This window comes from Mesorhizobium sp. W050, assembly GCF_054719535.1.
Map to the genome: position 1 here is coordinate 3,431,782 of NZ_JBTTIH010000001.1, position 54,659 is coordinate 3,486,440.

57 protein-coding genes and 2 pseudogenes (2 of these 59 only partly in view) are annotated in these 54,659 nt (G+C 62.4%); 22 read left to right on the forward strand and 37 right to left on the reverse strand.

The features are described from left to right. The 3 genes in view from ACYG9Y_RS16770 to ACYG9Y_RS16780 are tightly spaced (at most 15 nt apart) and all read right to left on the reverse strand, a layout consistent with a single transcriptional unit that may run on beyond the window. Positions 1–615, reverse strand: partial view of an amidohydrolase gene (locus ACYG9Y_RS16770; RefSeq protein ID WP_023738649.1) — the 5' portion only. 558 nt of this gene lie to the left of the window's left edge; the window shows 615 of its 1,173 coding nt (coding positions 1–615); it begins with the start codon at positions 613–615; the stop codon falls past the left edge of the window. A 15-nt stretch (positions 616–630) separates the two neighbouring features. Further along, the gene (locus tag ACYG9Y_RS16775; protein WP_031253530.1) at positions 631–1,857 is read right to left on the reverse strand and encodes a Zn-dependent hydrolase; all 1,227 of its coding nucleotides are present in this window, start codon (positions 1,855–1,857) and stop codon (positions 631–633) included. Between the two features lie 2 nt (positions 1,858–1,859). Beyond that, the gene (locus ACYG9Y_RS16780; protein ID WP_023738647.1) at positions 1,860–3,062 is read right to left on the reverse strand and encodes a diaminopropionate ammonia-lyase; all 1,203 of its coding nucleotides are present in this window, start codon (positions 3,060–3,062) and stop codon (positions 1,860–1,862) included. A gap of 103 nt (positions 3,063–3,165) precedes the next feature. Here ACYG9Y_RS16780 and ACYG9Y_RS16785 point away from each other — a divergent pair, with 103 nt between their 5' ends. After that, the gene (locus ACYG9Y_RS16785) at positions 3,166–3,642 is read left to right on the forward strand and encodes an Lrp/AsnC family transcriptional regulator (RefSeq protein WP_023738646.1); all 477 of its coding nucleotides are present in this window, start codon (positions 3,166–3,168) and stop codon (positions 3,640–3,642) included. A gap of 58 nt (positions 3,643–3,700) precedes the next feature. On the opposite strand, the gene ACYG9Y_RS16790 is transcribed toward ACYG9Y_RS16785, so the two are convergent. From ACYG9Y_RS16790 to ACYG9Y_RS16815, 6 genes are all read right to left on the reverse strand, one after another. Beyond that, on the reverse strand, positions 3,701–5,809 hold the full coding sequence (locus ACYG9Y_RS16790; RefSeq protein ID WP_023738645.1) for a molybdopterin-containing oxidoreductase family protein: 2,109 nt from the start codon (positions 5,807–5,809) through the stop codon (positions 3,701–3,703). Positions 5,810–5,968: 159 nt separating this feature from the next. Further along, on the reverse strand, positions 5,969–7,846 hold the full coding sequence (locus ACYG9Y_RS16795) for an ABC-F family ATP-binding cassette domain-containing protein (protein ID WP_023705325.1): 1,878 nt from the start codon (positions 7,844–7,846) through the stop codon (positions 5,969–5,971). A gap of 135 nt (positions 7,847–7,981) precedes the next feature. Continuing rightward, the gene (locus ACYG9Y_RS16800; protein ID WP_023670270.1) at positions 7,982–8,428 is read right to left on the reverse strand and encodes a Ros/MucR family transcriptional regulator; all 447 of its coding nucleotides are present in this window, start codon (positions 8,426–8,428) and stop codon (positions 7,982–7,984) included. Between the two features lie 166 nt (positions 8,429–8,594). Continuing rightward, positions 8,595–8,828 carry a hypothetical protein gene (locus tag ACYG9Y_RS16805; RefSeq protein ID WP_023733893.1) on the reverse strand — a complete coding sequence of 78 codons (234 nt, stop codon included), beginning with the start codon at positions 8,826–8,828 and terminating at the stop codon, positions 8,595–8,597. After that, a complete protein-coding gene (locus ACYG9Y_RS16810; RefSeq protein ID WP_245259943.1) occupies positions 8,821–9,777 on the reverse strand; it encodes a DMT family transporter in 957 nt (318 codons plus the stop codon). Before ACYG9Y_RS16810 ends, ACYG9Y_RS16805 begins: the two co-directional genes overlap by 8 nt. 25 nt (positions 9,778–9,802) lie before the next feature. After that, positions 9,803–10,636: a hypothetical protein gene (locus tag ACYG9Y_RS16815; RefSeq protein ID WP_023684748.1), complete on the reverse strand. Its 834-nt coding sequence runs from the start codon at positions 10,634–10,636 to the stop codon at positions 9,803–9,805. Between the two features lie 111 nt (positions 10,637–10,747). Between ACYG9Y_RS16815 and ACYG9Y_RS16820 the strand changes: the two genes are divergently transcribed. Then, positions 10,748–11,716, forward strand: a complete 969-nt coding sequence (locus tag ACYG9Y_RS16820; RefSeq protein ID WP_023735479.1) for a LysR substrate-binding domain-containing protein — start codon at positions 10,748–10,750, stop codon at positions 11,714–11,716. Positions 11,717–11,956: 240 nt separating this feature from the next. On the opposite strand, the gene ACYG9Y_RS16825 is transcribed toward ACYG9Y_RS16820, so the two are convergent. Beyond that, positions 11,957–12,109, reverse strand: coding sequence for a hypothetical protein (locus ACYG9Y_RS16825; protein WP_023693936.1), 153 nt, complete (start codon positions 12,107–12,109; stop codon positions 11,957–11,959). Positions 12,110–12,245: 136 nt separating this feature from the next. On the opposite strand from ACYG9Y_RS16825, the gene ACYG9Y_RS16830 reads away from it, so the two are divergent. The 4 genes and pseudogenes from ACYG9Y_RS16830 to ACYG9Y_RS16845 all read left to right on the forward strand — a co-directional run bounded on the left by ACYG9Y_RS16830 (position 12,246) and on the right by ACYG9Y_RS16845 (position 15,004). Continuing rightward, positions 12,246–12,413, forward strand: a complete 168-nt coding sequence (locus tag ACYG9Y_RS16830; RefSeq protein WP_023670264.1) for a hypothetical protein — start codon at positions 12,246–12,248, stop codon at positions 12,411–12,413. 50 nt (positions 12,414–12,463) lie between these two features. Then, positions 12,464–13,292, forward strand: a pseudogene (locus ACYG9Y_RS16835) (ATP-dependent helicase); the annotation flags it as partial. A gap of 81 nt (positions 13,293–13,373) precedes the next feature. After that, positions 13,374–14,543 carry an ATP-dependent helicase gene (locus ACYG9Y_RS16840; protein WP_444849038.1) on the forward strand — a complete coding sequence of 390 codons (1,170 nt, stop codon included), beginning with the start codon at positions 13,374–13,376 and terminating at the stop codon, positions 14,541–14,543. A gap of 158 nt (positions 14,544–14,701) precedes the next feature. After that, positions 14,702–15,004 carry a DUF982 domain-containing protein gene (locus ACYG9Y_RS16845; RefSeq protein ID WP_023738644.1) on the forward strand — a complete coding sequence of 101 codons (303 nt, stop codon included), beginning with the start codon at positions 14,702–14,704 and terminating at the stop codon, positions 15,002–15,004. A gap of 34 nt (positions 15,005–15,038) precedes the next feature. Here ACYG9Y_RS16845 and ACYG9Y_RS16850 read toward each other — a convergent pair whose 3' ends face one another. Beyond that, positions 15,039–15,215 carry a hypothetical protein gene (locus ACYG9Y_RS16850; RefSeq protein WP_023738643.1) on the reverse strand — a complete coding sequence of 59 codons (177 nt, stop codon included), beginning with the start codon at positions 15,213–15,215 and terminating at the stop codon, positions 15,039–15,041. A 769-nt stretch (positions 15,216–15,984) separates the two neighbouring features. Here ACYG9Y_RS16850 and ACYG9Y_RS16855 point away from each other — a divergent pair. From ACYG9Y_RS16855 to ACYG9Y_RS16875, 5 genes are all read left to right on the forward strand, one after another. Then, entirely contained in the window at positions 15,985–17,193 is a 1,209-nt protein-coding gene (locus ACYG9Y_RS16855) for a methyltransferase domain-containing protein (RefSeq protein WP_155924227.1), read from the forward strand. A 104-nt stretch (positions 17,194–17,297) separates the two neighbouring features. Next, a complete protein-coding gene (locus tag ACYG9Y_RS16860; protein ID WP_023749404.1) occupies positions 17,298–18,548 on the forward strand; it encodes a class I SAM-dependent methyltransferase in 1,251 nt (416 codons plus the stop codon). 37 nt (positions 18,549–18,585) lie between these two features. Further along, a complete protein-coding gene (locus tag ACYG9Y_RS16865) occupies positions 18,586–19,581 on the forward strand; it encodes a glycosyltransferase family 2 protein (protein ID WP_023738638.1) in 996 nt (331 codons plus the stop codon). A gap of 169 nt (positions 19,582–19,750) precedes the next feature. After that, positions 19,751–20,425, forward strand: coding sequence for a class I SAM-dependent methyltransferase (locus tag ACYG9Y_RS16870; protein WP_023738637.1), 675 nt, complete (start codon positions 19,751–19,753; stop codon positions 20,423–20,425). Further along, entirely contained in the window at positions 20,409–21,374 is a 966-nt protein-coding gene (locus tag ACYG9Y_RS16875; protein ID WP_023738636.1) for a class I SAM-dependent methyltransferase, read from the forward strand. The genes ACYG9Y_RS16870 and ACYG9Y_RS16875 overlap by 17 nt, the downstream gene beginning before the upstream one ends. A gap of 27 nt (positions 21,375–21,401) precedes the next feature. Here the strand turns inward: ACYG9Y_RS16875 and ACYG9Y_RS16880 are convergent, their stop codons facing one another. The 3 genes from ACYG9Y_RS16880 to ACYG9Y_RS16890 form a co-directional block, all read right to left on the reverse strand. Beyond that, entirely contained in the window at positions 21,402–22,187 is a 786-nt protein-coding gene (locus tag ACYG9Y_RS16880; RefSeq protein WP_023738635.1) for a GGDEF domain-containing protein, read from the reverse strand. Between the two features lie 277 nt (positions 22,188–22,464). After that, positions 22,465–23,082, reverse strand: a complete 618-nt coding sequence (locus ACYG9Y_RS16885; RefSeq protein ID WP_023738634.1) for a hypothetical protein — start codon at positions 23,080–23,082, stop codon at positions 22,465–22,467. A 486-nt stretch (positions 23,083–23,568) separates the two neighbouring features. After that, the gene (locus ACYG9Y_RS16890) at positions 23,569–24,081 is read right to left on the reverse strand and encodes a DinB family protein (protein WP_023738632.1); all 513 of its coding nucleotides are present in this window, start codon (positions 24,079–24,081) and stop codon (positions 23,569–23,571) included. A gap of 256 nt (positions 24,082–24,337) precedes the next feature. On the opposite strand from ACYG9Y_RS16890, the pseudogene bluB reads away from it, so the two are divergent. After that, positions 24,338–24,972 (forward strand): annotated as a pseudogene (gene bluB / locus ACYG9Y_RS16895) (5,6-dimethylbenzimidazole synthase). A gap of 9 nt (positions 24,973–24,981) precedes the next feature. On the opposite strand, the gene ACYG9Y_RS16900 reads toward bluB, so the two are convergent. After that, positions 24,982–25,206 carry a hypothetical protein gene (locus ACYG9Y_RS16900; protein ID WP_023738631.1) on the reverse strand — a complete coding sequence of 75 codons (225 nt, stop codon included), beginning with the start codon at positions 25,204–25,206 and terminating at the stop codon, positions 24,982–24,984. A 238-nt stretch (positions 25,207–25,444) separates the two neighbouring features. On the opposite strand from ACYG9Y_RS16900, the gene ndk reads away from it, so the two are divergent. After that, on the forward strand, positions 25,445–25,867 hold the full coding sequence (ndk, locus tag ACYG9Y_RS16905; protein WP_023673443.1) for a nucleoside-diphosphate kinase: 423 nt from the start codon (positions 25,445–25,447) through the stop codon (positions 25,865–25,867). 65 nt (positions 25,868–25,932) lie between these two features. Here ndk and ACYG9Y_RS16910 read toward each other — a convergent pair whose 3' ends face one another. The 6 genes from ACYG9Y_RS16910 to ACYG9Y_RS16935 all read right to left on the reverse strand — a co-directional run bounded on the left by ACYG9Y_RS16910 (position 25,933) and on the right by ACYG9Y_RS16935 (position 31,109). Continuing rightward, positions 25,933–26,700: a YbaY family lipoprotein gene (locus ACYG9Y_RS16910; RefSeq protein WP_023738630.1), complete on the reverse strand. Its 768-nt coding sequence runs from the start codon at positions 26,698–26,700 to the stop codon at positions 25,933–25,935. Between the two features lie 69 nt (positions 26,701–26,769). Continuing rightward, positions 26,770–27,243 (reverse strand): molybdenum cofactor biosynthesis protein MoaE, encoded by a 474-nt coding sequence (locus ACYG9Y_RS16915; protein WP_023738629.1) that lies wholly within the window; start codon positions 27,241–27,243, stop codon positions 26,770–26,772. Between the two features lie 4 nt (positions 27,244–27,247). Beyond that, positions 27,248–27,505 carry a molybdopterin converting factor subunit 1 gene (moaD, locus tag ACYG9Y_RS16920; protein ID WP_023738628.1) on the reverse strand — a complete coding sequence of 86 codons (258 nt, stop codon included), beginning with the start codon at positions 27,503–27,505 and terminating at the stop codon, positions 27,248–27,250. 1 nt (position 27,506) lies between these two features. Then, complete coding sequence (gene pgsA, locus ACYG9Y_RS16925; protein ID WP_023738627.1) at positions 27,507–28,103, reverse strand: CDP-diacylglycerol--glycerol-3-phosphate 3-phosphatidyltransferase; 597 nt, start codon at positions 28,101–28,103, stop codon at positions 27,507–27,509. Positions 28,104–28,272: 169 nt separating this feature from the next. After that, a complete protein-coding gene (gene uvrC, locus ACYG9Y_RS16930) occupies positions 28,273–30,348 on the reverse strand; it encodes an excinuclease ABC subunit UvrC (RefSeq protein WP_023738626.1) in 2,076 nt (691 codons plus the stop codon). Continuing rightward, the gene (locus ACYG9Y_RS16935; protein ID WP_023738625.1) at positions 30,345–31,109 is read right to left on the reverse strand and encodes an SDR family oxidoreductase; all 765 of its coding nucleotides are present in this window, start codon (positions 31,107–31,109) and stop codon (positions 30,345–30,347) included. The genes uvrC and ACYG9Y_RS16935 overlap by 4 nt, the downstream gene beginning before the upstream one ends. Positions 31,110–31,520: 411 nt before the next feature. Here ACYG9Y_RS16935 and ACYG9Y_RS16940 point away from each other — a divergent pair, with 411 nt between their 5' ends. Continuing rightward, positions 31,521–32,171, forward strand: coding sequence for an outer membrane protein (locus tag ACYG9Y_RS16940; RefSeq protein WP_023673452.1), 651 nt, complete (start codon positions 31,521–31,523; stop codon positions 32,169–32,171). Between the two features lie 63 nt (positions 32,172–32,234). Here ACYG9Y_RS16940 and ACYG9Y_RS16945 read toward each other — a convergent pair whose 3' ends face one another. Further along, entirely contained in the window at positions 32,235–32,831 is a 597-nt protein-coding gene (locus ACYG9Y_RS16945; RefSeq protein WP_023689091.1) for a glutathione S-transferase family protein, read from the reverse strand. On the opposite strand from ACYG9Y_RS16945, the gene ACYG9Y_RS16950 reads away from it, so the two are divergent. Further along, a complete protein-coding gene (locus ACYG9Y_RS16950; RefSeq protein WP_198018625.1) occupies positions 32,830–33,594 on the forward strand; it encodes a hypothetical protein in 765 nt (254 codons plus the stop codon). The two genes, ACYG9Y_RS16945 and ACYG9Y_RS16950, sit on opposite strands and share 2 nt — an antisense overlap. A 547-nt stretch (positions 33,595–34,141) precedes the next feature. On the opposite strand, the gene ACYG9Y_RS16955 is transcribed toward ACYG9Y_RS16950, so the two are convergent. Next, positions 34,142–34,639: a DinB family protein gene (locus tag ACYG9Y_RS16955; RefSeq protein ID WP_023738624.1), complete on the reverse strand. Its 498-nt coding sequence runs from the start codon at positions 34,637–34,639 to the stop codon at positions 34,142–34,144. A gap of 62 nt (positions 34,640–34,701) precedes the next feature. Between ACYG9Y_RS16955 and ACYG9Y_RS16960 the strand changes: the two genes are divergently transcribed. Further along, positions 34,702–35,325 carry a TetR family transcriptional regulator gene (locus ACYG9Y_RS16960; RefSeq protein ID WP_031253531.1) on the forward strand — a complete coding sequence of 208 codons (624 nt, stop codon included), beginning with the start codon at positions 34,702–34,704 and terminating at the stop codon, positions 35,323–35,325. Between the two features lie 96 nt (positions 35,326–35,421). Here ACYG9Y_RS16960 and ACYG9Y_RS16965 read toward each other — a convergent pair whose 3' ends face one another. From ACYG9Y_RS16965 to ACYG9Y_RS16985, 5 genes are all read right to left on the reverse strand, one after another. Continuing rightward, a complete protein-coding gene (locus ACYG9Y_RS16965; protein WP_023673457.1) occupies positions 35,422–35,868 on the reverse strand; it encodes a hypothetical protein in 447 nt (148 codons plus the stop codon). A 202-nt stretch (positions 35,869–36,070) separates the two neighbouring features. Then, positions 36,071–36,493, reverse strand: coding sequence for a VOC family protein (locus ACYG9Y_RS16970; RefSeq protein ID WP_023738621.1), 423 nt, complete (start codon positions 36,491–36,493; stop codon positions 36,071–36,073). Positions 36,494–36,563: 70 nt separating this feature from the next. Then, positions 36,564–37,109, reverse strand: coding sequence for a MarR family winged helix-turn-helix transcriptional regulator (locus tag ACYG9Y_RS16975; protein ID WP_084014296.1), 546 nt, complete (start codon positions 37,107–37,109; stop codon positions 36,564–36,566). Positions 37,110–37,169: 60 nt separating this feature from the next. After that, the gene (locus ACYG9Y_RS16980) at positions 37,170–38,018 is read right to left on the reverse strand and encodes a 23S rRNA (adenine(2030)-N(6))-methyltransferase RlmJ (protein WP_023705344.1); all 849 of its coding nucleotides are present in this window, start codon (positions 38,016–38,018) and stop codon (positions 37,170–37,172) included. Between the two features lie 7 nt (positions 38,019–38,025). Then, entirely contained in the window at positions 38,026–38,640 is a 615-nt protein-coding gene (locus ACYG9Y_RS16985) for a hypothetical protein (RefSeq protein ID WP_023738619.1), read from the reverse strand. 182 nt (positions 38,641–38,822) lie between these two features. On the opposite strand from ACYG9Y_RS16985, the gene ACYG9Y_RS16990 reads away from it, so the two are divergent. Continuing rightward, the gene (locus ACYG9Y_RS16990; RefSeq protein ID WP_031253533.1) at positions 38,823–39,980 is read left to right on the forward strand and encodes an ATP-grasp domain-containing protein; all 1,158 of its coding nucleotides are present in this window, start codon (positions 38,823–38,825) and stop codon (positions 39,978–39,980) included. A 13-nt stretch (positions 39,981–39,993) separates the two neighbouring features. Here the strand turns inward: ACYG9Y_RS16990 and ACYG9Y_RS16995 are convergent, their stop codons facing one another. The 9 genes from ACYG9Y_RS16995 to ACYG9Y_RS17035 all read right to left on the reverse strand — a co-directional run bounded on the left by ACYG9Y_RS16995 (position 39,994) and on the right by ACYG9Y_RS17035 (position 48,575). Next, entirely contained in the window at positions 39,994–40,998 is a 1,005-nt protein-coding gene (locus ACYG9Y_RS16995) for a Rieske (2Fe-2S) protein (RefSeq protein WP_023738617.1), read from the reverse strand. After that, positions 40,995–42,128 (reverse strand): GNAT family N-acetyltransferase, encoded by a 1,134-nt coding sequence (locus ACYG9Y_RS17000; protein WP_245260398.1) that lies wholly within the window; start codon positions 42,126–42,128, stop codon positions 40,995–40,997. Before ACYG9Y_RS17000 ends, ACYG9Y_RS16995 begins: the two co-directional genes overlap by 4 nt. Then, positions 42,125–43,381: a F390 synthetase-related protein gene (locus ACYG9Y_RS17005; protein WP_023738615.1), complete on the reverse strand. Its 1,257-nt coding sequence runs from the start codon at positions 43,379–43,381 to the stop codon at positions 42,125–42,127. The genes ACYG9Y_RS17000 and ACYG9Y_RS17005 overlap by 4 nt, the downstream gene beginning before the upstream one ends. Further along, positions 43,378–44,202 (reverse strand): MBL fold metallo-hydrolase, encoded by an 825-nt coding sequence (locus ACYG9Y_RS17010; protein WP_023738614.1) that lies wholly within the window; start codon positions 44,200–44,202, stop codon positions 43,378–43,380. The genes ACYG9Y_RS17005 and ACYG9Y_RS17010 overlap by 4 nt, the downstream gene beginning before the upstream one ends. Next, positions 44,199–45,203, reverse strand: a complete 1,005-nt coding sequence (locus ACYG9Y_RS17015; protein ID WP_031253535.1) for an NAD-dependent epimerase/dehydratase family protein — start codon at positions 45,201–45,203, stop codon at positions 44,199–44,201. Before ACYG9Y_RS17015 ends, ACYG9Y_RS17010 begins: the two co-directional genes overlap by 4 nt. Further along, positions 45,200–46,141 (reverse strand): 3-oxoacyl-[acyl-carrier-protein] synthase III C-terminal domain-containing protein, encoded by a 942-nt coding sequence (locus tag ACYG9Y_RS17020; RefSeq protein WP_245260397.1) that lies wholly within the window; start codon positions 46,139–46,141, stop codon positions 45,200–45,202. Before ACYG9Y_RS17020 ends, ACYG9Y_RS17015 begins: the two co-directional genes overlap by 4 nt. Before the next feature lie 142 nt (positions 46,142–46,283). Then, a complete protein-coding gene (locus ACYG9Y_RS17025; protein WP_023738611.1) occupies positions 46,284–46,733 on the reverse strand; it encodes a DNA polymerase III subunit chi in 450 nt (149 codons plus the stop codon). An 8-nt stretch (positions 46,734–46,741) separates the two neighbouring features. Further along, the gene (locus tag ACYG9Y_RS17030; protein WP_023695590.1) at positions 46,742–48,232 is read right to left on the reverse strand and encodes a leucyl aminopeptidase; all 1,491 of its coding nucleotides are present in this window, start codon (positions 48,230–48,232) and stop codon (positions 46,742–46,744) included. 49 nt (positions 48,233–48,281) lie between these two features. Next, positions 48,282–48,575, reverse strand: coding sequence for a hypothetical protein (locus ACYG9Y_RS17035; RefSeq protein WP_155923815.1), 294 nt, complete (start codon positions 48,573–48,575; stop codon positions 48,282–48,284). A gap of 32 nt (positions 48,576–48,607) precedes the next feature. Between ACYG9Y_RS17035 and lptF the strand changes: the two genes are divergently transcribed. The 5 genes from lptF to pdxA all read left to right on the forward strand — a co-directional run. Continuing rightward, positions 48,608–49,807: an LPS export ABC transporter permease LptF gene (lptF, locus tag ACYG9Y_RS17040; RefSeq protein ID WP_023672737.1), complete on the forward strand. Its 1,200-nt coding sequence runs from the start codon at positions 48,608–48,610 to the stop codon at positions 49,805–49,807. Between the two features lie 2 nt (positions 49,808–49,809). Then, the gene (gene lptG, locus ACYG9Y_RS17045; protein ID WP_023695591.1) at positions 49,810–50,892 is read left to right on the forward strand and encodes an LPS export ABC transporter permease LptG; all 1,083 of its coding nucleotides are present in this window, start codon (positions 49,810–49,812) and stop codon (positions 50,890–50,892) included. Next, on the forward strand, positions 50,892–53,324 hold the full coding sequence (locus ACYG9Y_RS17050; RefSeq protein WP_023738610.1) for an LPS-assembly protein LptD: 2,433 nt from the start codon (positions 50,892–50,894) through the stop codon (positions 53,322–53,324). The genes lptG and ACYG9Y_RS17050 overlap by 1 nt, the downstream gene beginning before the upstream one ends. A gap of 91 nt (positions 53,325–53,415) precedes the next feature. Beyond that, complete coding sequence (locus tag ACYG9Y_RS17055) at positions 53,416–54,345, forward strand: peptidylprolyl isomerase (protein WP_023738609.1); 930 nt, start codon at positions 53,416–53,418, stop codon at positions 54,343–54,345. 12 nt (positions 54,346–54,357) lie between these two features. Beyond that, positions 54,358–54,659, forward strand: the start of a protein-coding gene (gene pdxA / locus ACYG9Y_RS17060; protein ID WP_031253537.1) for a 4-hydroxythreonine-4-phosphate dehydrogenase PdxA. 727 nt of this gene lie beyond the right edge of the window; only the first 302 of its 1,029 coding nucleotides appear in the window; the start codon lies at positions 54,358–54,360; the stop codon falls past the right edge of the window.

Sequence of the window (54,659 nt, forward strand, 5' to 3'; positions counted from 1 at the left end):
CTCGTTCCCGGAATGTGGCCGCGCCGCATGGCCGCCGATCCCCTTGAGCACGATCTCGAAATTGTCCTCCGCCGACATGAACGGGCCGGCACGGGTCTCGAAATGTCCAATGGGCAGGCCCGGCATGTTGTGCAGGCCAAAGATCTCGTCGAAGGGGAAGCGCTGCAGCAGCCCGTCATCGAGCATTGCCAGCGCGCCCTTGCCCCATTCCTCGGCCGGCTGGAAAACGAAACGCACGGTGCCGTCGAAACCGCCCTCGGCGGCCAGCAGCTTTGCCGCGCCGAGCAGCATGGTGGTGTGGCCGTCATGACCGCACGCATGCATGATGCCGGGGTTCTGCGAGCGATAGGCTGTCGCGGACTGCTCGGTGATGCGCAGCGCATCCATGTCGGCCCTGAGCGCAACCGTCCGGTTGCCGCTGCCGCGCTTCAACGTGCCAACGACGCCGGTGCCGCCGACCCCCTCTGCAACATCGTCCAGCCCGAATTCGCGCAGCTTCGCGGCGACAAAGGCAGCGGTGTGCTTTTCCTCGAAGCCGAACTCGGGGTGCGCGTGCAAATCGCGCCGCCAGCCGGTCATTTCCTGCTTCAGCACATCACGATCGAGCTCAGCCATTTCTTCTCCCCCGACCTATCTTGCAAGCTCACTGGCGACATCAAGCAGGATGTTGGCGCCGGCGACAAGCTCGGCATCTTCAGTGTGTTCGCGCGGATTGTGGCTGATGCCGCCGGCGCTCGGCACGAAGATCATCGCCGCCGGTGCGATGCGAGCCATCATTTGTGCATCATGGCCGGCGCCCGATGTCATGCGCCTGACGCCAAGACCGCGGTTCTTCGCGGCCGCCTCGATCCGTTCGACGATGCCGATGTCGAATAGCACCGGTTCGAAACGGGCCAGTTGCTCTGCCGAAATCGACAGGCTTTCGGCTGCAGCGAGCTCCTCGATATAGGCAGCAAGGGCCGCCTCATGCGCCTGCAGGCGCTGTTCGTCGGGATCGCGCAGGTCGATGGTGAAGACGGCGCGCGCGGGAATGACGTTGATGGCGTTGGGTTCGAAGCGCATCGTGCCGACCGTGGCCACGGTTGGCCCATTTGAAGCCCTGGCCCGATCGTGCAGGAAGGTGATGATGCGGGCGGCGGCGTGGCCGGCGTCGCTGCGCATCGACATCGGCGTGGTGCCGGCATGGTTGGCGGCGCCGTCGATGGTGATGCGCTGCCAGGAAATGCCTTGCAAATTCTCGACCGCGCCGATCGGCACGCCTTCGCGCTCCAGCACCGGCCCCTGCTCGATATGAAGTTCGAGATAGGCATGCGGCTTGAGGAAGCCGGGTTCGCGGTCGCCGGCATAGCCGATGCGGGCGAGCTCCTGGCCGAGCACGCTGCCATCCGTGCCGATGGCGGCCAGCACGGCCTCCGCGCTGACGCCACCGGCATGGCATAGCGAGCCCATCATATCAGGCGTGTAGCGCACACCTTCCTCATTGGTGAAAGCGGCGACCGCGACCGGGCGTGACGGCGAAAAGCCCGAAGCCTGCAGCTTCTCGATCACCTCCAGCCCGGCCAGCACGCCGTAGCAGCCATCATAGATGCCGGCATCGATGACGGTGTCGATATGCGAACCGATGAGCAGTGGCGCCTGCCCGGCATTGTCGGGGCATTGCCAGATGCCGACAATATTGCCGACCCGGTCGATGGCGACTTCCAGCCTGGCCTGCCTGAGCCAGCCGACAAAGAGGTCACGGCCCTGTTTGTCTGTGTCGGAGGCGGCGAGCCGGATCAGCCTATCCTCACTGTCGCGGCCAACGGCGCCGAGTTCCCGGATGCGGCCAAGCAGACGCTGTGCATCGATCCCGATCATGGCTATGCCTCGGCCTTCAGCTTGCCGGCCAGCACATCGGCGGGGCTCTGCCCGACCAGCTCGGTATAGCGATGCGGGTCTGTGGCGCCTTCGGTGTTGATTACAAGCAGGCGGGATTTGTCGTCGAGCCCGAGCGCGGCCTTGTGGTCGGCCACCGCCCGGATCAGCCCGGCCAGACCGACGCCGCCGCTTTCGCCGGCGACGATCACTGGATCATTGCCAGCCGGCCGTGCCAGCCGCCGCATCACCGCGACCGCCTCCTCCTCATCCACCGTCATGAAGGCATCGGCAACCCGCGCCAGAACGCGCCAGGCAACTTGCGAGGCCTCGTAGCATTCGAGCATCGCCATCACCGTCGGCTGGTCGTGTGCGACCTTGACCACGTGGCCCGCCCGGGCGGCTGCGACAACGCAGGCGGCGCGGGCCGGCTCGACGACGATGAAGGTCGGCCTGGCGTCACCGAGCACGATGGCGAGATGGCCGGCCAGGGCGGCGGCAATGCCGCCGACACCGGCCTGCACGAAGACATGGGTCGGCGGCTGCGGCAACTGGCCCAACGCTTCACGCACGATCGTCGAATAGCCCTGCATGACCAGACCGGGGATGCGCTCGTAGCCCGGCCAGGAGGTGTCGGACACCACGGTCCAGCCTTGCTCAGCTGAAACCTCGGCGGCCTGCCTAACCGAGTCGTCATAATTGCCGTCGACGCGGATCATCTCGGCGCCATAGCGGGCTATTGCTGCAATGCGCGCCTCGCTGACGCCGGCGTGAACGAAGATTGCCGCTTTCGCGCCAACCAACTGTGCACCTTGCGCGACCGAGCGGCCATGATTGCCGTCGGTGGCGCAGGCAACCGTCATGCCGGCAGCGACCGCCCGGACGTCGAACCGGTTGAGATCGGCCACGTCAACGGGCCGACCAAGCGATCGGCTCGCCTCCTCCAGCACCAGTCGAAAAACGGCATAGGCGCCGCCGAGCGCCTTGAAACTGCCGAGACCGAGGCGAAAGCCTTCATCCTTGATGTGGACGGCGCCGAGGCCGAGTTCGCCGGCCAGCGTCGGCAATGCATGCAACGGAGTTGCGAGGTGATTGTCGCGATGGGCAAGAAAGCGCTCGACCGTATCGGCACCGGCATTCCCCAGCGTTTCGGCATCGACCGGATCGAGCGGCCGGCGGTGCAAGGCATTGCTGTTGAGCAGGAACACGGGTGGCCTCCTTTGGGTGTGACGAAATCATATTGCAGCCGAGGCGCAAATAGCGCTGTTATTGGCGCTTCGAAATGCAAGTTTGTTTCGCCAGGATAGCGCTTTGCCTCGATCGCCTTCGCTCGACAGTTTCGACCTCGCCATCCTTGCCATCCTGCAGCGGGACAACACGACGCCGCAGCGGCTGATCGGCGAAGCCGTCAACCTGTCGGCGCCGGCGGTGCAGCGGCGCATCAAGCGCATGGAACAGTCCGGCGTCATTGCCGGCAACGTCGCTGTCATCAACCCCGTTGTGGTCGGCCAGCCCATCACCATTTTCGTCGAGGTCGAACTGGAGAGCGAACGCTCGGACCTGATCGACGCGGCCAAGCGGCAATTCTCGGCAGAGCCCGAAGTGCAGCAATGCTACTACGTCACCGGCGAGGCCGACTTCATCCTAGTCATCACCGCGGCCGACATGGGGGCCTATGAGGCCCTGACGCGCAGACTGTTCTTCGACAGCAAGAATGTCCGAAAATTCCGCACCTTCGTTGCCATGGACCGTGTCAAGGTGGGGCTGACGGTGCCTCTGCCGGGATAGCCAGTCTCTTTTACGCAATTCCGGACGGAAAACCGCTCACACTTTTCCTGGAATTGCTTTAGCCCGCCGGCCGCAGGCAGACCTTGTTGTCGTGAAAGGCAGCGCCGCCATAAGGTGCCGGCGCATCGGCGCCGGTGAGCACATTGATGCCTTCGCCACGCTCATGGGCGCTGTTTGGCCAGATGCCCTCGGCGATCACCACGCCGCGCTTGAGGCCTTCGAACAGCTTTGCGTGCAGCACCACCTCGCCACGCCGGTTCCCGACCTCGATACGGTCGCCGTCGCCCAATCCAAGCGCGGCGGCATCGTCCGGGTGCACCAGGAGTTCCGGCCGGCCTTCCTTGGCTCTCGACACAGGTGTCTCGGCGAATGTCGAATTGAGAAAGTTGCGCGCCGGCGATGTGGCGAGCCGAAACGGATGCTCGGCGTCCGCCACCTCGATCAGGTCGACATGGTCAGGGAATTCGGGGAGTTCCGCCACCGGCCCGAACAGGCCCATGATTTTCGGCGGCCGGTTGGGCGCCGCCTGCCCGCTCCAATTGGCGCGGAAGTGAAATTTCTTGTCGGCATGGCCGAAACCATCGATGAAATGCGCCGCCTCGAAATCCGGCTGCAGGTCGACCCATTTGTCTTCCTTGAGGCTGGCGAAGGAGCCCAGCCCGCGCTTGCCGAGGATGATGTCGATATGCTGCTGCTCGGTCAGGCCAAAGCCCGGCCGGTCTGCGACGCCGAGACGCTGCGCCAATTGCTCGATGACGAAATGGTTGGTGCGCGGCCCTTCCGGCGGTTCGATCAGCTTGGGACCGAGCGTGATGTGCTGGTTGCCACCGCCCTTGTAGACGTCGTCATGCTCGAGAAACATCGTTGCCGGCAAAACGACATCGGCGAGCTTTGCCGTGTCGGTCATGAACTGCTCGTGCACGCAGGTGAACAGGTCGTCACGCAGGAAACCCTGCTTCACCAGCCGCTGCTCGGGCGCGACATTCACCGGGTTGGTGTTCTGGATCAGCATCGCCGTCACCGGCGGGCCGCCATAGAGCGCGTCCGCTGCACCGGTCAGCACCGGGCCGATACGCGACTGGTCGAGATGGCGAATATTGGGATCGCGCATCGCGGCGCCTTCCAGCACATCCTGGTTGAGCTTGAAGATGCCGGAATTGGAATGGAAGGCACCGCCACCCTCATATTGCCAGGCGCCGGTGACGGCGGCGATGCAGGATGCCGCGTGCATGTTGACCGCGCCGTTGCGCTGGCGGGCAAAGCCATAGCCGAGGCGGAAATAGGTTTTCCTCGTCGTGCCGACGAGGCGTGCGAAAGCCTCGATCTCGGTGACGGCAAGACCGGTGATGGCGGAAGCCCATCCCGGCGTGCGCGTCTCCAGATGCGCTTCCAGCCCCTTCGGATCGTCGGTGTATCTTTCGAGATAGGCGCGGTCGGCCATGCCTTCCCTGAACAGCACATGCATGACCGCGCAGGCCAGCGCGCCATCGGTGCCGGGCTTCAGCACAAGGCCCATATCGGCCTGCTTCATCGTCGCGTTCTCGTAGACGTCGATAACGACGATCCTGGCGCCACGCTCCTTCCGCGCCTTGATGGCGTGGGTCATGACATTGACCTGCGTGACCACGGCATTGGTGCCCCAGATCACCACGCAGTCGGACTTCGCCATCTCGCGCGGATCGGGACCGCGCAAGGCGCCCGCTCCCATCATCCAGCCGGTCCAGGCCAGATTGGTGCAGATCGAGCCGAAGAAGCCGGAGTATTTTTTTGCATGGCGCAGCCGGTCGATGCCGTCGCGCTGCACCAGCCCCATCGTGCCGGCATAGTAATAAGGCCAGACGGTCTCGGAGCCGTATTTTTCCTCGGCCGCGATGAGTTTCTCGGCGACGAGGTCGAGTGCCGCTTCCCAGCTGGATTCTTTCCAGATGCCGTCGCCCTTGGCGCCGGCGCGAACAAGCGGCTTCAGCAGTCGGTCCGGATGATGGACACGATCGGCATAGCGCGCGACCTTGGCGCAGACCACACCAGCCGTATACGTATTGGACTTGGCACCATGGACACGGCCGATGCGGTTGCCATCGAGCAGTTCGACCTCGAGCGCGCAGGTCGAAGGGCAATCATGCGGACAGGCGGAGTGGCCGATTCTGAGCTTGGCGTGCTGGTTCATGCGGCGTTTTTAGCGGGTTTCGCGGGCGGCGTGTAGGGCCAGATCTTACCCTCCCCTTGATGGGGAGGGTCGGCGCGCAGCGCCGGGGTGGGGTGCGGCGCAGACCCCCGCCCCGCTCCGCTTCGCGGATCGACCCTCCCCCCCAAGGGGGAGGGTAAATCACTCCGCCGTGCCTTCCTCGTACTCGGCCGACATGGTCAGCCACTTTTCCTCGTGGCCAGCCAACTGCTGTGCCAGTTGCGATCGCTCCTTGGCAAGCCGGGTCGCCGTCGACGGATCCTTCTCATATACCGCCGGGTTGGCGAGTTCGTCCTCGATCAGGTCGATGCGCTTGCGGATGCGGTCCATCAGCGCTTCGGTGGCGCGGATTTCCTTGGCCAGCGGCTCGAAGGCGGCGCGGCGCGCCGCGGCATCGCGGCGGCGATCGGCCTTTGATGCCTTCTCGGCCTCGCGCTTGCCGCGTCGATCGCCGGACACGCCGGTGACGAGCGTCTTGTAGTCCTCTAGGTCGCCGTCATACGGGTTGACCGCACCATCCTTGACCAGCCACAGGCGGTCGGCGGTCGCTTCCAGCAGATGCCGGTCATGCGAGATCAGGATGACGGCGCCGGGAAACTCGTTCAGCGCATGGATCAAGGACTCGCGGCTGTCGATGTCCAAATGGTTGGTCGGTTCGTCGAGGATGAACAGGTTTGGACCCTCGAAGGCCGACAGGCCCATGAGCAGGCGCGCCTTCTCGCCGCCGGACAGGTCCTTGGCGGCGGTGTTCATCTTTTCGGTGGTCAGACCGAACTGGGCGACGCGGCCGCGCACCTTGGATTCCGGCGCTTCCGGCATCAGCCGGCGGACATGCTCATAGGCGTTTTCATCCGGGCGTAGGTCGTCGAGTTGGTGCTGGGCGAAGATCGCCACTTTCAGGCCCGGCGCCACCGTCATGGTGCCGCTCTCCTGCTTCAACCGGCCCGACAGAAGCTTGGCGAAGGTCGACTTGCCGTTGCCGTTGGCGCCGAGCAGCGCGATGCGGTCGTCGGCATCGATGCGCAGCGTCATCTTCTTCAGGATCGGCTGGCCCTCGGTGTAGCCGACATTGACGTTGTTCAAGGCAATGATCGGCGACGCCACCGTTTTCACCGGTTCGGGGAAAGAGAACGGCCGCACCGTGTCGTTCACGATCGCGGCAATCGGCTTCATCTTCTCCAGCGCCTTGATGCGCGACTGCGCCTGTCTCGCCTTCGAAGCCTTGGCGCGGAAGCGTTCGACGAAGGACTCCATGTGTTTGCGCGCGGCTTCCTGCTTGACGCGGCCCTTCTCCTGCAATTCCTTCTGCTCGGTGTACTGGCGCTCGAACTGGTCGTAGCCGCCGCGCCAGAAGGTCAGCTTCTTCTGGTCGAGATGAACGATGGAATTGACGGCGCGGTTGAGCAGGTCGCGATCGTGCGAGATCAGAAGCACCGTGTGCGGATATTTCGACACGTAGTTTTCCAGCCACAGCGTGCCTTCGAGATCGAGATAGTTGGTCGGCTCGTCAAGCAGCAGAAGGTCGGGCTCGGCAAACAGCACGGCGGCAAGCGCGACGCGCATGCGCCAGCCGCCGGAGAAGGACGAGGCCGGGCGGCGCTGCGCGGCGTCGTCGAAGCCAAGGCCGGCGAGGATGGTGGCCGCGCGGGATTCCGCCGAATGCGCATCGATATCCGCCAGCCGCATATGGATGTCGGCAATGCGGTGCGCGTCGGTGGCGGTCTTTTCCTCCTCGAGCAATGCGGTGCGCTCGAGGTCGGCCTTGAGCACGATTTCGATCAGCGGCTCCTCGGTGCCGGGCGCTTCCTGCGCCACCTGGCCGATGCGGGTGTTCTTGGGCAGGCTTATCGAGCCGGTCTCGGAGGGAAAGTCGCCGGTGATGGCCTTGAACAGCGTCGTCTTGCCGGTGCCGTTGCGGCCGACGAGGCCGGCCTTGGTGCCGGCCGGCAAGGTCAGCGAGGCATGATCGAGAAGCAAGCGTCCGGCCATGCGGAGCGAAAGATCGTTGATGATAAGCATGCCGGGGCTTTTGCACGGGAGGGCGGCGCTTCGCAAGGGCCTGGGCGCTGGCGGGGGCATAAGGCATGAAGACGGCGCGCCTTAAGCGCGCCGTCCATTGCAAACAGCAGACTGACTTTTCAGAGGCTGCCTGGTTCAGGCTTTGGGTTTGCGCTTCGTCACCTTGGCCGCGGCGGCCGGAACGGCCGGCTTGCGGCCGAGGCCCGAGGACTTGGCCAGTGCCGAACGGGTCGCGGAGTAGTTCGGCGCCACCATCGGATAGTCCGACGGCAAGCCCCATTTGCCACGATATTCCTCCGGGCTGAGACCATGGTCGGTCATCAGGTGGCGTTTCAGCGACTTGAATTTCTTGCCATCTTCCAGACAGACGATGTGGTCGGGAAACACCGACCGCTTCGGATTGACAGCGGGGTTCAGCGCGGGGCTTTCCACGGCGGCAATGCTGCCCAGCTTGCGCACCGATGCGCTGACGCTGGCGATCAGATCCGGCAGGCCGGACGCAGGGAGAGGATTGTTGCCGACATAGGCCGAGACGATGTCAGCAGTCAGTTCAATAGCGGTCTTGCTGTCGATGGTGTGCAATTCTGTTTCTCCCGCCGGTCATGAAGTTGCCGGCTTTTTTTAAGACTTCTCTTGATGTATCGACCTAGCTGCACCCCCCAACGGGTCGCTAAGTCTCAATAAACGATCAAGAATCGGAACAGGAGGATGTTTCCACAACAGGTTGCAACGTTGCAAATTAGAAAATCTAATACTTGGAAACGGCCGACTTCGCGCCAGCAGATTTCAACTGCACGGACCCGGCAGGTTTGGAGTCGGCCAGTATCTCCAGAATGCGCTTCCAGCGGGCGCACCGGCCGAAATCTTTTTGCTCTATCGCCTTTTCGGCCTTCATGGCGGCGTAGAGCGGCGCCTCGGCGCCGAACTCCTTGAGCAGCCAGAATGCTTCCTGTCTGGCGAGGCGTTCATCGTCGTCAAGCATGTTCAGCCTCCGAGCGTTCTATGCCCACCGCAATACAGCTGCCGATGACGAGGACCGCACCGGCTATCGCGGTCAGCGTCAGCCTTTCGCCCGACAGCGTCAGCAGCAGCGTCGATGCGATCGGCGTCAGATAGGCGATGACCGCAACCTTGCCGCCGCCTTCAAGCTTCAAGGCGCGCGACCAGAAATAATATCCCAGCCCCATCGGGCCGGCGCCGAGATAGAGGCCAAGCAGGAGGTGCTCGCTGGATGGCCAGGCTGCGCCGTCGTGAATACACCATAGCAAGGTCAGGCCGACGCCGACCAATGCCGAAGGCAAAAGCAAACGCTCCGACGGTGTGGCCAGGCGGGCGACCGCAATCGAATAGAAGGCCATGCACAGCGCCGAGCCGAAGGCAGCGAGATAGCCGACGATGCTGCCCTGGAGAAAAGGCTGGCCGCGACCACCCGAGATCACCAGCGCCACGCCGACAAAGCCGAACACGGCAGTCAAACCCAGCAGCACGGGGCGTTGCCGCTTGCCCAGCACGATGACCGCCGCCGCGACCATCAGCGGCCAGGTGTAGGCGACGAGATTGGCCTCGATCACCGGCATGGAGGCAAAGGCGATGTATTGCAGCACCATGGTGCCGACCAGGCCAATAAAGCCGACCGCGACCGGCGCCAGGGTGCCGTCAGCACCCTTGGCAAAGGCTGCGTCTTGCGTGTCCCCCTTCCGGCTCGCCAGATGGATGACGGCGAACACCAGAGCCGCTCCACAAAACTGCAGCAACTGCACGAGCGACACCGGATGGCTGGCCAGCAGGGATTTGCCGACCAGCGCGTTGGTCGACCACAGGGCGACCGCGCCGGCGGCGAAGACCAGGGCCGACGGCGAGCCCGATCCACCCCGGAATCGCCGAGACGGTGCCTTGTCCTTATCGCCGACCATGATGTTACCGACGGCCAAACAGGCGTCCACTTCTATGCTCTGGCTACCATGATTCCCTTGATCCGCCCGGGACCGGCGCATCGGTCGCCGCCGCAACCGGACGCTCTTCCTCGAAGCGGCGATAGGCCGGCAGCTGGTTCGTCCAGACGTCTTCGGCCAGTTCGTTGACCCATTCGCGATCGTGATCATTGTCGGCTGCGAGATAGAACATGCGATTGTCGTCGACGTAGGGCTTGGCCACAGAGCGCTGGTTGAGGACCAGCGTGACGCGTGAGCCGAGCTGGATCGGCGCGGTGCGGTGCAGCACACCGAGAAACTGACCGAGTGTGGCGTAGTTCATCTTGTGGTCGATGCGCATGACCTGGTTGCGCGGAATCTCGCGGCCGGATTCAAGGATGGCGCGGCCGGTCTCGGAATCGTCGCAGTAGATTTCGAGATGGCCGCCGACCAGCGGATTGCTGATCGACAGCGGAATGAGTTCGGTGACCGGGACACCGTCGCAATGCCAATCGACGGCGCCGTCCTTGGGATTCATGAAAGTGACGGTCGAGCCGACGATCGACAGCGGATAGGGCTCGAGCTTGGTGCCCATCATGTCGGACAGACGTTCCAGGCGCAGCTTGTCATGCAGCAGTTCCTTGATCTCCGGGATGAAACGGTCGGCGCCGGTGATGAAGGTCAGATCGAGGTGCTTGTGCACGGCGTGGCTGGCCTTGAGCTTCAACGCCGCCTCTTCGATCGCCGCCAGCAGCGCCGGGTCGTAGCCATGCAGATACTGCGCAACGCCGAAACCCGACACTTTCCAGGCCGTCTCATGACCGATAATGGCTTCTCGGCTCATCGCGTAGCGCAGTTCAGGTATGGTATGGGCGTTCATTCTACTTCTCCAGTATGGGGGCATCACTTGGTAAACTGTCGATTAATTTCCCCACCCCTGTAAAATTAGGAATGCTGGTGCTAGTGTAAGCCCAGCTTAAGGTCGAAACGCGTGCGTCTGCTCAGTCAGGTCAACCTCAATTCGCTGAAGATTGTCGAAAGTGCCGCCCGGCACCGTAACTTCACGCGCGCCGGCGAAGAGCAGTTTATTACTGCTTCCGCCGTCAGCCAGCGCGTCAAAAGCCTCGAGGAACAGCTGCGCTTCAAGATCTTCCAGCGCGGCGGCAATGCGGTGTCGCTGACGCCCGAGGGCGAGACCTATGTGTCGCGCGTTCGCGAGGCGCTGGAGCGCATCGTGGCGGCCAGCATGGAGGCGACCGGACAGTCGCAGGCACATGTGCTGAAGATTTCGGTGCTGCCGACGTTCGCGGCGCGCTGGCTGTTTGCCCGCCTGCCGCTGTTCCAGCGGCAATATCCCGAAATCGAAATGCGGGTTTCGACCTCCTACGCCGCCAATGAGTTCGCCACCTCCGAGTTCGACCTCGAGATCCGCTATGGCGACGGCAGCTTTCCCGACCTCAAAGCGGACCTGCTGTTCAAGGAGGATTTGACGCCGGTGTGCAGCAGGAAGCTGTTCCACGAAGTTCTCGGCGACAGGCCGCCGTCAAAGGTGACGCCGGACGACCTCAGGCATTTCACGCTGCTGCATTCCGACACCTGCACGCAGAACTGGCAGTCGTGGCTGGGTTTTGCCGGCGCGAGTTCCGTGCTCGGCGAGACCAAGAGCATCTATTTCGATTCCTGCATGATGTCCTATGAGGCGGCCAATGCCGGCATGGGCTTTGCAGTCGCCAACCGCGCCTATATGGCGAGCGAGATCCGCGCAGAGAGACTGGTGGCGCCGTTTGCCGTGCATCACCCCAACACCGCCGGCTGGTATTTCGTCTGCCCGGTCACCGCGCCCTACACGCGCAAGGTGGAACTGTTCAAGCAGTGGATAATGGCCGAGGCGGCGCTGACGCAGTGCCAGCTGGACGCCGGGATTGCCGGCGGCCCGGTGCTGCGCAAGGCCATTGCCTGAGGTCGGATTCTTTCCGCGGCCTTGCGGGATTTGCGGCCGTTTCTGCTGGTTTTGCGCAGACGGCACGAGCAGAACCGGCACGAAAACTGCCACCTCATGACGCAGGCGAGAGACTCAGCTATCTTCGGTTGTTGCGGCGGACCTGATATCCGCCTGGCCGGCGCTATCAGCTCACCTCCCAAGCGGCGCCGGCCTTCTTCTCCCGAAGGCTACCTCAGCCTTATCGTCCCGCTAAAACGATCATTGCGCCGGCTGATCGCCGCTGGCCGCCGGCTTTGGCGCCGAATCCGTCTGCGGGGTTTGGTCGAGCACCGGGGCTTTGGTTGGCTGGATGTCACCGTCGCAGGCGGCGAGCGCCAAGCTGGCGGCCAACAGAATCAGAAGCCTCTTCATGGCGACCTCCTAGGTCTGCCCTCTCCTTCATAAGGCAACGAGGTGGTTCGGCTTTGGTTGCACGCTCGCAAACGACGCCGCGTCGGCTGGAACCAAACGGCGGCTCTGAGGTTGGTTGCCCAAAGGAGATCGCGCCATGATCCGTCTGCTCATTACCGGCCTTTTCGCTTACGCGACCTATCGCATCGCCAAGGAGATCATCAAGGACGTGCCCGACAATTTCGATCCGTTGCCGGTGCCTGGCGACGAACGCGCCACATTGCGGCGCCAGTCGGCGGCGACGGGTGTCGCGCCACGGCGATAGGGGCGACTTCGGCCCGTTGCGAACAAAGCGGAAACGATGCTTGATAGGCGATGACCATCGCCATCAATGATTCGTCCTTGCAGCCCGCCTATCTGGCGAAGCTCAACGCCGAGCAGCGGCTCGCCGTCGAACATGGCGACGGCCAGATCGCCGGGCCGCTGCTGGTGATCGCCGGCGCCGGCTCCGGCAAGACCAACACGCTCGCCCACCGGGTCGCGCATCTAATCGTCAAGGGCGCTGATCCCAGACGCATTCTGCTTATGACATTCGCGCCGCGCCGCCACCGAAATGGCCAGGCGGGTCGAACGCATCGCCGGCGAGGTGCTGGGCCGAGACGCGTCCGTCATCGCCGACGCGCTGGCCTGGGCCGGTACGTTTCACGGCATCGGCGCCAGGCTGCTGCGCGACTATGCGCTGACGATCGGCCTCGACCCGGCCTTTACCATTCACGACCGCGAGGATTCCGCCGACCTGATGAATCTTGCCCGGCATGAACTTGGATTCTCGAAGACCGAAAGCCGTTTTCCGACCAAGGGCACCTGCCTGGCGATCTATTCGCGCGCCGTCAACGCGCAGGCGCCGCTTGGCGAGGTGCTGGGTTCGGCCTTTCCGTGGTGTGCCGGCTGGGCCGAACAACTGAAGGCGCTGTTCGCCGGATATGTCGAGGCCAAGCAGGCGCAGAACGTGCTCGATTACGACGACCTCCTGCTCTACTGGGCGCAGATGGCCGCCGAGCCGGAGATCGCGGCGCATCTGGGCTCGCGCTTCGACCATGTGCTGGTCGACGAATACCAGGACACCAACCGGCTGCAGGCCTCGATCCTTTCGGCGCTGAAGCCGGACGGCGCCGGACTGACAGTGGTGGGCGACGACGCGCAGTCGATCTATTCGTTTCGCGCCGCGGAAGTGCGCAACATCCTCGATTTCCCGCAACAATTCGCGCGAGCCGCCGATGTCATTATGCTGGAGCGCAACTACCGCTCGACCGAGACTATTTTGGCGGCAGCCAATGCGGTCATCTCGGAGGCGTCGGAGCGCTTCACCAAGAACCTCTGGTCGGAGCGCAAATCCTCGCAAAGGCCGAAACTGGTCAGCGTGCGCGACGAGGCCGAGCAGGCGAACTATGTCTGCCAGGCCATCCTGGCCGAGCGCGAGGCCGGCACGGTGCTGAAATCGCAGGCGGTGCTGTTTCGCGCCTCGCACCACAGCGGCCCGCTGGAGATCGAACTGACGCGCCGCAACATCCCCTTCGTCAAGTTCGGCGGGCTCAAATTCCTCGACGCCGCCCATGTCAAGGACGTGCTTTCGGTGCTGCGTTTTGCCGAGAACCCGCGCGACCGCGTCGCCGGCTTCCGCGTGCTGCAGCTCCTGCCCGGCATCGGCCCTTCGGCGGCGAGCACCATCGTCGAGACCATGGCGACATCGCTCGACGAGGAAATGGGGCTGGCCCGCTACCGGCCGCCGCAACGCGCGGCTGAGGACTGGCCAGCCTTCGTTGCGCTTTATTCCGGCCTGCGCGCCCGGTCGGGGAAATGGCCGGCCGATCTCGAACAGGTCAGGCTGTGGTACGAGCCGCATCTCGAGCGCATCCACGATGATGCAACGACGCGGCGGGCCGACCTCATGCAGCTCGAGCAGATCGGTTCCGGCTATGCTTCGCGCGAGCGCTTCCTGACCGAGCTGACGCTGGATCCACCGGATGCGACCAGCGACCAGGCCGGGCCGCCGCACCGCGACGAGGACTATCTGATCCTGTCGACCATCCATTCGGCCAAGGGCCAGGAATGGAAGAACGTCTTCGTGCTCAACACCGTCGATGGCTGCATCCCGGCCGATCTCGGCGTCGGCACCAAGGAAGACATCGAGGAGGAGCGCCGGCTGCTTTACGTCGCGATGACGCGGGCCAAGGACGGCCTGCATCTGGTGACGCCGCAGCGCTTCTTCACTCACGGCCAGGCAGCGCGCGGCGACCGCCACGTCTATGCCTCGCGAACCCGTTTCATCCCAGCCTCGATCCTCGGCGCCTTCGAGCAGACGTCGTGGGCGAGCGTCCACGCCAAGGACGATCCGCGCCACAGACCTGAAGTCCGCGTCGACCTCGGCGCCCGCATGCGCGGCATGTGGAAATAGCCGCAACCGCGAATGCCGGCAGGGAGCGACCTCAAGAGCAAATCGTCCTGTCATGGCATCTCTCAGGGAACCTCGGGCCGCCAGCCGCGTTTTCTGGCGTCCAACCCGCGATCGGAGGGCGGCGGCCGCCGCCCTTCCGCCCATCCAGAGAGGCCAGAATGCACGACGCGATGTTCTTCACCCCGGTTGCCGTTAGCGTTGGCGCCGGCCACAAACGCATGCTCGCCTCGCTGTTCGAGATGCATGATTTCCTGACCGAATTTCCGCCGTCACGCCGGCGCCTGAGCTATGGCGCGGCCGTGAGGGCTTGCGAGGCGGCGCGCGCCGGAGAAATCTCGACCGAGGCCGCACGCGATGCCCTGATCACCTTTGCAGTCACGGCAGGCATCCTCTGGCCCGCGGTCCAGCCGACCGTCTCGGTCAAGCCGGTCGCACACGGTTATGGCGGCTACGCCGTCTGAGACGGCCGGGACCAGGCCTGCCCAGCAAAAAAGATCACTCGGACTTGCCGGCAGACGTCGGCGAGGCCTCTGCCAGCCTTGCCGGCGGGGCGGTCTGTTCGGTGTTGCCGACAAAGAGTTGATCGCCGACAAAGGGATAGGCAAGCTGCCGATGATAGAGCGAGGGAACCGGGTCATCGGAGCCGTATTTCTGCGGCATCCTGTCGGGCATGAACAATGTGCCTCCCAGCATGTCGAGCAAAGGGCAGCTGCCCGGCGAAATTCTTGTCCCAGGCTTCGCGCTCATTGGCATGATGCCAGTGATGAAATCGCGGTGACGCCAGCAGCCATTTCAACGGCCCGACCCTGATACGCGTGTCGAATGGATGAACAGCGACTGCCACTGATAGACCAATGTGAAGATCAGTATGGCGGGGGTCGAAAATCGAGCGCGAAGACCGGCAGGAACGACGCCGATTTGGTCAGGATCTGGTCGACAGGATGGACGCGGTGCGCTGCCAGCCAATCCATCTCCTATGACCGGCACCGCCTTGAGGCACCCTGCCCTCGTTGGGCCGAAGATCAGCTCGCCAAGATTAATGCTAAGAGATGAACGGATTGCTGACGGCGGCTGACGGCTGCTTATCGCCAGAAAAATCGAGATTTCGTTTGTATAACGATATTCTCCACCGCTTTCGTGTAACATCGTGGTTATCGCGAAGTCGTTCTCAGAAGCGATAGTTTTACCTGCGCCACGGAAACAAATATGTTGGCCGCCGCTGCACCAAAACTTGGGCGCAATTTTCAATTTTTGCTTTACGAAAACTCGCACCCCACGTAGATCAATTCTTGATGTACATAACTCTCAGAGCATATTGTGCGATCAAGCTTTGATGGCTAACGTGCCTTGGTGAACCGGGAGGACGATCAAGCGACCTGTGCGCTGAACACGTTATTTAGCAGAAACCAACAACTATATCAGCATAGGAATGGGTGGGGCGTTGCAGAATACACAAGGTATATTGACGTACCGACTAGGCAGCCTTTTGAATAGAGCCAATCTTGGCTCTCTGTTCACAGCAGCCGGTCGACCCGGTTTTCGACAGCTTTTTGCTTTTCGAAAACAGCCTGACCTCGACACGACAAATTCGCTGAGTTTTGCGGCACCTCCTCCCGAAGCGCCACCTTCCGAAGCACCGCCTCCCGAAGAATCTTCTGCGGAGCCACCGCATGCCGAAGCACCGCATGCCGAAAAATTTGTCCATTTGATCGACAATCTGTGGTGCGATACGTATGGCGTGTTCGTAAAAGGCTGGGCCCATGCTTGGGACGTCCCGATCACGGCGATGCGGCTGAAGAGCGGGGATTTTCGGGTAGAGGTTTCGGACTTCCACGACCGATCAGACTTGGCGACCTTCTTCCCATCACTGCATTCAATGAAATGCGGCTTCTCGGCCTACTTGGCCTGCAGTCCCTTCCGGCCGGTGGTTTTGGAAATTGAGACCGTCGATGGCTCGGCGGAATTCGAAATCTCCGCACTTTCGGCCAATCATCCTGTCAATACTGTCCTTCCCGAGCCGATGTTCACGCAACGGCGCTTTGCCGATGAGATGAAGAGGACCGGTGGTGTCGTCGTGGAAATCGGTGCGCGTGTCGTGGGGCCGTCATCTTCGCTACAGGCAGGGCAGTTCCAGCCCGAGTGCAAGTTCATCGGTGTCGACATTCATGAAGCGCCAGGCGTCGACGTTGTGGCAGACGCACATTTCCTGGGTGAGCATTTCGAGCCCGGCTCAATAGACGGAATATTCTCTTATGCGGTGATGGAGCATCTTAGTTGTCCGTGGCTGCTGGCGGCGCAAATCAACAGGGTGCTGAAGGTCGGAGGCCTGACCCTGCACTCGGTGCCTCAAGCCTTTCCAGTCCATGAAATGCCCAACGATTTCTGGCGGATTTCGAGCGAAGGCTTGAAAGTCCTGTTCGCACCCGAGATGGGCTTCGAGATCCTCGAAGTCGGAATGACGACGCCGGTCAAAATGTATGTGCACCCGGCGTTCCGGGAAGGTCCCATGCTCGAATTTGCGCTCCACGATGGAATGGCGGCGTCCTATGTCCTGGCGCGCAAGACTTTCGATCTTCCGGATGGTGCGGTTTCCTGGCCGCTCCAGCGCAGCGATTCCATGGACCACAGCAAAGCCTATCCGAAGCACTGATCACAACGATGCCAGAGAGGGGATTCATAAACTTCGACTGCCCACCGGCCCCGGCGGAATTCGTTTGCCCAGCGTGTGGTGGCGCCAATGCCAAGGCAAAAGTTTTGAGCGCCGGCACGATGTCGCTCTACCGATGCGATCAATGTGCGTCGCTGATTTATCACCCGTTCCCATCAATCGACTATACGGAACACACCAACCCGTTGGGTATCCGCAACTACGTTGAAATGAACGCCTCCATCGACACTGTCGCGCGGAACATTCTCAGGGTCGTTCCAGAAGGTCGAGTCGGCAGAGTCGTCGATATCGGTTGCGGTTTCGGCTTTGCCCTGGATGCCGTTCGCACCATCGCCGGCTGGGAGGCCAAGGGCTTCGAGCCTTCACAGTATGGTGGCGCGGGGCGGGATCAACTCGGCCTCGATATCGTCCGCGATTTTGCGCCGCTGAACGCCAATCCACAATATCTGTACGATGTGGTGCATTGCTCGGAGGTAATCGAGCACATTCACGATGTGACCGGCTTTCTGGCAATCCTTAAATCGTATTTGGCCGAGGATGGGGTGATTGTCCTGACCACGCCCAATCCCGAGCGGATCAATCCTGCCACTGAACAATCCACCCTTCTGGCTCTGCTGTCACCTGGAGCTCACACGATCCTCTTTAGCGCTGAAGCGCTGACACGGCTGTTCGATGAAGCGGGATTGCCATTCGTATCCGTCGACAAAAGCGCAGACAGCACCTTGTTCTATGCATCGCGCAAACCGATCGAATTCCAACCCACCGAAAGTTGGCAGAGTAAGATCCTTTGGTATCTGGAGAATGCGGTTTCGCGCGCCACTCCTGGTTCTTCGTTGGCAATCGGCTTGCGCTATCGCCTTTTTCGCGGGGCCATCGATCACGGCAAGTACGAACTGGCGGAAAAGAGCTTCGCTTCAATTCTTGCTGATGCGCGGCCCAGACTGGATGACATAAACACGTTGGCGGAGTTTGCCGACCGGTGGCCGCTTTGCATAGCGGCTTCGACCTACTATCGCGGAATGCTGCTGCTCATCCACAAGGGCGACTACCTGCACGCGGCCGAGCATCTCTGTGCGGCACATCTGCTGTGCCGGAAAAAGCTGTCAATCGATTCCTCGGTAGCGGGCGTCGAAGCCGATTTAATCTGGCGGGCGAAGTATCACGAAGCGCTTTCGTTAAAATATGCAGGCCAGAACCGTCGTGCTCTCTCTGTTCTTCGGGCATTGGAAGAGAATGATTTATCGGTGAAAGTACCGCCAAACCTCATTCCGGATGTCGAAAACCTTAGGATCGATCTTACAAGCTTACTTCCTCGATATGAAACCCTAAATGCTTGAGTTATTCGGTTCTTGGCCACCGTGAAGGTTTTATTAGATGAAACGATCGATCGTTGCCTGCATACCGCTCTACAATGGTCGAAATTTCATTGGAGCGTCGCTGAAAAGCGTGCTCGAGCAAACTCGTCCGCCAGATGAGGTAATCATTGTCGACGATGGTTCCACCGACGGTGGTGCTGAAGTCGCTCGCGAAGTTGCCCGGGGCGACAACCGGGTATGTGTCCTGACGAAAGAGAACGGCGGTCAATCGTCGGCCCGCAATATGGGCGTCCGCAACTCCAAAAGCGACCTGATCGCTTTTCTTGACCAAGACGACTGGTGGTACCCAAAGCATCTCGAGACTTTGGAAGCTGCGGCAGGGCCTGAGCCTCAGGTAGGTCCATTCGGATGGGTCTACAGTGACCTTGACGAATACGATCGGGATGGAAATTTAGTGGTTCGGCAGATGCTCAAGCGACTTGGTTCAGAACATCCGAAACGGACGATCTTCAACTGCCTGTCCCAGAACATGTATGTCCTCCCGTCTGCCTCCCTCATCTCTCGCGAAGCGTTCGAGGCGGTAGGTGGATTTGACGAGCGGCTTTCCGGCTACGAGGACGACGATCTTTTTCTGCGGCTGTTCAGGGCGGGCTACACCAACAGGTTTCTGAGAGAGGCCTTGTCCGCGTGGCGCATTCATGGTGACTCCGCGTCATACAGCGCAAGAATGGCCAGGTCGGCTCTAATCTACGCAGACAAACTTCTGGTGGCATTTCCTGACGATGTTCCCTTGCGACGCTACTACGCCAGAGACCTGATAACGCCGCGTTTCTTTCGCAGTGCGGCTGGCACCTACCGGATTGCAGGCCAGTGCGGAAGCGCTGAACTGCTGATGCCGGCACTTGCGCTTATCGACAGGATCACGCCGACAATGAGGATCAGGCGATGGCTGATCATGCGGGCGATACGGCCTTTCCTCGGCAGCCACTTGGTTGCGAAACTGGCATCTTTGGAATTTACACGTAGCTTTGTAAGCCGGGTTCTCGCAATTTAGCGGCGTCTGGCAATAGCCTGTCCGACTATGCAAGTTGGCTTCGGCGCATTCCCTACGCGACGGCCAGCAAGTAATTGCTCCCCACTCCCGGTCTCCAGTCTGGCTGCGTTGTCGCGCCGGGCATGGCAGCGCGGCTCTCGCGAGATATTGGTATTGGGGTCGATTTCAGATGCTGGGAGACGGATTTCTACACAGATACTTTCTCAATAATGGAGGAAAGCGGCTTCATAAGTGGTTCCATTATTTCGATATCTACGAGCGCCATTTCGAACGCTTCAGAAACAGAGCGCCAACGATTCTCGAGATAGGCGTGTCCGGAGGCGGCTCCCTTCAGATGTGGAAGGCTTACTTCGGCCACGGCGCTCGCGTAATTGGCATCGATATCGATCCGATCTGCAAAGCGCATGACGAAGTCGGCATAGAGATATTCACTGGCAGCCAAGACGATCCGGCGCTGATCAACCAGATCATCGACAGATATGATGCCTTCGACATCATCATCGATGACGGAAGTCATATCATGCGACACGTAATGAAGAGCTTTGAGCTGCTGTATGACAAGGTCGACCCTCATGGCGTTTACCTCGTCGAGGATCTTCATACTGCGTATTGGGATGAGTATGAGGGCGGCCTGAAGCGAGCCGGGACTTTCATGGAGTTCGTCAAGGACAAGCTTGATGAGATAAACGCGGCACACGCAAGAGGCGCGATCCCCGTCTCTACCTTCACCCGATCGACAGCCTGTATCGCCGTCTACGACAGCGTGGTCGTGTTCGAAAAACGGCCGCAAGGCACCCGCCAAACCTCCATAACGACAGGAATGGGATATGCTGAACAGGAATGAGTTGCTGTTTTCATTATTCGATCCGAGCGGCTTCGGCCTGGAAATCGGACCAAGCTACAATCCTCTTTTGCCAAAGCGCCGTGGCTACAATGTCGAAATCGTCGACCATGCCGACGCCGCCAGCCTGCGCGAGAAATATCGCGACGATGCATCAAAGATCGAAGAGGTCGACTATGTCTCGGACGGCCGCACTCTGCTCGAGACCATCGGCTATGAGCAACGATACGATTTCATCTTTGCCTCGCATGTGATCGAACATGTCACCGACATCGTTCGTTTCCTCCAAGACTGCGAAACACTGCTGAAACCCGGGGGACGGCTTGTGCTGGCCGTACCAGACAAGCGCTTTTGCTTCGATGCGCTACGGCCGCTGTCCACTGTCGGTCAGACGCTGCAGGCCCATGCGGAAAAGCGCAAACGCCACACGCCGGGAATTCTGTTTGACCAGGTTTCGTATGTTTGCACCAAGGCCAAACAGACCGTCTGGCTCGAGCCGACCTTTGACGATGTCGCCTTCCTGCAAAGCGACGAAGAGGCAAAAAGCATGTTCGAAGCCGTTCAGGTAGACACGGCCTATTACGATGCTCACGCGTGGCAGTTCACGCCGGCCTCGTTCCGATTTCTGATCAAGAAACTTCGTTCGCTCGGATACATCAAGTCGGGGGAACTTGCGTTTCACAAGAATGAACCGGGTCAGTTACACCTGCATGAGTTTTATATCAGTCTCTCGAAGAACGCCCCTGTCCTGCATGATTCCGATGTCGATCTGCTCAAGGAGGCGGAGCGGGAGCTGCGCGAAGTTGCCGTAAGCCGGGATGAGCTAAGCTTGCAGATCGCGGCCGCACACCAACAAATCCAGAGTCTCATTGCAACGAACCAGGCCCTGCTGAAATCGACATCCTGGAAGATAACCGCCCCGCTACGCTATGTCAGATCGGTGTTCCTGTAACACCACGCACGCCATGCAGGCTCACCCTCAATGCAACGTCGGATCACCGGCCAGCAGGGCGCGCGGCCCGGTCGTTTCGAAACTGACCTGGTCGCGGCCGTTGGACTTGGCCTTGTAGAGGTGCCGGTCGGCCGTCAGGAACATGTCGGCATAGGTGGTCGGTCCGCTGAAGGCGACGCCACCGATGCTCACCGAGAGCGGACAGGGCCGTCCACCCGGAGCAAACTCGACCTCGCGGATGCGCCGCCGGATCCCCTCAGCAACCAGCCAGGACTGCGACGGGTCGGCGCCAGGCAGGAAGATGGCGAACTCCTCGCCGCCGATGCGTCCAACGATGTCGGCGCCGCGCAGCTGAGCCTTGATCGTCTGCGCGATCAGCTTGAGCGCTTGATCGCCGCAATCGTGGCCCAATCGATCGTTGATAGTCTTGAAATGATCGGCGTCGACGATCAGCAGGGCGCCGGCATCGACGACGGCCTGGCTGCGCGCCTGTTCGAGATAGGCCTCGACCAGCATCGAAAACGCGCCGCGGTTGAACACCGCGGTCAGGCTGTCGGTTGCCGCGACGATGCTCAGATTCTTCTGGGCGATCGCCAGCTGGCGCATCTTGTACATAAGGAAAGAGAAGAACGACCCACCCAGCACGAGCGGCAGCAACAGGTCGGTGAGCTGCGCCCAGCGCAATGCTTCGGGCGACAGCGACGGAAAATTGTAGGAATCGACAAGGAAGGCCGCCGCGATGCAGATCGCCGTGCCGACAACCGTGACTGCTATGACCCTGCCCCAGCTCGTGGGCGACAGATCGACCCGCATGCCAATTTCTCCCACTGTGTTCGCTATTTTGCAGCGGGAACACAAATGAAACCCTAAACCCTTGCCTTCAATTCTAATGTGGTTAACGGTTAATCGAAAGTGTGACCGATTGCCGTGAAGATGCCGGCGGTCACAAAAAGCCCGCCACTTGCGCGGCGGGCTTTCCGACTGGCCGGAGGCTTCTCGTCAGCGCATGTCCCTCGGGAAGTCTGGGCCATGCGGTAGGAGAGTGCCGTAAAGCCTCACGGCTGGTTCGACACTCCCGGCGAAACCTGTCTCAGCGACGCGAGATCATAAGGCATAGCTGCCGCAGATCGCTGTCGTAGGTGCCCTCACTGGCGAGCACATCGACGCAGCGCTTCTTCATACGTGTCAGCTGGCTGTTCGACATGCTGGCGACGACACCGGGTGTCCCAGGTGTGCCTGGTGTTCCAGGAGTTCCTGGAGTGCCGGGCGTACCCGGCGTACCGGGCGTGCCCGGCGTTCCGCCAATGCCGACGCCGACGCCGACGTTGATGCCGCTGCCGACGTTGACGCCGACACCGGCCTTGATACCTCCGCTGCCGCCGACCGTGGCCCCAACACCGGCCTTGATGCCACCGGCTCCGCCGACCGTCGCGCCAGCGCCGGCCTTGATGCCGCTGCTACCGCCGACTGAGGCGCCGAGGCCCGCAGTAACGCCGCTATTGCCGCCGACCGTTGCGCCAGCACCCGCCTTGATACCGCCGCTGCCGCCGATCGAAGCGCCAACACCTGCATTGATGCCGCCAGCACCGCCGATAGATGCGCCGACACCGACGCCAATTCCGCCTCCTGCATTCGCGGGAGCGGCAAAAATAACGATAATTGCACCCGCCGCCAGTGTTCTAGCGATTTTCTGAGTGATATTAACCATGACACTCTCCTTGTTGCCGTTCTGCTTTGTGCATTGCAACATGCCAGCAAACCAAAGCAGACATATGCTTATGCACTCACAGCTACGCACGAGTCTTCCTTATAGTTTCTTTATTTTTTTCGACATAGGCCGTTGTAGTTCTCAATCAGTGTACTCGGTTTCTAAAAAAAAATATGTTTTTGCTTCAATATTTAAACTTTGTTGAATTTATTAAATAGAAACTCTACTGAAAAATGGAGCAGGTTGTAGCGGCCGGCCGAGCAAGGGGCGGCGCCAAAGGGCGGCACAAGCCACCGGGCAGCGTCGTGCAAACCACGGGCTTCAAAAACCCGGCTTGGGATTCAGGCTGGAGGTTGAGGCTTTGGCGCTGTCCGTCGCGTCCAGAGGCGTTTCACTGGTATCGGCGGCCAGGTCGCAGACGGATGGCACAAAGGCACCGAGGGATGTCGCCTCCGGCGTCTTCAAACGCAAACTGCGGTCAAGAAATCAGGCGTAGGCGCGGCCTTCGTCGGTGCGCTGGAAAAAGGCCAGATCGAGCGACACGGAAGGCCGGCCGAGAATGGTCAGGATGGTATGCGCCTGGCCGCGGTGATGGGTCTGGTGGTTGAAGACGTGTCCCAGCGCCGGCGCCAGCCGCTGCGAGACGGTGCGCATGTCGGAAACGGTCATGTAGGAGAAGCGGCCTGACAAAGCCTTTTCGGTCAAACCGCCGACCCAGTCGACGATCCGCCTGTCCTCGGCCTCACGCGCCAGCCTGAGGCCAAGCAGCGCCCGGTGCAGGATGGCGTCGAGCTTCGTCGGCGCGTCACCCTCGCCGGTGAAGCGTTTCATCCAGATGCGGTCGGTGGCCAGCAGATGGTTGAGCGTGCCCATCATCGAGCCGAAAAATGCGCCGACATCGCGGTTGAACTCTTCTTCGTCAAGTGCGGCGACGGCATCGTAGATGCGGCCATTGGCCCATTGATTGTAGGCCGCGAACATCATGAAATGCTGTTTCATCTTTTTTCCCGCCGACGAGTTCCGCTTCAGCCGCAGACGCCTAATTAGACCGCGAGGACGCAGCCGCCAATGACCATTCTGTTCTATGAACTCGTCGGACACGACGCGACCCGTCCGTTCAGCCGGCATTGCTGGAAGGAGGCGGCGGCAGCAGCTTAGGGAATAGGCAGTAGGCATTAGGGTCTGAGCGCTGTACTGCCTACTGCCTACTGCCTACTGCCGACTGCCTATTCCCCACACAAGTCTCCTGATCGCCATGCCACCACCCCCCCATTTCACCGACGATTTTCGCTCCGGGCTGGTCGCGCTGCTGCGCTGGCGCCGGGATGTGCGGCGCTTCGAGCCGACGACTTTGCCCGAGGGTACGCTGGAGCGGCTGCTGGAGCTTGCCTGCATCGCGCCCTCCGTCGGTCTCAGCCAGCCGTGGCGCTTCGTGGTGTCGACAGCGCCGAGCGGCGCACTGCCGTGAGAGGCTCTTTCGAGCGCTGCAATGCCGAAGCTCTTGAATGCTTTTCAGGCGAGCGCGCCGCGCTCTATGCCCGGCTGAAGCTCGCCGGTCTCAATGAAGCGCCCTGCCAGTTCGCGGTTTTCGCCGACCGCACGACGCAACAGGGCCATGGGCTCGGCCGCATGACGATGCCGGCAACCATCGACTATTCGGCCGTCATGGCGGTGCACACGCTGTGGCTGGCGGCGCGGGCGGAAGGCATCGGCATGGGCTGGGTGTCGATCCTCGACGCCGCCGAGATGGCCGCAACCCTCGACACCCCGCCTGAGTGGACGCTGATCGGCTATTTCTGCCTCGGCTATGCCAGCGAGGAGCATGATCTGCCGACACTGGAACGCGAAGGCTGGGAGCAGCGGCGGCAGCCGGTGGTGATCAGGCGGTAAGGCTGCCCATCACTTCGTCTCTTCCTTGGCGATGAGCTTGACGCAGATCGGGTCGCCCTTCGGCATCGGAGTGCACTGCCATTCAGGCCCGAAACCGAAATTCGTATCTGTGCGGCGACCCGAAAAGAGCAGCAGAACAAGGCCCACGGCAGCCAAGATGCCGATAATCCAAAGGCTCCCTTTTATGTCGCCCGGTCTGAGGTGGAGGTAGGGCCAGCGCGTCCCGTCAAACATGGTCCGATGTCTTTCCGTTCCGCTGATTTCCCTTCGAAGCCGTGCGTGCCTGCGCAATCGCCATTTTCCCGCAAAGCCTTGCCTTTGACCAGAGCGTTGCGAACAGCCATGCGGGCGGTCGCGGTCGAATAACGCTGCCGGGGCGCGTCCCCTTGGCAATGGGCCGGGCGGCTTGTATAGAGCCCGCCACTCCACATTCCGATCTCAAGACTTTCCATCTCAAGACAAGGACGACCCCATGGCGCTCGAACGCACCTTTTCCATGATCAAGCCGGACGCGACCCGGCGCAATCTTACCGGCGCCATCACCAGGATGCTGGAAGAGGCCGGCCTGCGCGTCGTCGCCTCACGTCGCGTGTGGATGAGCCGCCGCGAGGCCGAAGGCTTTTACGCCGTCCACAAGGATCGTCCGTTCTTCGGCGAACTGGTGGAATTCATGTCGTCGGCGCCGACCATCGTGCAGGTTCTGGAAGGCGAGAACGCCATCGCCAGGAACCGCGAAGTGATGGGCGCCACCAATCCAGCCAACGCCGCCGAAGGCACCATCCGCAAGGTGCACGCGCTGTCGATCGGCGAGAATTCCGTGCACGGCTCCGACGCGCCGGAAACCGCCGCCCAGGAGATCAAGTACTGGTTCTCGGACACCGAGATCGTCGGCTGAGCCGACCATCAGCTTTGAATCGAAAAGGCCGGCTCATTGCCGGCCTTTTTCGTTGCTGCCCGTGATCAACTCGCTGCGTTGAATCGCAAAATGTCGCGGCCGTCTTTGTCGGCGATGATCAGCTTGCCGCCATCGACACGGTATGACGCCGCCTTGGCGAGCGCCTCCAACAGCGCCTTTTCCTCGGCCATGATCTCCGGCGCGCAGGCCTTGTAGGTCGAGCCGATGTCGCTGATGACGATGGTCTCGCCATCGACCTTGGCGGTGGCGAAATAGGCGTTGCACGGGCCGCTGCCGCCCGCCTTGCCGGCTTCGCTGACCCGGAACGTCGCCTGCGGCTCCGAAATCACGCCGATACCGTCGATATACTCGACCAGCCAGCTCTGGCCGAACAGCGAGGCCGAGGTCGGCTTGTCGCTCGGCGCCACCATTTTCAGCACAATGGCCTGCGGCGCGTCGCTGAGCGGATCGACCTGATAGCGCGAGTCCGTGACGAACAGCAGCTTGTCGTCGGCGGTGATGCGCGCCTGCAGCGCATAGGTCATGTTGGGCCGGATCACCGTTGAATCGAAGCTGATCTCGAACTTGATCGGCACCTGGCCGGCCGGCGCTACCTTGCGCTCGCCGACAATGGCGGCCGGCGCATCGGCCAGCGATACATCGGCAAGTTGAACCGACAGCACGGCGTTGGGCGGCAGCGCGATGCGCTCGCGATACATCACCTCGCCCTTCAGGGTTTTCTCGGCGGCGACGGAAGGCTCGGGAACGGCCAGAACGCCGATAACCAGCGGCACAAAACCGAAGACGAAGAATTCGGCGATCCTGTCCAGCATGCCCTTGCTCCCTTTTTGCCGATGCGATTTGGCCAAGGGAATGCGGTCAATACATGGCTGCGCCGAGATTTATTCGGGCCGCGCCTTCCAGCGCGCCGCAGCCTGCTCGTCGGCGTCCTTGGCCTCGATCCAGCCGCCATCGCTGCCGTCCACGCGGTGCTCCTTCTTCCAGAAAGGCGCACGCGATTTCAGGAAATCCATCAGGAAATTCGCCGCCTCGAACGCCGCCTGCCGGTGCGAGGACGCCGTCACCACCAGCACGATGTTTTCGCCCGGTGCGATCTTGCCGTGGCGGTGGATGACGGTCAGGCCTTGCAACGGCCAGCGCTGAAGCGCCTCGCCCGCGATCCGGCTGATTTCGGCCTCGGCCATGCCTGGATAGTGCTCGAGTTCCAGCGCCGACAGCTGGCCCTGCTCGTCGCGGCAAAGTCCTGAGAAGGACACTACAGCGCCGATGTCGGCGCGACCCTCGGTCAGTTTCGCGATCTCGGCGGCAACGTCGAAATCGTCGCGCTGGATGCGCACCGTCGGCGCGCCGGACATGGTGTCAGCCCCCGGTCATCGGCGGAAACAGCGCGATCTCGCGCGCGCCGGCTATCTTCTCGCGATGCTCGACATGTTCCTGATTGATGGCGACGCGGATTACATCAGGATATTGCAGCGCGTGCCCATATTCCTCGCCGCGCGATTTCAGCCAGCGCAGGAGGTCGGCGACCGTCTCGATGCCCGCGGGCAATTCGACATCCTCTTCCGGCTTGCCGATCCGTTCGCGCACCCAGGCAAAATAAATGAGCCGGGTGGTCATCTCACTCGTCCATGATGTGCTTGAGGCCGGCGCGGAAATAGTCGTAGCCGGTGTATAGCGTGACGAGAGCTGCAATCCACAGCAGCACCAGTCCGGTCCGCGTGGTCAGCGGGAAGATCTTGTCGCCGGCAGGCCCGGCCAGCAGGAAGGCGATGGCGACCATCTGGATGGCGGTCTTCCATTTGGCGAGCTGCGTCACCGGCACCGAGACTTTCAATGCCGCCAGATATTCGCGCAGCCCCGAGACCAGGATTTCGCGGCACAGGATGATGATTGCCGCCCACAGCGACCAGCCTGCGATGCCGGCATGGCGGTCGGTGTCGGCGGCGAGCAGCAGCAGGCAGGTGGCGACCAGCAGTTTGTCGGCGATCGGGTCCAGCATCTTGCCGATGTTGGACGTCTGCTGCCAGGCGCGCGCCAGATAGCCGTCGAGATAGTCGGTGATCGAAGCCAGCAGGAAGATGATCAACGCCGACCAGCGGGCGAAGTCGCTCGATTTCAGATGGCCCTCGAGAAAAAAGCACAGCACGACCAGCGGCACCGCGACGATGCGGGCGTAGGTAAGCATGTTGGGAAGGTTGAACGCGCGCTTGGCCATATCTCAGGGACTCTTTCTGCCTGCGTACTCAAATCAGAACCGGATGTAGGGGGTCAACAGGCGAGATTCGATTGGCCAGACGAAATAGCGTGCGATTGCGGGGATTCGAGTGGCCTCCGAGAAAGGAACGGCTGCTGCCATTTGATCGGGACAGCGGCGTCACCGGCGCTCAGCTCTCATGGAAATGATTGTAGACGAGCTTGGCGACCTGCTCTGAAATACCGTCGACCTTGACCAGATCCTCGACTGCCGCGCGGCTGACCGCCTTGGCAGTGCCGAAGGCCAGCAGCAGCGCGCGCTTGCGACCGGGACCGATGCCGGCGATCTCGTCGAGCGGGCTCTTGACCAATTCCTTCTTGCGTCGCGCGCGGTGCGAACCGATGGCGAAGCGATGGACCTCGTCGCGCAGCCGCTGGACGAAATAGAGCACGGGATCGCGGACGGGCAGCGAAAACGAGTCCCTGCCTTTGACGAAGAAACGCTCGCGGCCGGCATCGCGGTCCTGGCCCTTGGCGATGCCGATGGCCGCCACGCGATCCTCGATGCCGAGGTCGGCGAGGATCTTGCGCACTGCGCTCATCTGGCCCTGGCCGCCATCGATCAGGATGACGTCGGGCCAGGCCGGGAAGCTGCCGGAGATGTCTTCCTCGATGTCGTCGCCTGCTCCACCGGCTGCCGCGTCGTCGGGAACGACATCGCCATGTTCCTTCAGCAGCCGCGAAAAGCGCCGTTCCATCACCTCGCGCATCATGCCGAAATCGTCACCGGGCGTGATCTCGGTCGAGCGGATGTTGAATTTGCGGTACTGGTTCTTCACAAACCCTTCCGGCCCGGCGACGACCATGGCGCCAACGGCGTTGGTGCCCATAATGTGCGAATTGTCATAGACCTCGATGCGCACCGGTGGCTTCGGCAGGCCGAAGGTCTCGGCAAAGCCGGCGAGCAGCCGGCCTTGCGTGGAGGTTTCGGCCAGCCGGCGGCCGAGCGCCTCGCGCGCATTCTGCAGCGCGTTGTCCGTCAAATCCTTCTTCTCGCCGCGCTGCGGCACCGAGATCGACACTTTACGGCCGGCGCGGGTGGACAGCGCTTCGGCCAGCAGTTCCTGATCCTGGACGCCTCGCGACAGCAGAATGTTCCGTGGCGTCGGCTTGTCGTCATAGAACTGCGCCAGGAACGAGCCCAGCACTTCCGCCCCCTCCAGTGCCGGATCGGCCTTGGGGAAATAGGCGCGGTTGCCCCAGTTCTGGCCGGTGCGGAAGAAAAACACCTGGATACAGACCTGGCCGCCCTCCTGATGGATAGCAAAGACATCGGCCTCATCGACCGTGGCCGGGTTGATGCCCTGATGGCTCTGCACATGGGACAGCGCTGCCAGCCGATCACGATAAATGGCGGCGCGCTCGAAATCGAGCTCCTGCGAGGCCTGCTGCATGGCGGCAGAGATTTCGGTCTTCACCTTCTGGCTGCGGCCGGACAGAAAATCCTTCGCCTCGCTGACCAGCTCGGCATAGTCGCCATGCGAGATTTCGCCGGTGCAGGGACCGGCACAGCGCTTGATCTGGTAGAGCAGGCACGGCCGGGTGCGGTTTTCGTAAAAGGAGTTGGTGCAGCTCCTGAGCAGGAATGCGCGCTGCAGCGAATTGATGGTGCGCCCGACCGCGCCGGCCGACGCAAAAGGTCCGAAATAGTCGCCCTTGCGCGAGCGCGCACCGCGATGCTTGTAGATGCCGGGCGAGACGTGATCGCCGGTCAACAGGATGTAAGGGAACGACTTGTCGTCCCGCATCAGCACATTGAAACGCGGCCGCAAGCGCTTGATGAGATTGGCCTCGAGCAGCAGCGCTTCGATTTCGGTGCGGGTGACGACGAACTCCATCGTCGATGTCTCGCGCACCATGCGGCCGATGCGGGCGGTGTGGAACCGGCCTTGCGCGTAGTTGGTCACCCGCTTCTTCAGGCTGCGCGCCTTGCCGACATAAAGCACGTCGCCGGCAGCGTTCATCATGCGGTAGACGCCGGGCGCATTGGGCAGCCGCTTGACCAATGTCTGGATGACCTCGGCGCCGACCATGCCGTCGGCGTCGCCGGCATGCGGCGCCCAGTCTATCGCTGTGAAGGCGACATCGGGCCCGGTGGCCTCGGGCTCGACGATCTCCTCGACCGCTTCATCCTCAAGGTCGATGTCGGGCGGCATATCGTCGGCGGCGCCGGCGCGCGTCTTGTGTTTCTGGTCTGCGGGACTCATTCCACCATGCCTGTCACATCCGGCGTCTGCCATGCAAGATGCTGGCCGCCGTCAAGCGCGATCATCTGGCCGGTCACCGAGCGCGCATCCCAGAGATAGCGAATGGTGGCGCCGAATTCGGCCAATTGCGGGCCGCGCTTCAGAATCAGGCCATCGACCTGCTTCTGGAAATCATCATCTTCCTGGCGCGCATTCTTCAGCGTTGGACCGGGACCGATGGCGTTGACGCGGATGCGCGGACCGAGCGCCTGTGCCAGCATTTCGGTCTGCGTCCACAAGGCCGACTTCGACAGCGCATAAGAGAAATAGCGCGGCGTCGGCCGCCAGACGCGCTGGTCGATGATGTTGACGATCAGCCCCTCCTGCCCTGGCGGCAAGGCGCGGGCGAAGTTTTGCGCCAACAGCGCCGGCGTCTTCACATGGATGGCGAAGTGAAGGTCCCATGCCGCCCAGTCGAAGTCCTCGACGCTATCGTCGACGAACAGCGACGCATTGTTGACAAGTAGCGTGACCGGGCCGAGCGCTGCCGCGGCGCGGCCGACGAGATCGCCAACCGCATCCATGTCGGTCAGATCGGCGGCTACCACGCCGGCGCGGGCGCCTCCGTCCCTGATGCTCGCAGCCAGCGCGTCGGCCTCGGCGGTCGAGCGGTTGGCGTGGATGGCGACGGCAAAACCGTGCGCGGCCAGATCCTCGACGATCGCCTTGCCGATCCGCTTCCCCCCGCCCGTCACCAGCGCCGTTCCGGCGGCTTCGATCATCTGTCAATCCTCAATCTGCGCCTCAATTCGGCTAGCGGCACATTGTGACGCGTCCAGGGGTTAAATGCCGTTTCCACCTGGGGCAGGAATGTGGCGAAACGGCTTTTTCGCCGCCGGCACCGCCCCGGATTCGGGTCGGCAGGACCGCAATATAGGACGCTGAACCCGTTGCACCAAGCCGAGTGCAGTGCAGCATCGCCTGCGTACTGACATTTCGCTGTTGCGAAGATGCAACGTCAAGCTTCGGCCTCATTCGTGCCGGGGAATGACCCATTTTCAGGTTCGCTGCCGCCGCATTTTGACACGACATTCGGAACCGTTGAGTGCCAGATCCGTTTCACCCCCCGGACGGGTTGATGGCGCTCAGGACAAACCAGCCTACGTGTCTTGTGGCTTAAGGAGTAAACAACAATGCAAACCAATCTCAAATTCGCGCCGCTCGCGGTTGCGCTCGGGCTCTTCGCCCTCAGCGGTACCGCTTTTGCTGCCGATGTCGTCTCGGAAGAGCCCCCGGCGCCGGCCCCGATTGCCGAGCTCCCCGTCGCTTCCTGGGCCGGCCCGTATGCCGGTCTCAGCGCCGGCTACGGCTTCAGCGGTCATGCCAAAGTCCAGGACGGCGGCCCCGACATCAAGACCAAGGGCTTTGTCGGCGGCGTTTTCGGCGGCTACCAGTGGCAGCAGGAAAACTTCGTGTACGGTGCTGAAGCCGATCTCGGCTACAATGGCGTCAAGGGTGACAGCGGCGGCGTCAATTCCAAGGGCGGCTTCGAAGGCTCGCTGCGCGCCCGTCTGGGTTACGCCGTGACCCCGGAAATCCTGCTCTACGGCACCGGCGGCGGCGCCCTGAAGAACCAGAAGGTCTCGGTCCCCGGCGACAGCGACAGCAACACCATGCTCGGCTGGACGGCCGGCGTCGGCACCGACATCAAGATCACCGACAATGTGTTCGGCCGTGTCGAGTACCGCTACACCGACTTCGGTTCCAAGAGCTTCGACAGTGTCGGCACCAAGGTCAAAGAGAGCGACAACCGCGTCACCTTCGGCGTCGGTATGAAGTTCTAACTGTCGTTCAAGCCACGACACGAGAAAGCCGGGCCTCGCGCCCGGCTTTTTTTGTTTCGCCCGTCAAGCCGGCACAGCCACCTTCAGCCCCGGAAACTTCTCATCGAAACGCGCTGCCCAGCGGGTCAGGCGACCGCGGCCCTTTTCCCATTTGCCGGCGAAGCGCAGAGAGAGGTAGCCGAGGCAGGCACGCAACGCCAGCTGGCCAAGCGTGATCTTCTTCGGCAGCTTCGGCGGATTGGCGTTGAGGAAATCGAGTGCGGCGGTGATCTTGGTCCACTGGCGATCGAGCCAGGGTTGATAGACCATCTCCTCCGGACGCGTGCGCCGCTCATAGACCATCGACAGCGCGCAGTCGCATATGCCGTCGGCCAGCGCCTCCAGCACTTCGGCCTCGAGGCGCTTGTCGGCATTGCGCGGCAACAACAGGCTCTTCGAAGCGCGGTTGAGATGCTGAGTGATCGCGCGGCTGTCATGGATCGAGCGGCCGTCGTCGAGCACCAGCACCGGAATCTTGCCGAGAGGATTGGCTGACATCAGTTCAGCAGGCTTGTCCTCGGTCTTGACCGGCACGAGCTCGACGGCAATGCCGGCATGGAGTGCTGCCATGCGCACCTTGGAACTGTAGGGGGATGAGGACGCGTAGAGCAGCTTCGGCATGATCGGTTCCCTGTTTTCGGACGGCCAGTGCATGTCGCTCAAAAATGCGATTCCGGTCTTGAGAACGACGCGCGTAAAACAAAGGTCTAGAGCGTGTCGCCTGAACCCCATCGAATGCGACCGCCTTAGTGTTGGCCGATCTTCCCTGAGGGAGCAACTGCCAGAAGGGCAAAACCAGGCGGCCAATCCGCCGACAATGAAATCGCCATGCATGTCTCACAGAAGTGGCGTCAATTTCGAGAGAACGACATGCATCAAACAAGACCTAAATCACAACAAAAAAGCTCCCGGGAATCTGCCAGTCGGCAAAGTTCCCGGGAGCTTTGAGATGGACCGCTGTTACTTCTTCTTGGCGGCTGGCTTTTTGGCCGGTGCAGCCTTCTTCACAGCGGCCGTCGACTTGGCGGCGGCGGCCTTCATCGGAGCCTTGGCGGCGGGTTTTGCCGCTGCCTTGGCTGCCGGCTTCTTGGCGGCGGGCTTGGCTGCTGCCTTCGCAGCAGGCTTCGCCACAGCCTTGGCGGCCGGCTTCTTGGCGGCGGGTTTCGCTGCTGCCTTGGCGGCGGGTTTTGCTACTGCCTTAGCTGCCGGCTTTGCCGCTGCCTTGGCAGCCGGCTTTGCCGCTGCCTTCGGTGCTGCCTTCTTTACTGCTGCAGGTTTCGCGGCTGCTTTCGGTGCCGCTTTCTTTGCCGGCGCTTTCGCCGCCGGCGCCTTCGTCGTGGTCTTTGCCATGCGATGCCCCTTGCGTTTGTGCCGATGGCCGTGAGTGACCCGGCGAGCTAATGCATATCTGACTCGTGCGTATCTAGCCAGCGAAGCATTACATAGAATTTTGCAGATTAAGTTTCGGTTACGCTGAGAGCATGGTCGCAATGATCGGCACAGAAATCGGCAAAGAATCTTCCCGCTTCGCAGCGAACTATTGCGAGAGAAATCTCTGATATCGCGACTCACACGATCTTCTCGTCAAGCTCACATTCTCTTGCAACGCCGTCGATCTCACGCGGTCATCGGCGGCCTATCGGATGGCAACAATCATCGCACCGCAGAGGCTGATCTTGCTTCATCCCCACGGTTGCAGGAACAGCACTAAACTAAACGCGAGCTTTTTACTCGTATATCGAAAGTGGTTGGATGGAAGCCAGGAAAGACAGCACTTGAAGGGACAGCCTGTTGTGTCGGACGTTTCCCAGACGAGAAGGGAGATCGCCAGCTTCGGCGCAAGAGATGCCTAACGGAAATGGGAAACGAAGATCGGGGAATCCTCCTTCCCAGGAAGCCGCGATCCCTTGGAAGCCAAGGGGTGCAGGCCCCTAAGCGCCAACCCGCTCGCGCACCTGTGGCCGGCGCGAAGGCTCGGCGTGGTGGAGGTGGGCGGCAAACGTATCCCACGGCGGCGCAATGCCGATCTGCATCAGGATCCGCCCGATCTCGCCGCGGTGATAGCCGCCATGCGTGACGACATGTGTCAGCATTTCCTGGCGTGACATCATCGCCCTGTCGCCGTCGGTGAAGGTGAAAGGCACAGGCTCTGACATGAGCTTTGGCGAGACGGCTTCGATATGGTCGAGATACCAACGATCCATCGCAGCGACACCAGCGCTCAATTCGGACGCATAGCCATGACGCGTGCCGGAAAGATGCGCGGCGAATATCTTCGATACGACAAGGTTGTGGTTGATGAGACGGGTCGCCGTGTGGCGCTGATCGACATGCTCCTGCTGGTCGAGGCCCGCAAGCTTCTGCAGCAATTCACCATTCGCCCAGGCTTGATAAACGAAGAGGCTGCGGAGCAAATCCAGCGCGTCCATGGTTTGTATCCTTTGCAAGAAATGTGAGTATATTATCTATATTCTTGGCTGCTGGAGCAGACATGTCTACTCGCATTGCAAAGCCGCGCTCACGCATGCGCAAGCAGCCGCGCCAGGCGCGTTCGAGAGCGACGGTCGAGGCGATCATCGAAGCCGGTGCTCATGTTCTAAGCGCGCTCGGCTGGGCCGGCTTCACCACCAACAAGGTGGCCGATGCGGCCGGCGTCAGCATCGGCTCGCTCTATCAATATTTTCCCGACAAGCTGTCGCTGGTCGAAGCAATTCGCCGGCGACATTTCGATCAGGTGCTGTCGGTGATCGCCGAATCAACAGAAGGCGACAAGCCGATCAAACGATTCGCGCAGGAGCTGGTGCGCGGCATGATCGATGCGCACAGCATCCATCCGACGCTGCATCAGGTGCTGCTCGACGAGGCGCCGGGCGATCGCGGCTCACGCGCCGCCCATGCCTCGTTCCAATCGCGCTATCTCGATCACTACACGACGGCGGTGGCGCAATATCGCAGGCGCAGAAAGGACAATGAGGCCGTGGCCCGTGTGCTGTCCTCGGCGGTCGAGGGCGTCATCCACAATGCCGCGCGGCGAGACACGCTCGACGCGCCGGAGCTGCAGAAGCAGTTGGTCGAACTGATCTGCGCTTACGTGTCTGGTGGGAAGGCGGTGTGAGGCAGCGGCAGCAGTTCGGAGATTGGCGAAACCGGAGCGACATCAGATCTCCCCCTTGCGGGAGATGGCAGGTTCAACGGCGGTTCTTATCCGACCTTAGCGCAGGACGCGGCAGCGGCCGTTGTAGACCATCCAGCGGTCGAAGCCCGAGACGCAGAATTCGACATTGTCGCCGATCGAGGCAAAACCCTGGCCTTCCTCGATCAAGTACCAGATGGTGCGGGCGCGGCCATCGGAAAGGCTGACGGTGGCGCCGCAATAGCGGCGGCCGATCGGCCATTCTTCGCTGGCCGGGAGATAGCGATGCTGGTGGATGCGCTGGAAATCTGTGATCGAAACATCCGGCAGATGCGGCACGTGATGCACCTGGTAGGAGAAGCGGCTGGAGATCTTGCTTAGCACCCAAGCCTCGCCGCAAACGCCGCTGTCCTCGTCGGAATAGACGGAAAGGTCGGCGGCCTGTGCTGGCTGGCCGAGGGGTGCGGCCAGCGGCGTGCAAAGCGAAATCAGGGCAGCAAGAGCGGATTTGGCAAAGCGAGTCATGGCAGCCTCTCAAAGGTCGACTGCGCCCACTTTGCGGATTCGGCGGCGCGCGGTCAAGCGGTCGCGCTGCCGATGGTTTCCCGCTCCGCAACCGGTTTTTCCGGTGCGAAGCTGCGAAACCACGTCCTGACCTTTGAAAAAGCTCGCCTTGCCCATTAGGAAAAGCGGCCTGCCCATGGCCGGCGGGCCGCCGAAACCCGGTTCAGCCTTGCTTGGCGGCGCCCTGCGGTATGGCGGCCGGGTCCATCCACATCGCTTCCCAGACGTGGCCGTCAGGATCGGCCAGGCTGCGATTGTACATGAAGCCATAATCCTGCTGGGCGTTGATGTCGGCGGCGCCGCCATTTTTAGCCGCCGCCTCGTTCATCGCATCGACCGCCGCGCGGCTGTCGCAGGACACGGCAAGCATGACCTCGCTCGAGGTGGCCGGTGGGATGGGGCGATCGGTGAACTGACGCCATTTGGCATGGGTGAGCAGCATGACGTTCATCGTTTCGCTCAGCACAATGCAGGCTGCGGTGTCGTCGGTGAAGTGCGGGTTGTTGTCGAAACCGAGAGCTTTGTAGAAGGCCATCGACGCAGCGAGGTCGGCGACGGGCAAGTTGACGAAGATCATACGGGGCATAGGGTCTCCTTGACAGTACACAGTTGAAACCGGACCGGCGTTGCGCCGGACCATCCTCCGATGCCTTCTCTCAAGGCACCGGTTTTGCTTTGCCGCGCAGCCTCTCGGTCTGCGCCTTGTGCATCGCTTCGACCTCTTCGATGAAGCCGAGCAAAACCTGCATCTCGGCCACCGAGTATTTCTCCAGCAATGCGTCGCCCGCCTCGGGGATCGGATGGTAGCAGCGCCGGACGAGTTCCTCGGTCTTCTTGCCCGCCGCGACCATGACCTTGCGCCTGTCATTGGGGTCCGGCTGGCGGCTGACGAAGCCGCGCTTTTCCAGCCGGTCAATCAACGTCGTAACCGCCGCCGGCGTGAGATTTGTCTCCCTCGCTACGACGTTTGCCGGCCGCGGGCCGTGACTGATCGCGCCGAGACAGCGGCGCTCGGCAGCGCTCAGCACATAGATTTCGGCAACGGTCCCATCGAACGTTTCAACGGCATCCTGCCAGCGCGACATCGCGAAGCCTATCGCGTTGACCAGTTCCTTTTTTTTCGATCTTGGCTTCGATGTTAGATGTGCATCTCCATGGTTTCGGTTCGTTGAACACAGCTGAGCATTCGCGGATGGCGCCATCGTCAAAACTTCTAGCGACTTTGTGTCTTTGCCGCGGGCGTCGCCCGCTGCGAAGCGTCGCTACTCCCCGGCCAGCCATTCCAGCGACCAGTGCGCCGGCTTTTCGACCGCCAGCAATCTGTGCAGGACCGGCAGCACGATGCGCAGTTCGCGCTCCAGCGTGAAGGGCGGGTTGACCACCACCATGCCGCTGCCGTCGAGGCTTGGTTCACGCGATGCCGGCCGGATCTCGAACTCGATGTCGAGCAGTTTTGGAACGCCGGATTGCTTGAGCGCCTTGCGGAAGGCGATGATCGCTTTGCGGTCCTTGATCGGATACCACAGCGCGTAGATGCCACCCGGCCAGCGCCTGTGCGCTTTCTGCATTCCGTCGACCAGGCGGTCGAATTCGCCGGCTTCTTCGAACGGCGGATCGATCAGCACCAGGCCGCGCTTTTCCTTTGGCGGCAGATGCGCGCCAAGCGCCAGCCAGCCGTCGAGTTCGATCACCCTTGTCTGGAAATCGCCGGCAAACAGCGTCTTCAGCCTGGCAGCATCTGCGTCGTGCAATTCGATCGCCGACAACCGGTCCTGCTTTCGCATGAGGTACCTGGCGATCAATGGCGAGCCCGGATATTTCTTCACCCCGCCATCGGGATTGAGCGAACGCACCGCTTCAAGATAGGGGGCAAGCAGCGCAGCCGCCGATTTTTCGATCGGGGCGTGGATGAGGCGGCCGATGCCGCCTTGCCATTCGCCGGTCTTTTGCGCTTCCGCCGACGAAAGATCGTAGCGGCCAATGCCGGCATGAGTGTCGACGACACGGAACGCCTTGTCCTTCTGCTTCAGATAGTCGAGCAGAAGGCTGAGCACGACATGCTTGACGACGTCGGCGAAATTGCCGGCGTGATAGGCGTGACGGTAGTTCATGACGCGCTCATGTCGAGGAGCCTCTGCCCCAACGCGGCGGTGGCGGCTTCGAGTTCGGGTTCTCCGGCCGGCGACCGCCGAAAGCCAGAGCAAGCAGGAAGCCGATCAGGCCGACTGCCATCAGCCCATAGCCGACCGGCCGTGCGCGTTGATCGATCTCACCGGCGCCGGAGCGCAGTATCAGATCCACCGCGCGTATCGGGATATCGTCGGCGTCGCCCGGGCCGGCGGTGAAGAGATAGGCGCCGGGACTGACGGTTTCTATCACGCCGGCCTCGTCGCGAAAGATCTTGTCGGGCAGTTGCGGGCTGACCTGGCGCGGATTGTCGGCGTGGTTGAATTGCAGCGTCGAGGCAAGCACCGTGCGGCCGGCTGTGGCGGCGGTCAGCGTCAGCACAGTGCGCTGCTGCGAGACAATGCGCTCGGCCTTTGCCGTCAGGTCGACCAACACTCTGACCGGCGCGTCGCCAGCTTTCAGCGTCACCGTTACAGGCCTAAACCGTCCCTGGTCGTAGACGCGCCAGGCGCCGATCTCGTGGCCGGAAAAATTGCTCACCGCCCAGGGATAGACGAAGCCAATGGCGGCGCCGGCAAGCAGTATCAGGACAAACAGAAAGCGCATTGAGGAGATCCGGGTGTTCGACAGATTGCCAATAACGCCCCGAAGGCCAAAAAGCGATGGCTGACGCAGCGGAGCCACCTTTGTGGAGTCCGTTGGCGGCACGCAAGCCATGTGGCACTTATGGCGAATGAAGCCTTCCGCAGAAGCATCGACTCGTCTTTTCCAACCGATGCCGGTGGCTCATGCCCAATAGCACCGTGCTGATCACCGGTGCCCGCGCGCCGGTGGCGCTGCACCTGGCGCGGCTGTTGCATGGCGCCGGGCGCCGGGTGATCCTGGCCGACAGCCCGGCCCGGCCGATCGCCGCAGCGAGCACGGCCTGCGCCGCCTACCATCGCCTGCCGCCGCCGCGCTTTGCCGCCGGCGCCTATGCCAAGGCGGTGGAAGCGCTTGTCCGTGCGGAGGGCATCGAACTCGTTATCCCGACCTGCGAGGAAGTCTTTTATCTCGGTCGTTTCTGGCAGCACCGCGCCATGCCGGCCCGCCTCTTCGCACCCGAGATGGCGATGCTCGCCCGCGTTCACGACAAGCATGCCTTCATCCGGCTGGCGCAGAGCCTTGGGCTCGACGTGCCGGAAACGATACTGCTGCAAAGCGAGGCCGATCTCGACGGCGTTCGTGGCCAATCGCGCGAATTGGTGTTCAAACCTGTGTGGTCACGTTTTGCCCGTGACGTACTGCTGCGGCCATCGCCGGACGAACTCGACGCCGTCCGCCCCTCGCCCGCCGCTCCTTGGGTGGCGCAGCGCTACATCGCAGGTGAAGAGATCAGCGCCTATGCGGTGGCGGTCGAGGGTGAACTCAAAGCGCTGGCGCTCTACAGTTCGCTCTATCGCGCCGGCATGGGCGCCGGCATCTGTTTCGAGCCAGTCGGGGATGCGGCTGCCCGGCGCTTCGTCGAAACCTTCGTCGCCGGCGCCGGCTGGACCGGCCAGATCTCCTTCGACCTGATGCGCGAGAATAACGGCACGGTGCTGCCACTGGAGTGCAATCCGCGCGCCGTGAGCGGCCTGCACTTCTTTCGCGATCCGCGGCGCTTCGCCGACGCGGTCCTGGAGGATGGCGCCGAGGTGAAGCCCGACGTGACGGCGCCGCAGACGGTGAGGCTTGCGATGTGGATCTACGGGATGCCGGCGGCACTGCGCTCCGGTGGTCTCGGCAGCTTTCGCCAGGCGATGCACGATGCCGATGAGCTGCTCGACTGGCCGGGCGACCCCGCGCCGAAGCGGGCGCAGTGGCGCACGCTGGCCGAGATCGCCGGCACAGCACTGCGCCAGCGCATCAGCCTTCAGGCTGCGTCGACGCGCGATATCGAGTGGAATGGGCCGGAGCAGGACTGAATAGAGCGCTTTCCTACAGCTCGATCTGGTACACCCTCGGCTCTGCCGCCGCCGGTGGCATCTTGCCGTCGATGATCGCCGCTATGTCGCGGCGCAGGAAATCCAGCGGGCCGATCGCCGGCTGAACCTGCGGCGATATACGGGCGTTGTCGCTGGCCGATTTCAGCACACGGCGATCCTGCTGCAGGGCAAAGGCAAAGAGCGGCCGGAAAGCAAGCGCCTTGAGTTCGCCGAACAGGCCCTGTCGCGGGCCGATCAGCCAGCCGACGCCTTCGACGGTCCGTTCGTCCGCCTGACGCAAATGGAAAGTGGTCGCCAGCGCCAAGCCGCCCTTGCCCCAATATTCGAGTTCGACGATGCCGGGATGGCGGTAGCGGCCGATGGTCTTGGCGCGCTCGCCTTCCAGCAGCCGGCTGACCAGCCCCTGTTGGCGGTCCTCGCCGGTGTAGCAGCTTTCGACCCAGCCCTTGCCGCCGGTCACCTCGACGCGCACGAGATGGCGCTTTGCGGTCAGGCCGCGCAGCACACCCTTGTGGGTGAAGTGGGTGTGAGTGGCGTCGAGAATGTTCTCGGCGGCGTCGAGCACCGTCGATCGCGCCGAGCTTCGCACCCGCTTCACGACGACATCCTTGCCTTGCATGCAATGGAGATAGGGCTCGCCCTCAGGCGTGCCTGCCGAGACGAAGACGACGCCGTCGCGCTCGATCGCGCTGTAGCGGCGGACACGGTAATGCGGGACGTCGCCGACATGGCCGGGAATGGCGGTGCAGCGCCCTTCCCCATTGTAGCGCCAGCCATGATAGGGACATTCGATCTCGCCGCTGATGACCTTGCCGGTCGAGAGTTCGACCAGGCGGTGAGCGCAGCGGTCGAAGAGGGCTGCAATCCCCTGCGCCGAGCGGAACAGCACCAGCGGCGCGCCGTCGAATAGGATGCGCTTCGGCTTGGCTTTGATGTCGGCAGACCGCATCACCGCCTGCCAATAGTCTTTGTCTTTTTGCTGCCGGGCTTCGCTCAAAGTTCAAATCTCCTGAGCAGGGGAACGCCGATCTTCGCGAGCACAAATTCCATGATACGCACTGCAGCGCGCTGGCGGCGCCGAAGATGGCCGGCATAGACGGCGTTGTACTCCACCGTTGCCACGGCGCCACGCAAGCGTTTGAAGGCGGCGGCACCGGCGCTCATGTTGAAGAACAGGCCGTGCGCCATCGCATGGTCCTGCGCAATCGCCATCATCATGCGGTAGAGCCCTTCGCTCACTGGAAGACTTGTGTCGTAGCCAACGATTGGCTGCGTCAATGTCCTGCCGTTCTGAGACAAAGCGGCGACGGCGACCAGTTCACCGCCGGGACGACGCAGGCCTGCCAGTTGCAGGATGCCGCGACGGTGCGTCTCGCCGATATAGCGGGCGGTGTAGTGCGGGTTGAGTGGCGTATATTTGTCGAGATAGAGCATCCGGTAGAGCGCTTCGGCGCGCGCATAGTCGGCCTCGGTGAAGTCGCCATTGCCGACCCGCTCGAACGGCGTCGTGCGCAGCCGCTTGCGGTCGCGCTTCATGTCGTTGGTCATGGCCGAACCGCGCCCGGCGAAGATGTAGATTTGCCGCGCCGCCAGCATTCGAAAACCCTCCGCCTTCAGCGCTGCGATTGTCGAGGGATCGGCGATCTCGTTCAGGGAGCGGATGAGAACAGCGCGATCGGGAAAACGCGCCGTGAGATCGTCGCGGATCGCAGCGACCGCGTTGCGATCGAGCAGCGGCACCGGATTGGTCGAATAGAGCCAGTTGTTGACCTGAACCTGATGGTCGAGGCCGCTCATCCTGACCAGCGGCGCGCACAGGCCAATCAACATGCGGATCGCTCTTTGCAGCATGGGCGACGAGACGAAATTGCGGGTCTCGTCGATGGCGTAGTCGATATAGGCGCTGGACGGGCAGCAGACATAGCAGTTCGGCGCTTCGCTTCTGTCGTTCAGCGTCAGTGGAAAGAAGCGGCCAGCGATCTCGAGGGCCTCGACGGCGACCGTCAGATTTCGCACGAGGTCGCGCACCGGCACCTCGTTGAATAGCTGAACGAAGGCTTCGACCTCACGCGGGTTGTTTTCAACCTGGTCCAGTTGAGCGACTGGCAATGCGGCAGGCCGATTCACGTCCTCCTCCCCAGTCGGCATTCTACACGGCGCAGTTTACGGCTGGTCTCCAGCGGCAGGCTCTTGCGCAGGAGGCTGACTCTCACCGTCGCCTGGCGCGCGGCCAGTAGCGTTCGCACGGCTGCATGCGCGGCAGTGGCGGCTTCGTCGGCGAGCTCGGGCGCAAGGCTAAGTTCGATGACGTCGGCAGCGGTCTGGACCAGGCGGAAATCGTCGATGCGCCGGTCGGCCTTGAGCACCGCATTGCGTAGTATGTCGGGCGTGACGAGGAGCTGCCCGTGCGGCGAGGCGAGCTGGAAAGCGTCGTCCATGCGGCCGACGATCTCGTCCAGCGTGCGCAGCGGCGAGCCGCAGCGGCATGGCTTTTCGGACAGCCGCAGCAGATCGTTCATCCGGTAGCGCGCCATGATCTGGGTCCGGCGGCGAAAGGCGGTGATCAGCGGCATGACCAGGCCGTCGCCGGCCGGTTCGAACTCGAAGAACACCGAATCCTCGGCCAGATGCAGCCCGCCCTGGCGGCAGGTGACGGCGAACAGCCCTTCCGTCGCCATGTAGATCTGGTCGAGCTGACGACCAAAGAATGCCTCGATGACCGGCCGATCAACCGGGTCGAGCGTTTCGGCGGCGCTGAAAACACGCTGCGGCTTCAGTCGAAAGCCCTCGGCCGCGAAGTGCCGCAGTATCTTCGGTGGCGCGATGATCACCGTCGGCGCGAAACCTTCGAGGGCGGCGCGCCAGCTCTCCGGCCCGCGCATCAGGTCGAAGAAGCCGAGGTCGATGCGCCGCGATTTGCGCGCGCTGTCGTAGAGCCCGGTGTTTTGCGGCAGGATCACCGCCGCGCGCTGCCGGCGCCAGACGAGATCGGGCACGGTCTTGGCCAGGATCGTGCCCAGCCAGCGGTATTTTTCCGCTTCGGAAATGACGAACAGACCGCGATTGCCCGACGTGCCGGTGCTGGCGCCGACAGTCAACTCGCCGATCCGGCCATCGACTGCCTGCGCCTTCCAGGCCTCGGCCGCCGAGACGCCATGAATGTTGAAGCGGTCGAAATTGCCCATCACCGTCGCCTTGTCGGTCACCGGCAGGTCGCCGAGAAGACGTGGCGCCTTGCCGTAGAACGGCGCACGCGGCAGGTCGCGGCCGAGAAAGCGGCGCAAGGCATGACCTTGCCAGCGTTCGAAATTCTCGCGGCTCTTGCGCGAGAGCCATTGCGTCAGCGCAAACGAGCGGATCGCTTCGGCCGGCCCGTTCATGCGCCCTCTCCGGCAAGATCATACGCCGTCAACGCCGGATCATGGCAAAGCACGACCTCGCCCCCGGTCGCCATAAACCGGCGCAGCGTTGCGCTGGTCGGCTCAAGCGCAGTGGCGTCCTCGGCCAGCAGAGTAGCCGGCAGACCGGGCGTCCGGTTTTCCACCAATGCTCTGATCAGCCATTCGGCATCGACGGCGTAGAGCAGCGGCCGCTCCAGATTGGGGAACAAAAGGCCGAACTGGCCATCGGCATGGCCGGGCAGATCGACTGCGACGACGCTGCCGTCGCCGAACAGATCGGCGCCGCCTGGCACGCCGCCGCGAGGTTCGATCCGCCGCTTCGACGACAGCCCGTCGAGCCGGACCTCGAAGTCAGACGGGAACAGTTCCTTGAAGACGCCATGGCGCAGATTCTGCCGGGAAGTCTTGGCCTTCGCCCGCGCCCAGGCGGTGTCATTGGCGATAAGCCGAGCGTTGGGAAACAGCGACAGGCCCGACATGTGGTCGGCATGGAAATGCGTGACAATGACGGTGCGCACGTCCTGCGGCGAGAGGCCGAAGCGCACCAGTACCGCGAGCGGCTGCTCGGCTTCGTTGAGCTGGGGCCGGAGGATCGCACTGTAAAGACGCAACGCCGTGCTGCGCTCGCTGCCTTGTGTCACATGCGGCGTGTAGCCGGTATCGATCAGTACGGGGCCGGCCTGCGGATGCATGATCAGGCCGTAGCGGACACGTAGCCTGACCTTCGCCCAGCTGCCGCCGCGCAGGATCAGGCGCTCGACTGCGCCGACAGAGGCGCTGTTGGCGAAGACGATCTTCACGCAGCCTCCCTGCTTTCCGTCGCCTTGCCGAATGTGCGATCGAGCCCTTCCTCGAACGACACTTTCGGCGCCCAGCCGAGGATGCGGCCTGCCTTGGAAAGATCGAGGCTCTGCGCATAGGCGAACAGGCCAAGACCGTAGCGCGTCACCGGCGGTTCCGGGCGGCCGGGCAATATATTCGCTACCGTCTCCGCTATCCCGGCCGCCAGCATGGCGGGCCAGAGCGGCATTCTGCGCCAGCGCGGCTGCACGCCGGCGCGGGCGCAGGCCGCCTCGGCAATGCGGCGCACCGGCACCACTTCGCCGCCGGAGATGTTGAATATCTGTCCCTCGGCAGCGCTGCCAGCGGAGAGCGCGGCAAGCACCGCATCGACGACATCCTCAATATAAGTGAGATCGATGCGCGCCTTGCCGTCGCGAAACAGCGGCAGCGGGCGCTGCCGCGCCACCTGCAGCAGACGCGGCAGCAGCGTGCGGTCGCCGGGACCGTAGAGGCCGCGCGGCCGCAGCACCACCGGGCTGATCTCAGGCGCCGCCAGCACGATCTCCTCGGCCTGCCGCTTGGTGCGGGCATAGTGGTTGACCGGAGGGGGCAAGGCCGCATTCTCGGAAACTCCGAGCTGGTCGCGATAGGCGAAACAGACCGTCGGGCTGGAGATATGGACGAAGCGGCGCACGCCTTGCCCGCGCGCGAAATCGCTGAGGTTGCGGGTAGCTGTGACATTTGCCGTCTGGAAATCCGCCAACCTGCCGAAGGGCGCGGAAAGTGCCGCGCAGTGGATGATCGCATCGACGCCGTCGAGAGCGCGCGCGGCAGCTGCATCGAATGGTTGAGACAAATCGAGCCGAACGACCCGATGACCAGCGGCTTCGAGCGCCGCGCAGCGTTTGGCGTCCCTGCCAAGACCCAGCGCCGGTGTACCCAGTGCCGCCAGCCGCGCCATGATATGCGCGCCGAGGAAGCCGCTGGCGCCGGTGACGAGGACGCGTCCCACGGTCATGCTTCCAGCGCCATGCCGCCGAACGACACGCCGGCCGAGGTGCCGAGGAACAGCACCTTGGCGCCCGGCACAATGCGTTGTTCGCGGCGCGCGACGTCGAGCGCAAACGGGATGGAAGCGGCGATCTGATTGCCGTAGCGCGCCGCGATGTCGACGAGCTTTTCCCTGGCGAAGCCGGTCTGACGCGCCATGTGGGCGAGCGCCAAAGGGCTCGCCTGATGCGGCACGACGAGGTCAACATCGTCGTGCCGCCAGCCGGCGCGATCGAGCAACTCCGCTACAAAGCCGTTGAAATGGCGTGACGTGACGCGAAACAGTTCCTTACCCTCCATGTGGAACAGGCTGTGGCGGGCAAATTCCTCAGGCTCACGATGAAAGTCGAACCGGGTGCCGCCGGAGCCGATGCTGCAGGCCTCATAGGCGGAAGGGTAGGTGCGCATCAGGTTGGCCGCGACTCGACCCTCGGCAGGGGCTGCCTGCTGCAGCACGGCGGCCGCCGCGCCATCGCCGAAGAGGGCAGCAATTTCCGGCTGGTCCTGCCACGGCAGGGCGCGCGAGGCGATTTCAGACGAGAACACCAGCGCCGTCCGGCATTGCCCGGCCTCGATCAGGCGCGACGCGGTCTCGAAGGCTGTGAGGAAGCCGAGGCAGGTGCTGTTGACGTCGAAGGCGGCCGCCGACCCATCGGCAAGGCCGAGGCGCTGCATGACCAGCGGAGCCGTCGATGGCAACGGCTGATAAGGCACGCCGCAACCGCCGATGACCAGATCGACACTGCCTGCCTCAAGTTCGGCATCGGCAAGCGCCAGACGGGCTGCGGCACAAGCAAGGTCGACCTGCGATTCGGCCTCGCAGACATAGCGTTCGATGATGCCGGTCGCGGCCTCGAAATGTCCATCGCCAAACCCCAGCCGCGCATCGAGGGCGCGCGACGTCACGCATCGAGCCGGCACGGCCCGCCCCGTTCCGATGATCCTGATCCGCATTCTCAGCCCGCCGCTTGAGTTGCGCTTTTCGCAATCCTTAGATCGGATCGTTCGGCGATAACAGCGTCGTTTTCAAGACGCGCCGGCAAAGCGCTTACGCCTTGCGTTCCCAGCGCCGGTCGGGCGTCTGCTGCCAGTAGGTGACCGCGTGGCCCGCTTCTTTCAACACCTTCCAATGCGTCCGCGCGCTTTCGACCTGGGCCGCGTCATGGCCGTCGAACAGGAACACGGCGCGTTCGTAGCCGGCGAGATCGGCGGGTGCGGCGCCATCGACGAGGAAGCGTATCTGCGCCTGGTTGGGGTTGGCGTCGCTCGTGGTGAGCAGGATTGGCTGTTCGGCCGGATGGGCTTCACGGTCGGTCGCGTGCGCGAGGAACGAATCGTCCCTGAATGTCCACAGATGCAGGTCGAGCGCATCGCGCCGCTCCTCGGTCCCGGTCTGCACCACGGCGCGCCAGCCGCGATCGACGCTGCGCTCCAGCAGGCCGGGAAGCGCATCCTCCAGCGTCGATTCGGTCAGGTGGTAGAACAGGACATCGGCCATTCCCTGCCTTATCCCTCGTAATTGTCGCGCACCAGCCGGTCGAGCAGCCTGACGCCGAAACCCGAGCCCCAGGACTGGTTGATCTCGCTCGGCGGAGAGCCCATCGCGGTGCCGGCGATGTCGAGATGCGCCCACGGCGTTTCCTTGACGAAGCGCTGCAGGAACTGCGCGGCGATGATGGCGCCGCCATAGCGGCCGCCGATGTTCTTCATGTCGGCGTTCTTGGAATCGATCAGCTTGTCGTATTCGGGCCCAAGCGGCATGCGCCACAGCCGCTCCTGACTCGCCTGGCCGGCCGCCGTCAACCTGTCCGAAAGTTCGTCATTGTTGGAGAACAGGCCGGCATAATGCTGGCCGAGCGCGACCATGATGGCGCCGGTCAGCGTCGCCAGATTGACCATGAATTTCGGCTGGAAGCGGTCGTTGCAATACCACAGCGCGTCGGCCAGAACGAGGCGTCCTTCGGCATCGGTGTTGAGCACCTCGATGGTCTGACCCGACATCGAGGTGACGATGTCGCCGGGGCGCTGGGCGTGGCCGTCGACGGCATTTTCCACCAGCCCGACGATGCCGACGACATTGGCCTTGGCCTTTCGCGCGGCCAGCGCCTGGATGAGCCCGATGACGGCCGCGGCACCGCCCATGTCGCCCTTCATGTCTTCCATGCCGGAGGCCGGCTTCATAGAATTGCCGCCGGTGTCGAAGGTGACGCCCTTGCCGACGAAGGCGACCGGTGCGTCCTTGGCCTTGCCGCCCTTCCATTGCATGACAGCCATCCGGGCGCCGCGCGGCGAACCCTGCGCGACACCGAGGAGCGAGCCCATGCCGAGCTTCTTCATTTCCTTCTCGGTGAGGATCTCGACCTCGACGCCGAGCGCTTCCAGTTCCTTGGCGCGGGCGGCGAATTCGATCGGGCCGAGCGTATTGGCCGGTTCGTTGACAAGGTCGCGCGCCAGAAGCACGCCGTCGATGACCGCAACCTCGTCGGCGAAGGCCTTTTTCGCCGCGGCAGGATCGGCGGTGTGGATGGTCACCTTGACCGGTTTCTTCGGCTCGGCATCGTCCTTGTCTTTCCTGGTCTTGTATTTGTCGAAGGAGTAGCTGCGAAGAATGATGCCGGCGGCAAGGTTCGCCGCTTGCCTGCCGCCAATCTTTGCGCCCGGCACATCGAGGATGACGGCCACCTCCGCTGCCTTGCGCAGGGACGCGGCGATGGTGCCGCCAAGCTTCAGCCAGGCAAAGTCATCGAGGCCGGCGACCTTGCCGGCGCCGACCGCCACCAGTCGGTCGAGCGATGTTCCCTGCGGCGCCAGCACTTCGACGACACCGGCGAATTTTCCGGAAAACTCCGCCACCGGAAACGCCCGCGCCAGCGTTCCTGAGGGGTCGCAGGCCTTTGCCGGTTCGCCAAGACCACCATCGTCGGCCGCCAGCACGATGATGCTGCCCTTTTTGGGTGCGGCAAATTTGGCGAAGGCGATCAATGGTCTCAAAGTCATCAGGTCCTGCTTTCGGGAAACGGCTCAGATTTTCAGGAAAAATGCATTCTCAGGGAAGATGCGCGACATTTGGTCGTTTTCCTTGATTTGGCAAGACTTTGCCGGAATCAGGGATCATATGCGCAGCGGAATCGATAACGATTCGTCGCGGCACGGCTCCGCTTTCCTGCCGCAACCTGTTGTTAACCATTGATGTTCTCCCTTTCTTATTCATTGCCGCCGACACTCCGGCCTGCGGAACGGGCGATGTGGGACGGAGAATCGGATCGAACCGCCTGAAAGAAATGGCCAAACGCACCCAGTTGTACAGCCGCAGCCGGACGACTACCTTGTCGGCGGGCATGATGCCGTTCGGCAAATCGAGAAAAGCCTTACATGAAGGTCGTTGAACGCTACATCATGCGTCGCGCACTGGCGGTGTTTCTCGCTGCGCTGATCTGGACGCTGGCCATTGTCTGGACGACGCAGGTGCTTGCCCGCATCGACCTGGTCACCGACAGTGGCCAATCGGCGCTCACTTTTTTCGAGGTCGCGGGCCTCATCATCCCCACCATCATCCCGATCGTGGTGCCATTCGCCCTGGTGGTGGCGGTGGCCCAGACGCTCAGCGTCATGAACTCCGATTCGGAATTGGCCGTCATCAACGCCGCCGGCGCCTCGCGCTGGACGATTGTGCGGCCGGTCCTGCTGATCGCGCTGGCGGCCAGCGTCTTTTCCTTCGCGGTCGACAATGGCGTCGAACCCTATGCCAGGCAGAAGAACCGCCAGCTGATAGCATCCTCGCGCGCCGATCTCTTGTCGCTGATCATCCAGGAAGGCACGTTCCGCAAGATCGACGACGGGCTGTTCCTGCAGATAGGCGAGCGGCTGCCGGACAACCGGCTCGGCGGCATCTTCGTGGCCGATTCGCGCGAGGAAGGCGCCAATCTGATCTATTATGCCAAGAGCGGCAGCGTCGTCGAAAAGGGTGACGAGAAGGTGCTGATGATGAATGACGGCGTCATTCATCGCAAGACGCTGACCGGCGACCTGTCGGTCATTCGCTTCACGTCCTACGCCTTCGACCTTTCCGCCTTCATGTCGGCGGCGAACGATATCATGCTCCTGCCCAAGGACCGAACGACGCAATACCTGCTCAACCCGGATCCGAACGACAAGATCTTCCAGCGCAGGCCCGGTGCCTACAAGGCCGAGCTCGACCAGCGCTTTTCCGAATGGTCCTATTCGCTGGTGTTCGCGCTGATCGCGCTGGCCGTGGCAGGCGATGCGCGCTCACACCGCGAGGCGCGCATCCACCCGCTGATCACAGCCATCGCCATTGCGCTGTTCGTGCGCTGGCTGGGCTTCTTTGCCGCCGGCAAGGCCGACAAGATCCCGCAATACGCCTATATGGTCTATGGCGTGCCGGTCATCGCCTCGGCGGTCGCCATCTGGTTCATCGTCACCTCGCGAAGCATGGAACTGCCCGGCAGCTGGGCCGACTGGATGACGAATTTCGCCGGCCGCGTCAGCGATGGCTGGACGGCGCTCAAGCTGCGCCTCAATCGGCGCTACACATCCGGCCAGGGAGCCTGACGATGGGCTGGACCCTGGGCCGCTACTTCTTCTTTCGCTACGTGTCGATCACGATCTGGTTCTTCATCGGCCTTCTGGCGCTGGTGTTCCTGATCGACTTCACCGAGCTGTCCGGCCGCATCACCGGCCTGCCGGGCTTCACCTACGGCACGGCGGTCGCCATCTCGGCGCTGAGGATGCCGATGATCATGCTGCAGACGGTGCCGTTCGTCGGCCTGTTCTCGGCGATGGCGACGCTGGTCTCGCTCAACCGAAAATACGAGCTGGTGATTGCGCGCTCGGCCGGAGTGTCGGCCTGGCAGTTTCTGTTGCCCTGCTGCATCGGTGCGCTGTTATTCGGCATATTGTCGGTCGGCGTGCTCAATCCGATCGCCGCGCATGGCTTCTCATGGTCGGAGCAGATGGAAAACCAGCTGCGATCCGGCAATTCGAACGCGGTGGCGGCCGATGCCACGCCGTGGATCCGCCAGAAAACCAACTCCGGCGATACCATCATCGGCGCCCGCGCCATCCTGAACCAGGGCCTGGAAATGGCCGACACCGTGTTCTTCGTCCTCGATCCGCAGGGCAATATCGTCGAGCGCAAGGACGCCGCCCGGGCCTTTCTGCGCGACGGCTACTGGGAATTGCAGGACGTCAAGGTGTTCAAGGACGGCAACATCCGTTCCGAAACGACCGACCAGTTGCCGACCAACCTCAAGCCGGAATTCGTGCAGGAACGGCTGGCGCGCCCCGAAACCATCCCGTTTTACGACCTTCCCGGCAAGATTGAGGTTGCCCGCTCCTTCGGCCTCAAGGCAAATGCCTTCGCCATGCAGTTCGATTCGCTGGTGGCGTTACCGTTCCTGCTTGTGGCCATGACGCTGATTGCGGCAACAGTTTCAATGCGATTTGCGAGGATGGGGCAGTCGGCAACGATGATTCTGGGTGGCGTCCTCGCCGGCTTTCTGCTTTATGTCGTTTCGGTATTGGTCAAGGCATTCGGCGTTGCGGGATTCGTGCCCACAGCCGTGGCTGCATGGGTTCCGGTTGTCGTGGCTATGTTCTTTGGGGTGACATTCCTGCTATACAAGGAAGACGGCTAGTGAGGGAGGCGGCTTTGCGCAGCCATAGGCAGGCCGGTTTGGCGCGCCTCTATTCGGCGAGCGCCTTGGCATGCCTGCTCGCCTGCGGCGTGCTGACGGGCCCTGCGCTGGCGCAGGACGTTACCGACGTGGCAAGGAAGGTTCCCTCCGGCTCCCAGATGCTGCTGGCGGCCGACACGCTCGTCTATAACAACGACAACCAGACGGTCACCGCCATCGGCGGCGTCCAGATCGACTATGGCGGCAACAAGCTCGTCGCCCAGCGCGTCGTCTATGATCGAAACACCAAGCGGCTGGTTGCCAGCGGCAATGTCGAGATCGTCAACAGCGACGGCACCAAGATCAACTCGCAGCATATCGACATTACCGACGATTTCGCTGACGGTTTCGTCAATGCGCTGCGCGTCGAAACGCCCGAAAAAGCCTATTTCGCCGCCGAAAGCGCCGAGCGCATGGGCGGCGTGCTGACAACGTTCCACAACGGCGTCTATACGGCCTGCGAGCCTTGCGAAGACAAGCCGGACAAGGCGCCGACCTGGCGGATCAAAGCCAGGAAGATCATCTGGAACGGCGAAAAGAAAACGGTTCGCTTCGAGAACGCGAATTTCGAATTCTTCGGTTTCCCGCTGGCTTATCTGCCGGCGTTCGAGATCGCCGACCCTACGGTCAAGCGCAAAAGCGGTTTCCTGATCCCCAGCATCGGCTACAACAACCGTCTCGGCGTCGGCGTCAAAGTCCCCTACTATTTTGCCCTGTCGCCGACCTACGACCTCACCGTTACCGGCAGCGGCTACACCAAGCAGGGTTTCCTCGGCGAGGCCGAGTGGCGCCAGCGCTTCAACAATGGCCAATACACGCTGAAGCTTGCCGGAATCAACCAGCAGGACCCTGGCGCTTTCCGTGATTTCGCGGCTTTCCCCGGCGGCTACAATGTCAATTCGGGGCCAGCAGGCGATCCGAACAAGTTCCGCGGCATGATGGGCACCAAGGGCCAGTTCGCCATCAATCCGCGCTGGGACTTCGGCTGGGATATCCTGCTGCAGACCGACAAGAATTTTTCGCGTACCTATACGATCGAAGGCTACAACGACGCCGTGCATCAATCGTCGGTCTACCTGACCGGCCTAAACGACCGCAATTATTTCGATGTGCGCGCCATGCGCTTCCAGGTTCAGGAGAACACACCGGACGGCAACGTCGCATCGCGCAGCGACAAGCAGCCCTGGGTGTTGCCGTCGCTCGATTATGCCTACATCCCCGACATGTCGGTGGCCGGCGGCCAGCTGTCGTTCAACGTCAATGCGCGCATCATCCGCCGCGACGATCTCGATCAGGCCTATTTTACCCCCTATGTGCCGGGCTCAGGCGTCCAGCGCGTGCGCGGCATCGAGGGCGAATCCGGTCGCCTCACCGCCGAGGCCGAATGGAAGCGTACCTTCACCACGGACGGCGGATTGCAGTTGACGCCCCTTCTGGCTCTGCAGGGCGACGTCGACTATCTCAACGCTTCTTCGGCTTCGCTGACTGCGGTAAACCAGATGGCAACGAATGTCGGTGCCGCCGACGACATGCGGTCTTCCTTCGCCCGGTACATGGCGACCGCCGGACTTGAAATGCGCTGGCCGGTGCTGTTCTCGATGACCGGCTCCAGCCATATCGTCGAGCCGATGGCGCAGGTCTTCATGCGCCCGAATGAGCAGTATGTCGGCGGGCTCGCCGTTCCCAACGAGGATGCACAGAGCTTCGTCTTCGACGCCACGACGCTGTTCGAGCGCGACAAGTTCTCCGGCTACGACCGCGTCGAAGGCGGCAGCCGCGCCAATGTCGGGTTCCGCTATTCCGGCGCCTACGACAATGGCTGGGGCACCAACGCGATCTTCGGCCAATCCTACCAGTTGGGCGGGCGCAACTCCTTCGATTCACCGGATCTGGTCAATGCGGGCGCCGATTCCGGCTTGGAGACTTCGACCTCCGACTATGTCGGCCTTGTCGGCTTCAGCAGCCCGAGCGGCTTCTCCGGTTCGCTCAGCGGCCGCTTCGACGAGCAGACCTTCGAAGTTCGCCGTGCCGAGGTGAAGGCCGCCTATTCCGGGCTGCCGGTTTCGCTGAGCGCCAAATACGCCTTCATCCAGGCGCAGCCGCTCTATGGTTTCACCACCGACCGCCACGAAGTCACGCTCGGCGCCTCGACACACCTGGCCGAAAACTGGCGCGTCTTCGGCACCGGCACCTACGACCTGCAACAAAGCGTGCTGGTCAAGGACGGCGTCGGCTTTGCCTACAATGATTCCTGCTTCACCTACCTGATGACGTACTCGGAATCACGCGACATCAACACCAAGGAAGTGTCGCAGAATGTCGGCTTCAACCTGTCGTTCCGCACGCTCGGCGATTTCGGCTCGTCCCAAAGCTCGATCGACTCCATCCAGTAGAGCCGGCTGACGACATCGTTTTGCCGCACAAAGCGGGCACGGATTTCGCCAATATCGGGCTGGAATCGGCCAAAACCGGGCTAGAATTGGGATGCTTTCGATGAGGAAATACCTGTTTTCGGCAGGATTCGCGCTCCTGTTGGCGGCGACCTCGGTCTCTGTCACCATGATGGTACCGCCGGCCTTCGCCAGTGAAATCAAGTATGTCGTCAACAACATGCCGATCACCACCGGCGACATCGCGCACCGGGCTGCCTTCCTGAAACTGCAGCGCAAGAAGGGTGACGCGGGTCAGGAAATGATCGACCAGACGCTGCGTATGGCGGAGGCCAGGCGTCTCGGCATCCGCATCTCCGACGCCCAGGTAGAGGCTGCCTATCAGCGCTTTGCCTCGAGCAACAAGATGCAGCTCAAGCAGCTCGACGGTGTCATGGCGCAGTCCGGCGTGACCAAGGAGCATTTCAAGGAATTCATCCGCTCCCAGATGGCGTGGAACCAGGCGCTGAGCGCACGCTACAGCGGCGGCGGCGGGCAGGTGAGCGAACAGGATCTGGTCAAGCGCATGCTCGAAAAAGGCGGCGCCAAGCCAAGCGCCACCGAGTACATGCTGCAGCAGGTGATCTTCGTGGTGCCGAAGGCCGAGCGCAGTGCCACACTCGCCAAACGCAAGCGCGAGGCCGAAGCCATGCGCGCCCGCTTCAATGGCTGCAACACCACGCGTGAATTCGCCAAGGGCCTGATCGACGTCACCGTTCGCGACCTCCCCCGATTGCTGGCGCCGCAACTGCCGCCGGACTGGGCCGAGCAGATCAAGGCCACCAAGCTGGGCGGCGCCACGGCCGTGCGCGAGACCGATCGCGGCATTGAATTCATCGGCATCTGCTCGTCGCGCGAGGTTTCCGACGACAAGGCGGCCCAGATGGTGTTCCAGAGCGAAGGCAGCGGCGACAAGAACGCCGACGAGCTCTCGGCCAAATATGTCGAAGAGCTGAAGGCGAAAGCCAAGATCGTTACGCGCTGAACCGGCCCAGCCGTGCGTGAGACAGAGCTTCCGCTGGCGCTGAGCGTCGGCGATCCATCCGGCGTCGGTCCGGAAATCGCCATTGCCGCGTGGCAGAGCGCCCGCGGTTCCGGTGCCGCGCCCTTCTATCTTCTCGCCGATCCGGCGCTGATTGCCGCGCGGGCGCGCCGGCTCGGCGCGGCGGTGGCAATCGCCGAGACGGTGCCGGCCCAAGCAGCTGGTGTCTTTCAACACGCCTTGCCCGTGGTGCCGCTGGCGGCCCACTTCACCGACGATCCCGGCCGGCCCGACCCGGCCAATGCCGCCGGCATCAT

Coding starts and splice junctions, on each gene's coding strand:
- ACYG9Y_RS16775 (WP_031253530.1), bottom strand. CDS start 1,857: ATGATCGGGATCGATGCACAGCGTCTGCTTGGCCGCATCCGGGAACTC.
- ACYG9Y_RS16790 (WP_023738645.1), bottom strand. CDS start 5,809: ATGAACCAGCACGCCAAGCTCAGAATCGGCCACTCCGCCTGTCCGCAT.
- ACYG9Y_RS16795 (WP_023705325.1), bottom strand. CDS start 7,846: ATGCTTATCATCAACGATCTTTCGCTCCGCATGGCCGGACGCTTGCTT.
- ACYG9Y_RS16805 (WP_023733893.1), bottom strand. CDS start 8,828: ATGCTTGACGACGATGAACGCCTCGCCAGACAGGAAGCATTCTGGCTG.
- ACYG9Y_RS16815 (WP_023684748.1), bottom strand. CDS start 10,636: ATGAACGCCCATACCATACCTGAACTGCGCTACGCGATGAGCCGAGAA.
- ACYG9Y_RS16825 (WP_023693936.1), bottom strand. CDS start 12,109: ATGAAGAGGCTTCTGATTCTGTTGGCCGCCAGCTTGGCGCTCGCCGCC.
- ACYG9Y_RS16830 (WP_023670264.1), top strand. CDS start 12,246: ATGATCCGTCTGCTCATTACCGGCCTTTTCGCTTACGCGACCTATCGC.
- ACYG9Y_RS16840 (WP_444849038.1), top strand. CDS start 13,374: ATGCTGGAGCGCAACTACCGCTCGACCGAGACTATTTTGGCGGCAGCC.
- ACYG9Y_RS16845 (WP_023738644.1), top strand. CDS start 14,702: ATGCACGACGCGATGTTCTTCACCCCGGTTGCCGTTAGCGTTGGCGCC.
- ACYG9Y_RS16850 (WP_023738643.1), bottom strand. CDS start 15,215: ATGCCCGACAGGATGCCGCAGAAATACGGCTCCGATGACCCGGTTCCC.
- ACYG9Y_RS16865 (WP_023738638.1), top strand. CDS start 18,586: ATGAAACGATCGATCGTTGCCTGCATACCGCTCTACAATGGTCGAAAT.
- ACYG9Y_RS16870 (WP_023738637.1), top strand. CDS start 19,751: ATGCTGGGAGACGGATTTCTACACAGATACTTTCTCAATAATGGAGGA.
- ACYG9Y_RS16875 (WP_023738636.1), top strand. CDS start 20,409: ATGCTGAACAGGAATGAGTTGCTGTTTTCATTATTCGATCCGAGCGGC.
- ACYG9Y_RS16880 (WP_023738635.1), bottom strand. CDS start 22,187: ATGCGGGTCGATCTGTCGCCCACGAGCTGGGGCAGGGTCATAGCAGTC.
- ACYG9Y_RS16885 (WP_023738634.1), bottom strand. CDS start 23,082: ATGGTTAATATCACTCAGAAAATCGCTAGAACACTGGCGGCGGGTGCA.
- ACYG9Y_RS16890 (WP_023738632.1), bottom strand. CDS start 24,081: ATGAAACAGCATTTCATGATGTTCGCGGCCTACAATCAATGGGCCAAT.
- ACYG9Y_RS16900 (WP_023738631.1), bottom strand. CDS start 25,206: ATGTTTGACGGGACGCGCTGGCCCTACCTCCACCTCAGACCGGGCGAC.
- ndk (WP_023673443.1), top strand. CDS start 25,445: ATGGCGCTCGAACGCACCTTTTCCATGATCAAGCCGGACGCGACCCGG.
- ACYG9Y_RS16910 (WP_023738630.1), bottom strand. CDS start 26,700: ATGCTGGACAGGATCGCCGAATTCTTCGTCTTCGGTTTTGTGCCGCTG.
- ACYG9Y_RS16915 (WP_023738629.1), bottom strand. CDS start 27,243: ATGTCCGGCGCGCCGACGGTGCGCATCCAGCGCGACGATTTCGACGTT.
- moaD (WP_023738628.1), bottom strand. CDS start 27,505: ATGACCACCCGGCTCATTTATTTTGCCTGGGTGCGCGAACGGATCGGC.
- pgsA (WP_023738627.1), bottom strand. CDS start 28,103: ATGGCCAAGCGCGCGTTCAACCTTCCCAACATGCTTACCTACGCCCGC.
- uvrC (WP_023738626.1), bottom strand. CDS start 30,348: ATGAGTCCCGCAGACCAGAAACACAAGACGCGCGCCGGCGCCGCCGAC.
- ACYG9Y_RS16935 (WP_023738625.1), bottom strand. CDS start 31,109: ATGATCGAAGCCGCCGGAACGGCGCTGGTGACGGGCGGGGGGAAGCGG.
- ACYG9Y_RS16940 (WP_023673452.1), top strand. CDS start 31,521: ATGCAAACCAATCTCAAATTCGCGCCGCTCGCGGTTGCGCTCGGGCTC.
- ACYG9Y_RS16950 (WP_198018625.1), top strand. CDS start 32,830: ATGATCGGTTCCCTGTTTTCGGACGGCCAGTGCATGTCGCTCAAAAAT.
- ACYG9Y_RS16945 (WP_023689091.1), bottom strand. CDS start 32,831: ATGCCGAAGCTGCTCTACGCGTCCTCATCCCCCTACAGTTCCAAGGTG.
- ACYG9Y_RS16955 (WP_023738624.1), bottom strand. CDS start 34,639: ATGGACGCGCTGGATTTGCTCCGCAGCCTCTTCGTTTATCAAGCCTGG.
- ACYG9Y_RS16960 (WP_031253531.1), top strand. CDS start 34,702: ATGTCTACTCGCATTGCAAAGCCGCGCTCACGCATGCGCAAGCAGCCG.
- ACYG9Y_RS16965 (WP_023673457.1), bottom strand. CDS start 35,868: ATGACTCGCTTTGCCAAATCCGCTCTTGCTGCCCTGATTTCGCTTTGC.
- ACYG9Y_RS16970 (WP_023738621.1), bottom strand. CDS start 36,493: ATGCCCCGTATGATCTTCGTCAACTTGCCCGTCGCCGACCTCGCTGCG.
- ACYG9Y_RS16975 (WP_084014296.1), bottom strand. CDS start 37,109: ATGGCGCCATCCGCGAATGCTCAGCTGTGTTCAACGAACCGAAACCAT.
- ACYG9Y_RS16980 (WP_023705344.1), bottom strand. CDS start 38,018: ATGAACTACCGTCACGCCTATCACGCCGGCAATTTCGCCGACGTCGTC.
- ACYG9Y_RS16985 (WP_023738619.1), bottom strand. CDS start 38,640: ATGCGCTTTCTGTTTGTCCTGATACTGCTTGCCGGCGCCGCCATTGGC.
- ACYG9Y_RS16990 (WP_031253533.1), top strand. CDS start 38,823: ATGCCCAATAGCACCGTGCTGATCACCGGTGCCCGCGCGCCGGTGGCG.
- ACYG9Y_RS17005 (WP_023738615.1), bottom strand. CDS start 43,381: ATGAACGGGCCGGCCGAAGCGATCCGCTCGTTTGCGCTGACGCAATGG.
- ACYG9Y_RS17015 (WP_031253535.1), bottom strand. CDS start 45,203: ATGACCGTGGGACGCGTCCTCGTCACCGGCGCCAGCGGCTTCCTCGGC.
- ACYG9Y_RS17025 (WP_023738611.1), bottom strand. CDS start 46,733: ATGGCCGATGTCCTGTTCTACCACCTGACCGAATCGACGCTGGAGGAT.
- ACYG9Y_RS17030 (WP_023695590.1), bottom strand. CDS start 48,232: ATGACTTTGAGACCATTGATCGCCTTCGCCAAATTTGCCGCACCCAAA.
- ACYG9Y_RS17035 (WP_155923815.1), bottom strand. CDS start 48,575: ATGCCCGCCGACAAGGTAGTCGTCCGGCTGCGGCTGTACAACTGGGTG.
- lptF (WP_023672737.1), top strand. CDS start 48,608: ATGAAGGTCGTTGAACGCTACATCATGCGTCGCGCACTGGCGGTGTTT.
- lptG (WP_023695591.1), top strand. CDS start 49,810: ATGGGCTGGACCCTGGGCCGCTACTTCTTCTTTCGCTACGTGTCGATC.
- ACYG9Y_RS17055 (WP_023738609.1), top strand. CDS start 53,416: ATGCTTTCGATGAGGAAATACCTGTTTTCGGCAGGATTCGCGCTCCTG.